The following is a 57,671-nucleotide window of genomic DNA, read 5'->3' on the forward strand; positions in this document are numbered from 1 at the left end:
CGCAGGTACAAGGAGGTGCCCGCAGGGCGGGGGACACGCAGCAGAACGCTCTGCCGCCCCGGCTCCTAGGGTTGTCCCTAGGCTATAATTCCGGTCAATTTCGCACCCGCGTACGCTCACAGCAGCCGTCCAAGCCCCATCCCAGTCAGCAGCAGTTTCAGGAGTCATTCCTGCGTGCTTGGGCGTACCCGCAACTATTTCGGAGAACCCAGTGCTTTTGTCTCTCAAGGGAAATACCCCATCGGCCATCCTGGCGCTCGCAGACGGAACGGTCTACCTTGGTCATTCCATCGGGGCCACGGGTTCCACGGTGGGTGAGGTGGTTTTCAACACCTCCATGACCGGTTACCAGGAAATCCTGACCGACCCCAGCTATTGCCAGCAAATCGTCACGCTGACCTATCCGCACATTGGCAATTACGGTGTCAACGCGCAGGACGTCGAGTCCGACCGTGTGCAGGCCGCCGGCCTGATCATCAAGGACCTGCCACTGCTGGCTTCCAACTTCCGCTCCAGCCAGCCGCTCGATGCCTATCTGCGCGAGCAAGGCACGGTGGCGATTGCCAACCTCGACACCCGCCAGCTGACGCGCCATCTGCGCACCCAGGGCGCGCAAAACGGCTGCATTCTGGCACTGTCCGCCGGTGAGGCAGTGACGCAGGCGCTCATCGACCAAGCCGTGGCTTTGGCCAAGGCCGCACCCAGCATGGCCGGTCTTGATCTGGCCAAGGTGGTCAGCACCCCGACCACTTATGGCTGGACCCAGACCGAATGGGAACTGTTCAGTGCGCATGACCAGGACCAGCCCGGATTTGGCGAGCAAACTGCGCCCCGTTTCCATGTGGTGGCGTATGACTTTGGTGTCAAGAAAAACATTTTGCGCATGCTGGCCCAGCGCGGCTGCCGGGTCACCGTGGTGCCGGCACAAACCCCGGCGGCCGAGGTGCTGGCACAGCAGCCCGACGGCATTTTCCTGAGCAACGGCCCGGGTGACCCGCAGCCTTGCGATTACGCCATTGCCGCCACGGCCGAACTGATCGACAGCGGTATTCCGACCTTCGGCATTTGCCTGGGGCACCAGATCATGGCCTTGGCCTCGGGTGCCAAAACCTTCAAGATGAAGTTTGGCCACCATGGTGCCAACCATCCGGTGAAAGACCTGGACAGTGGTCGCGTCAGCATCACCAGCCAGAACCACGGTTTTGCCGTCGACGAAAAAACCCTGCCCGCCAACCTGCGTGCCACCCACATCAGTCTGTTCGACGGCACGCTGCAGGGTCTTGAGCGCACCGACAAGCCGGCGTTCTGCTTCCAGGGTCACCCGGAGGCATCCCCCGGTCCGCATGACATTGGCTACCTGTTCGACCGTTTTGTCGCTTCCATGGCGTCGCGCGCATGAGCTTTTACGGTGTCACGGACCTGTGGACGTATGTGATTGGTGCCTTTGGCATCATTTTGCTGCCCGGGCCCAATTCGCTGTATGTGCTGTCGGTGGCGACCGCGCGTGGTGTGCGCGCCGGTTTTCAGGGGGCTTATGGCGTGTTTGTGGGCGACACCATTTTGTTGCTGTGTACCGCCTTGGGTGCTGCCGGTGTGCTGCGCACTTACCCGGCCATGTTCATGGTGGTCAAGTACGTGGGGGCGGCTTACTTGGCTTGGGTGGGTTTCAATTTGTTGCGCGGCGCCATGGCCGGTTTGCGAACCCAGCCTGAGCCGCTGGCGCTTGTAGCCAGCGCTGCTGAAGGTGCAGACGAGACAGCAGACTCAAGCACCACTGCCGGTACGGCGCATTTGCAGCGGCCATTCCGTCGTGCGCTGGTGATCAGTCTGCTGAACCCGAAAGCGATTTTGTTTTTGCTGTCGTTTTTTGTGCAGTTCATCGACACCAGCTATGCCCACCCGGAAGTGCCTTTTTTGATCCTGAGTGCCATCCTGATGACTTTCAGCGCCCTGTATTTGTCGGTGCTGATTTTTACCGGGGCCAAGTTGGCGCAAGGTTTTGCCCAGCGTAAAAAGCTGTCGGCCGGGCTGTCGAGCCTGGTGGGCGGCCTGTTTTTGTGGTTCGGAGCCAAATTGGCTACCGCCAGCCTGAATTGATAATTTAAGAGAGCAGTCCTTCAACATGCCAAAACGTACCGACATCAAAAGCATCCTCATCATTGGCGCGGGCCCCATCATCATTGGGCAGGCCTGCGAATTCGACTATTCCGGCGTGCAAGCCTGCAAGGCCTTGCGCGAAGAGGGTTACAAGGTCATCCTGATCAACAGCAACCCGGCCACCATCATGACCGACCCGGCCACGGCCGACGTGACCTACATCGAGCCCATCACCTGGAAGACGGTCGAGAAGATCATCGCCAAGGAGCGTCCCGACGCCATTCTGCCGACCATGGGCGGCCAGACCGCGCTCAACTGCGCGCTGGACCTCTGGCATAACGGTGTGCTGGCCAAATACACCGGAGCCGCCACGGGCAAACCGGTCGAACTGATCGGCGCCAAACCCGAAGCCATCGACAAGGCCGAAGACCGCCTCAAGTTCAAGGATGCCATGACCAAGATCGGTCTGGGCTCGGCACGCTCGGGCATCGCCCACAGCATGGACGAAGCCTGGGCCGTGCAGAAAACGGTGGGTTTCCCGACCGTGATCCGCCCCAGCTTCACGCTCGGCGGCACCGGTGGCGGCATTGCCTACAACCCCGAAGAATTTGTGGTGATCTGCAAGCGTGGTCTGGAAGCCTCGCCCACCAACGAGTTGCTGATCGAAGAGTCGCTGCTGGGCTGGAAAGAATACGAGATGGAAGTGGTGCGCGACACGGCGGACAACTGCATCATTGTTTGCTCCATTGAAAACCTGGACCCGATGGGTGTGCACACCGGCGACTCGATCACGGTGGCACCGGCACAAACGCTGACCGACAAGGAATACCAGATTTTGCGCAATGCCTCGCTCGCTGTGCTGCGCGAAATCGGCGTCGACACCGGTGGCTCCAACGTGCAGTTTTCCATCAATCCCCAGGATGGGCGCATGGTGGTGATCGAGATGAACCCGCGCGTCAGCCGCTCCAGCGCGCTGGCCTCCAAGGCGACGGGCTTCCCGATAGCCAAGGTGGCCGCCAAACTGGCGGTGGGCTACACGCTGGATGAACTCAAGAACGAGATCACCGGCGGTGCCACGCCGGCCAGCTTCGAGCCGAGCATTGACTACGTGGTCACCAAGATCCCGCGTTTTGCCTTCGAGAAATTCCCCACCGCAGACAGCCGCCTGACCACCCAGATGAAGAGTGTGGGCGAGGTCATGGCCATGGGGCGCACCTTCCAGGAGTCGTTCCAGAAAGCCCTGCGCGGCCTCGAAGTCGGTGTGGATGGCATGAACGAGAAGACCCAGGACCGCGAAATCCTGGAGCGCGAACTTGGCGAGCCCGGCCCCGACCGCATCTGGTACGTGGGCGATGCCTTTGCCGCCGGCTGGAGCGTGGATGAGGTGTTCGAACTCACCAAAATCGACCGCTGGTTTTTGGTGCAGATCGAGCAGATCGTCAAGATCGAGCTTGAAATTGAGCATCTGCCGCAACCCGCTGTCGGCACGGCACTGGATTCAATCGACGCGGCCACGCTGCGCGCGCTCAAGCAAAAAGGGTTTTCCGACCGCCGCCTGGCCAAGCAGTTCAAGACCAGCGACACCGCCGTGCGAGCGCGCCGCCATGCCTTGGGCGTGCGCCCGGTGTACAAGCGGGTCGACACCTGCGCGGCTGAATTCGCCACCAACACGGCTTACCTGTACTCCACCTACGAGGCAGAAGGCGCCGAGTGCGAAGCCGCACCCACCAACAACAAGAAAATCATGGTGCTTGGTGGCGGACCCAACCGCATTGGTCAGGGCATCGAGTTCGACTACTGCTGCGTGCATGCCGCGCTGGCCATGCGCGAAGACGGCTACGAGACCATCATGGTCAACTGCAACCCCGAGACCGTCTCGACCGACTATGACACTTCGGATCGCCTCTACTTCGAGCCGCTGACGCTCGAAGACGTGCTGGAAATTGTCGACAAGGAAAAGCCTTACGGCGTGATCGTGCAGTACGGCGGCCAGACGCCCCTGAAGCTGGCGCTTGATCTGGAGGCCAATGGCGTGCCCATCATTGGCACCAGTCCCGACATGATCGATGCCGCCGAGGACCGTGAGCGCTTCCAGAAGCTGCTGCACGAACTCAAACTGCGCCAGCCACCGAACGCCACCGCGCGCACCGAGGCTGAGGCCCTGGAAAAGGCCACCGAGCTGGGTTACCCGCTGGTGGTGCGCCCGAGCTATGTGCTGGGCGGCCGTGCCATGGAAATCGTGCACGAGCAGCGCGACCTGGAGCGCTACATGCGCGAAGCGGTCAAGGTGTCGCACGACTCGCCGGTCCTCCTGGACCGCTTTTTGAACGACGCCATCGAGTGCGATGTGGACTGCGTGCGTGATGCCACCGGTCAGACCTATATTGGTGGCGTGATGGAGCACATTGAACAGGCGGGGGTGCACAGCGGCGACTCGGCCTGCTCGCTGCCGCCCTACAGCTTGAGTGCCGACACGGTGGCCGAGATCAAGCGCCAGACCGCAGCCATGGCCCATGGCCTGAACGTGGTGGGGCTGATGAACGTGCAGTTCGCCATCCAGCACCTCGACGGCCAGGACGTGATTTTTGTCCTTGAGGTCAATCCGCGCGCCTCGCGCACCGTGCCTTTTGTGTCCAAGGCCACGGGCGTGCAATTGGCCAAGGTGGCGGCCCGCTGCATGGTCGGTCAAACGCTGGCCTCGCAAGGCATCAACCGCGAAGTGGACCCGCCCTATTTCAGCGTCAAGGAAGCGGTTTTTCCGTTCGTCAAGTTCCCTGGCGTCGACACCATCCTCGGCCCCGAGATGAAGTCCACCGGCGAAGTCATGGGGGTCGGCAAGACCTTTGGCGAAGCCTTTGTCAAGTCGCAAATGGGTGCCGGCTGCAAGTTGCCGCGACCTTTCACAGCGACCGGCGAGCCCTCGGGCAAGGTCTTCCTGTCGGTCAAGAACAATGACAAGCAGCGGGCCATCGAAGTGGCCAGGAAACTGGTGGCCATGAACTTTGCCGTGGTGGCAACCAAGGGCTCGGCCGCAGCCATCAATGCCGCCGGTGTGCCCTGCGGTGTCGTCAACAAGGTGACGGAGGGGCGTCCGCACATTGTCGACATGCTGAAAAACGACGAGATTGTGCTGGTCATCAACACCGTGGAAGAGCGGCGTAATGCGATTGCCGATTCACGCCAGATCCGCACCTCGGCCTTGCTCGCACAAGTCACCACCTTCACCACCATTGCCGGCGCTGAAGCTGCGGTGGAGGGCATGCGCTACATGGACACGCTCGATGTGATTTCGGTGCAGGAGATGCATGCGCAATTGAACGCAGGGTAAACCTGTGCTCCGTCGCCTCATATTCGCGGCATAATTCGTTCATACCGCCGACCGGCAACGTTCGGCGGTTTCATTTTTGTGTTTCAACTTTCTCGGAGCTGCTCGTGGCGACCCTTCCCCTTACCAAGCGTGGTGCTGACAAACTCAAGGCCGAGTTGCATCAACTCAAAGCGTTTGAGCGTCCCGCCGTCATCAACGCCATTGCCGAAGCGCGTGCCCAGGGCGACCTGAGCGAGAACGCCGAATACGAGTCGGCCAAGGACAAGCAGGGCTTTGTCGAGGGACGCATCAAGGAAATTGAAGGCAAGTTGTCGGCTGCGCAAATCATCGACCCCACCGAGCTGCACGCCGATGGCCGGGTGGTGTTTGGCGCCACCGTGGAACTCGAAGACGAAGAGTCCGGTCAAAAAGTCAGCTACCAGATTGTGGGTGAAGACGAGGCTGATCTCAAACTCGGTCTGATCAACATCAACAGCCCGATCGCCCGCGCCTTGATCGGCAAGGTCGAAGGTGATACGGCCGAGGTGCAGGCACCCAGCGGTGTGCGCCGCTATGAAGTGATGTCGGTCAGCTACATCTGAATGACGACGCGCCTGCAGGCTCTGGCGCCCTGGCTGGCCGCCTTGTGGTGGGGCAGCTTGACCACGCTGGGCGTGGTGGTTGTACCCTTGCTGTTCGTGCATTTGCCCAGCCCGGCACTGGCAGGCGGTATGGCGGCCAAACTGTTCACCGCGCAGACCTGGCTCGGAACCGGCTGCTGCTTGCTGTTGCTGCTGTTGAACCGGCCGGGTCAGGACCGTGTGGACGCCGGACGTGCGCAATCCATCACGGTGTTTGTGATGTTGGGCGTCTTGTTGGCGCTGTTGTCGGAATTTGCCGTCGCCCCGCGCATCGTGAGCCGGGAAAATTTGCGGCTGTGGCACAGTGTGGGCAGCGCGATGTTTGCGTTGCAGTGGCTGTGCGCCGGGGTGACGTTCTGGAAGGTGACCCGAAAGGTCGGGTCAATCTAAAAAAACTTTGACTGCCTGGCGTGTTGTGGGGTCGACTTGCACCGACCTGGCAGACTGAAGTCTGCCCCACAAGATGTCGGCTTTGCAAATGCTATCAGCCCTGGCTGCGCTTCTTGATGCTGATTTGCTTGGGCTTGGAGCGTTTCACCTGGCCGCCTGAGGTGAGGCGCTGGTTGCCCAGCACGCGCAGGGTCTTGACCTCGGGGCGCTGGCCACCGCGGGTGCTGTATTTGAGCACTTTGACATCACGTGGGCCGGGTTTGCGGTCCTCGTCGGCGGTTTTTTCCCGCTCGGGAAGGGGCCGCCACAGCACCAGCAACTTGCCGATGTGCTGGATGGGGGCGGCATTGAGTTCATCGGCCAGGGTTTGAAACATGGCTTCGCGGGCGACGCGATCGTCTGAGAAAACGCGAACCTTGATGAGGCCGTGGGCCTTCAGCGCGGCGTCGGCTTCTTTCTTGACGGCATCGGTCAGGCCGTCGCCGCCAATCATGACCACGGGGTCGAGGTGGTGGGCTTCAGCACGGTGAACTTTGCGTTCGGCGGGGGTCAGTTGAATTTGAGACATAACAGTATTATCGGTGAGAACTATGAAATCAGCAGTTAAAAGCAGCAAGGTCAATCGGGCATGGCTCAACGATCACGTCAATGACACCTACGTCAAGCTCGCCAAAAAAGAGGGTTACCGGGCGCGCGCGGCGTACAAGTTGCAGGAGATTGACGAGACCCTGCACCTGATCAAGCCAGGCCAGTTGGTGGTGGACCTGGGTTCGGCACCGGGCGCCTGGAGCCAGTATGTGCGCCGCCGCCTGTCACCCAAATCGGCCACCGGTGGTGGCGCCGCCGCCGGTGAGCTCAATGGTCGCATCATCGCGCTCGATCTGTTGCCGATGGAAGCGATCGAAGGTGTGCTGTTCATCCAGGGGGACCTGCGCGAAGACGCGGTGCTGGCCCAATTGGCCGAGCACATGCAGGGCCAGAAAGCCGACATGGTGATCTCCGACATGGCGCCCAACCTGTCGGGCATCAGTTCGGCCGATGCGGCACGCATTGAACATCTGATTGAACTGGCGCTTGAGTTTGCCCAGGACCATCTCAAGCCTGAAGGGGCCTTGGTCGCCAAAGTGTTTCATGGGGGTAGTTACGATGCCTTGTACCAACGCTTTCGGGAGACTTTTGTCACGGTCAAACGGATCAAGCCCAAGGCTTCGCGTGACAAGTCGTCCGAGACCTTTTTAATTGGCATGCAGCTTAAAAAGCACTGAATTCCTTGCAGTCGCTGTGGCTGATGCCTGTGTCTTGCCGTGGCACTGACTGAACCGCCTAGAATTGGTCATCTTTTTGGTATTCGAACGAATGCATTTCTACTGGAGTTTGGCTTGAACAATCCATGGTTTTCAAAAATTGCGGTCTGGATGGTCATTGCGATGGTGTTGTTCACCGTCTTCAAGCAATTCGACGCCCGTCCGGAAGCCGGGGCCGGCTATATGGGTTACTCCGACTTCCTGGAAGAAGTTCGCGGCAGCCGGATCAAGAGTGCCATCATTCAGGAAGGCCAGGGCGGCACTGAAATCGTGGCCGTCACCACGGACGACCGCAAGGTCCGCACCACGGCGACTTACCTCGACCGCGGTCTGGTGGGTGACCTGATTGCCAACGACGTCAAGTTTGATGTGCGCCAGCGTGAAGAGGGTTCGTTGTTGATGACCTTGCTGGTCAGCTGGGGCCCGATGCTGCTGCTGATTGGCGTCTGGGTCTATTTCATGCGCCAGATGCAGGGTGGCGGCAAAGGCGGCGCTTTCAGCTTTGGCAAGAGCAAGGCGCGCCTGCTTGATGAAAACACCAACACCGTGACCTTTGCCGATGTGGCCGGTTGCGATGAAGCCAAGGAAGAAGTGAAAGAGGTGGTGGACTTCTTGAAGGACCCCGCCAAATTCCAGAAACTGGGTGGCCGCATTCCGCGCGGTTTGCTGCTGGTCGGCCCACCCGGCACCGGCAAAACCCTGTTGGCCAAATCAATTGCTGGCGACGCCAAGGTGCCGTTCTTCAGCATTTCGGGTTCCGACTTTGTTGAAATGTTTGTCGGTGTCGGTGCCTCGCGGGTGCGGGACATGTTTGACAACGCCAAGAAAAACGCGCCCTGCATTATTTTCATTGACGAAATTGACGCAGTGGGCCGCCAACGTGGTGCCGGTCTGGGCGGTGGCAATGACGAGCGCGAACAAACCCTGAACCAGATGCTGGTCGAGATGGACGGCTTTGAGACCAATGTCGGCGTGATCGTGGTAGCTGCCACCAACCGCCCGGACATTCTGGATGCCGCCTTGCTGCGCCCGGGTCGTTTCGACCGCCAGGTCTATGTGACGCTGCCTGACATCCGCGGCCGCGAGCAGATTTTGAATGTGCACATGCGCAAGATTCCCTTGAATCCGGATGTCAACGCTGGCGTGATTGCCCGTGGCACGCCCGGCATGTCGGGTGCTGACCTGGCTAACCTGTGCAACGAAGCCGCTTTGATGGCAGCGCGACGCAATGCCCGCACGGTGGAGATGCAGGACTTCGAGAAGGCCAAGGACCAGATCCTGATGGGCCCGGAACGCAAGAGCATGGTCATGCCCGAGAGCGAACGCCGCAACACGGCCTACCACGAGTCGGGTCACGCCCTGATCGGCAAGCTGCTGCCCAAGTGCGACCCGGTGCACAAGGTCACCATCATCCCGCGCGGCCGCGCTTTGGGTGTCACCATGAGTCTGCCGGCGCAAGACCGCTACAGCTACGACAAGGAGTACATGCTGAACCAGATCAGCATGCTGTTTGGCGGCCGCATTGCCGAAGAGGTGTTCATGAACCAGATGACCACCGGCGCCAGCAACGACTTCGAGCGTGCCACCCACATCGCCCGCGACATGGTCATGCGTTACGGCATGACGGCAGCCCTGGGTCCGATGGTGTATGCCGAAAATGAAGGCGAAGTGTTCCTGGGCCGCTCGGTCACCAAGACCACCAACATGAGCGAAGAGACCATGCAGAAGGTCGACGCCGAAGTGCGCCGCATCATCGACGAGCAGTACGCCCTGGCGCGCCGCCTGATTGAGGAACACAGCGATCACATGCACGTGATGGCCAAAGCCTTGCTGGAGTGGGAAACCATCGACAGTGACCAGCTTGACGACATCATGGCAGGCAAACCGCCACGGCCGCCCAAGGACTGGTCACCACGGGTGCCGCCAGCTTCAAGCACGGACACCGGCAGCGGCGGCACCCCGGCTGTCAATCCGGATGCTGCACCGCACGCTGCCTGAGCGTCACCATTCAATAACGGGGCTGCGGCCCCGTTTTTTTATCTGACAAGTTTTCAGCCCAGGCTTAGACCATGTTTTGGCAAACCAGTCGTTATCACATCGACCTGACGCGCCCCAAAGTGATGGGCATCGTCAACGTCACACCCGATTCCTTCTCGGATGGCGGTCAACATGGCGCTACGCTGAGCGCGCTCAGGCACTGTGAGCAGTTGATTCGCGACGGTGCCGACATCCTCGACATTGGCGGTGAGTCCACCCGACCGGGCGCGCCTCCGGTCAGTCTGGCAGACGAGTTGGCCCGCGTGTTGCCGGTGCTGCGTGAGGCCGTCCGGCTGGGCGTGCCGGTATCGCTGGACAGCTACAAGCCCCGCGTGATGCAGGCCGCGCTCGACCTCGGCGTGGACATCATCAACGACATTTGGGCGCTGCGCTGGCGGGAGGGCGGGACGGCGGGCCACACCCTGCGGGCGACCGAGGTGGTGGCGGCACACCCCCGCTGTGGCGTTTGCCTGATGCACATGCACCGTGATCCCCAGACCATGCAGGTGGCACCCATGGCGGGCGACGTGTTGTCCCAGGTGCGCGACTTCCTGGCGCAAGCCGCCCATGATTTGCAGGCGCTTGGCGTCGGAAAATCCCGAATCATGCTGGACCCGGGTATTGGCTTTGGTAAAACCGTGGCACAGAATTTTGCCCTGCTGGCACGCCAGGCCGAGCTGCTGGAAACGGGTTACCCGGTGCTGGCGGGCTGGTCGCGCAAGTCCTCGCTGGCGGGCATGGTGCCGCACACGGCGCAGCCTGGCACCACCTTGCCAGTGACCGAGCGTCTGGCAGCCAGCCTGGCTTGCGCGCTGTTGGCTGCCGAGCGCGGCGCTTCGGTGCTGCGCGTGCACGATGTCAAGGAAACCGCGCAGTCGCTGCGGGTGCTGGAAGCGATAACATAGCCGTTGTTTGATTCAAGATTCAGGTGAAGGTAGAACAATGACAAGGCAATATTTTGGTACCGACGGCATCCGCGGTACCGTCGGGCAAGCGCCCATCACGGCAGATTTCACACTCAAACTGGCCCATGCGGTGGGCCGTGTGCTCAAGCGCCATGAGGCCAAGCCCACGGTGCTGATTGGCAAGGACACCCGAATTTCGGGCTACATGCTGGAAAGCGCGCTGGAAAGTGGCTTCAATTCGGCCGGGGTCGACGTGGTGCTGCTCGGGCCGCTGCCAACGCCGGGGGTGGCCTACCTCACGCGGGCGCAGCGCGCCTCGCTGGGCGTGGTCATCAGCGCCAGCCACAACCCGTTTGACGACAACGGCATCAAGTTTTTCAGTGCCCAGGGCACCAAGTTGCCCGATGCCTGGGAGCGTGATGTCGAAGCCACGCTGCGTCAGGACCCGGTCTGGGTGGACTCTGCCAACCTGGGCAGGTCCCGGCGCCTGGACGATGCCGCTGGTCGTTACATCGAGTTCTGCAAAAGCACTTTTGCCAACAACCTGTCGCTCAAGGGCATGCGCATCGTGGTCGATGGGGCCAACGGCGCCGCCTATCAGATTGCGCCCAAGGTGTTCCATGAGCTCGGTGCCGAGGTCATTGCCATTGGCTGCTCGCCGGATGGCCTGAACATCAATAAAGGCTTTGGTGCCACGCATCCCGAGGCGCTGATCGAGGCGGTTAGGCTGCACCGGGCTGACGTCGGCATTGCGCTGGACGGCGACGCCGACCGCTTGCAGATGGTCGATGCCCATGGCCGCCTGTTCAACGGCGACGAGGTGCTGTACCTGATGGTGGATGACCGCCTGCGCCGCGGCGAGGCCGTGCCCGGAGTGGTCGGCACCCTCATGACCAACATGGCGGTGGAACTGGCCCTGCAGGCACGGGGCGTGCCCCTGGTGCGCGCCAAGGTGGGCGACCGTTATGTGCTGGAGGAACTTGAAAAAAACAAGTGGCTGCTCGGCGGTGAGGGTTCTGGCCATTTGCTGGCACTGGACCAGCACACCACTGGCGACGGGCTCATCTCGGCGTTGCAGGTGCTGCAAACCGTGGTGCGCAGCGGCAAGTCCTTGGCGGAGCTGCTCAGCGAAGTCACGCTGTTTCCGCAAACACTCATCAATATCCGGCTCAAACCCGGGCAGGATTGGCGCGCCAGCGCGCGACTGGAGTCCGAAACCCTGGCCGTGGAAGCGGAACTGGGCCAGAACGGCCGGGTGCTGATCCGCCCCAGTGGTACCGAGCCCTTGGTGCGTGTCATGGTCGAGGCGCGCGACCCGGCCCAGGCCAAAGCCTGCGCCCAGCGCATTGCCGACACCATCAGCGGCTGAGGCCAGCATGACCGCGATCACCACCCTGACGCTCTGCCAGGTCGACTATGCCAATCCGCAGCACATGCAGGCCCTGCTCGATTTGCTCGACGGCTATGCCCGCGACCCGATGGGCGGCGCCGAGCCCCTGTCTGACTTTGCCAAGGCCAACTTGCCGCAAGCCCTGGCGGCTCGGCCCCATCTGTTCAGCGTGCTGGCCTTTGATCCGGCAGCTGGTGGCCTTCCGGTGGGCCTGGTCAATTGCGTTGAGGGCTTTTCCACCTTTGCCTGCCAGCCACTGGTCAACGTGCATGACGTGGTGGTGGTGGCATCGCACCGCGGACGCGGTGTGGCCGAGCAAATGCTGGTTCTGGTGGAGCAGCTGGCGCGCGCGCGGGGTGCTTGCAAGCTGACGCTGGAAGTACTGGAAGGCAATACACCTGCCCAAAAGCTGTACCGGCGGCTGGGTTTTGAGAACTACCAGCTCGACCCGGCCATGGGGCAGGCGCAGTTCATGCAAAAATGGCTTTAACTTTTAAACCATGACACCATGAACTGGCTCAAAAAACTCCCCGGTTACCAGCGCACGCCTTACGGCTTCGAGTGGCGTTTGCTGCGCATGATGCCGCGCGTGCTGTTGCTGGGCACACTGCTGCCTTTGCTGCTGTCGGGGCTGGCGCGGCTGTTTTATACCCAGGGTACGGCGGCCGAGATTGAGCGGCGTGTTCAGCTCTTTGATTTCGGCATGATCGGTTTGGCTGTGCTGATCTGGACAGCCGTGTTCACGGTGTCGTTTGGTTGTGTGGTGGTCTGGCTCATGAAAGGCCCGGCTTACGTGGCCGATGGTTACGACGTCTCCCACAGCGACAAGCCCAAAGTCGACTGACCCAGCCGCCCATCTGATGCACACTTTCCTCTGGCACGACTACGAAACTTTTGGTGCCAACACCCGGCAAACCCGGCCGGCCCAATTTGCTGCCATTCGCACCGATGCAGAGCTGAATCCTATCGGCGCGCCGGTCATGCTGTACTGCCAGCCCGCCAATGATTTTTTGCCGGAACCAGAGGCTTGTTTGATCACCGGCATCACGCCCCAGGAATGCCTGGAAAAGGGCCTGCCAGAACACCTGTTCGCGGCGCAAATCGAGCAGCTTTTCAGCGAATCCGGAACCGTCGGCGTAGGCTACAACACCATCCGTTTTGACGACGAGATCACGCGTTTCATGTTCTGGCGCAACCTGATCGACCCCTACGCCCGTGAATGGCAAAACGAATGCGGTCGTTGGGATCTGCTGGATGTGGTGCGCACCGCCTATGCCTTGCGCCCGGACGGTATCCAGTGGCCCGTCAAACCCGATGGCAAACCCAGCTTCAAGTTGACCGACCTGAGCGCAGCCAACAGCCTGTTGCACGCGGCCGCGCACGACGCTTTGAGCGACGTCCAGGCCACCATCGCGCTGGCGCGGCTCATCAAGAGCGCGCAGCCCAAGTTGTTTGACTTCTGTTTTGGCCTGCACAAAAAAGACCGTGTCATGGCTGAGCTGGGCCTGCCCACCAGCCTGACGCACGCCAAGCCTTTCTTGCACATTTCCGGCATGTTCGCCCCCGAGCGCGGCTGTCTTGCGCTGATGTGGCCGCTGGCCATGCATCCGGCCAATAAGAACGAGTTGCTGGCCTGGGACCTGGCCTTTGACCCGAGTGAGTTGGCCAGCTTGAACGCCGAACAAATCCGTTTGCGCTTGTTCAGCAAGTCTGCAGACTTGCCGGAGGGCGTGACCCGGCTGCCGGTCAAATCGGTGCACCTCAACAAGTCGCCCATGGTCATGAACAACCTGAAAGTGCTGAGCCCGGCCATGGCCGAGCGCTGGGGCATCGACGTGGCAGCCCAGTTGCAGCATGCGGCAGTCGCCCGTGACTTGCCTGACATGAGCGCCATCTGGGCCCAGGTGTTTGTCCGGACCGCCGCGGCAGCGGTCGATGTCGATGAAGACCTTTATGGTGGTTTTGTCGGCAACGCAGACCGCCGCCGCCTTAACGACCTGCGCCGCTGCAGCCCGACCGAGCTGGCCACGGCGCGGCCTGCGTTTGAGGACGCGCGTTTGTCGGAGTTGCTGTGGCGCTACCGGGCGCGCAATTTCCCGCAAAGCCTCAGCGCCGAAGAAGCCAAAAGCTGGGAAGCCCACCGCGCCGCGCGCCTGTTTGACGGCGAGGGTGGGGCGCTGACGCTGGACGCCTTGTTTGAAGCCCTCGACAAGCTGGCCGAAGATGCCAGTGAGCGCGACGAAGCCATTCTGGGTGCTCTGTACGACTACGCCTCCGAGATCGCGCCGCAGCGCGCATAGGCAGACTGCATCGTAAGCAAAATGACCCCGCAAGACTTCATCACCAAATGGGGCCCTGGTGGCCCGGCGTTTGAACTCAATGAACGTCAGGGTGCGCAACCGCACTTCATGGATTTGTGCCAGTTGCTGGGCGTGCCCACGCCAGGCAGCGCGGGTGACTATATTTTTGAGCAGGACACGCTGGTGCTGGGCGAGGCGCGTGGTTATGCCGACGTCTTCATGCGCAACCACTTTGCCTGGGAAAACAAGGCACCCGGTAAAAACCTGGACACCGCGCTCAAGCAATTGCTCACTTACAGCCTGGCGCTGAGCAACCCGCCGCTGTTGGTGGTGTGTGACCGCCTCACGATTCGCATCCACACCCAGTTCAACGGGCATCCGTCCGAAGTCCACACGGTGCTGCTGGGCGAACTGGACCAACCCGCCAAACAGGCGCTGCTGCGCCATTTATGGACCGACCCCGAGAGCTTTCGCCCCAAGAAAACCAGCCGCGACATCACCGAAGCCGCCGCCAAAAGCTTTGCCACGCTGGCCGATGGCCTGCGCAAGCGTGACAACGACGCCGATGAAGTGGCTCACTTCCTGACGCAGTGCCTGTTCTGCTTTTTCGCCGAAGACGTGGGCCTGCTGCCCGAGCGCATGTTTGAAAAGCTGGTCAACAACAAGCAGCTCACCGCCGACAAACTCACCCGGGGTTTGACCAATTTGTTCATCGCCATGTGCGACGGTGGCTTGTACGGCAACGACGACATTCCGTGGTTCAACGGTGGCCTGTTCAAAAAGGTCAAGGTGCCCGCTCTGAGCATCATGGAAGTGACCGAGCTGCGCAACGCCGCAGGGCTGAACTGGTCGGCCATTGATGTGTCGATTTTCGGCACGCTGTTCGAACGGGGGCTGGACCCTGCCAAACGCAGCCAGCTCGGCGCGCATTACACCGACCCAGCCACCATTTTGCGCATCATCGAGCCCGTGCTGAGCCGTCCGCTACTTCAAAAATGGGAGCGGGTGGCGCAGGACATTCGCACGTTGTTGAGTAAAAGCAGGAAGAAGGGCGACAAGCACTACAACGATGGCAAAGCCCGGTTTGTCTTGTGGCTCGAAGACCTCAAGGCCTTCCGCCTGCTGGACCCAGCGTGTGGCAGTGGCAACTTTTTGTTCATGGGCCTCAAGGCGCTCAAGGACATCGAGCACAAAAGCCACCTCGATGCCGCCATGTTTGGCCTGGACCGCGAGGCCGATCTGGTCACCGGCCCGCACAATGTGCTGGGCATCGAGCTCAACGAATACGCCGCCGAACTGGCGCGCGTCACGGTCTGGATTGGCGAACTGCAGTGGCGCATGGCGCACGGCTACGAGTTCAAGACCAACCCGGTGCTGGAACCGCTGGATCACATCGAGTGCCGCGATGCGCTGCTTACGTTTCCCGTCATTGCGAGCGAAGCACCGCAATTCACAGAGGCTGTCATTGCGAGCGAAGCGCGGCAATCCATGTCTTCTGAACCCGGGCCGCGGGCAGGGCAGACGCCGGGGGCTCATAAGCTTCGCTTTTTAAAATCGCCCCCGACATCCGCCCCACCCACGCCCCTGGACCTGGATTCGCAGGTGGTCGAGGAAATACCGGGGTCAGCAGAAATGGGGTCGGATCCCGATTTTGCGCAGCAAAACTCGGGCTCTGACCCCACTTCTGCGGGTGTTCGTGAAGCCACTTGGCCCAAAGCCAATGTGGTGATTGGGAATCCGCCGTTTTTGGGTGGCAGCAAGAAGCGCCGGGAGCTTGGAGATGACTACTTCAAGGCACTCGACACCGTGTTTGCCGGTCGTGTGCCGGGTGGGGCCGACCTGGTGTGTTACTGGTTTGACAAGGCGTGGGTGGCGATTGAAAGTAATGGGCTGGAGGCTGCCGGGCTGGTTGCCACCAATTCGATTCGGGGCGGTGCCAATCGCAAAGTGCTTGATGCCATATGCAAAAGTAGCAGGATTTTTGAAGCCTGGAGTGATGAATCTTGGGTCAATGACGGTGCGGCAGTGCGCGTGTCGCTGATTTGTTTTGGGCATTCCAATCGTTCGCGGTTGGATGGTGTTGACGTGAATCTGATTCACGCCGATCTGACCCCCGGTAACAGCAGTGGCGTAACAACTGACCTTACAACAGCGCATCGATTGCTTGAGACCGCGACCACTTGTTTTATGGGTGCCTCCAAAAAAGCGCCATTTGACATTGAAGGTTCAATAGCCAGAGCGTGGCTAGCCCAGCCGAATCCGCACGGTAAGTCCAACGCAGAAGTAGTGCGACCCTTATGCAATGGCATCGACTTGACCCGGCGCTGGGGTGATCGCTGGATTGTTGACTTTGGCACGCGCCTGGTTGAATCAGAAGCTATGCTTTTCGAGGCACCTTACGCATACACGGTAAAAACTGTAAAGCCATTGCGTGAAAATAATAATCGCGAGGCCTATCGCAAGTTTTGGTGGCGACATGCAGAATCACGCCCTGGTATGCGCACAGCTCTTGCATCGTTACCGCGCTACATTATCACTGCCGCCGTTGCCAAACACCGCACCTTCATCTGGATGCACCGTGCCGTTTTGCCCGATCAGGCCACCCTGGCAACGGCCCGCGCCGACGACACCACCTTCGGCATCCTGCACAGCCGTTTCCATGAGCTCTGGTCGTTGCGCATGGGCACGTCGTTGGAAGACCGTCCACGCTACACCCCCACCACCTGCTTCGAAACTTTCCCCTTTCCCGCAGGCCTCACACCCGCCGATACCGCCCACCAGCAAACTGAGCCACTTGAATCTGGCGCCCTGATCCCCGCCCATTTGCAGGAACAAGCTTCAAAGGCGGGGGTGGTTCGGATGTCGGGGGCGATTTTAAAAAGCGAAGCGTATGAGCCCCCGGCGTCCGAGCCAGCCCCGCCGGGTCAACAGCGCCAAAGCCTGAACCTCAGAACTAACGCCATCGCAATAGCCATAGCAGCCAAGAAGCTCAACGACCTTAGGGACAACTGGCTCAACCCGCCCGAGTGGACGCACAAGGTGCCCGAAGTCACGCCGCTGGGGCTGGACAAGTCGCCGTACCCCGACCGCATCAAGCCCAAACCCGGCATCAGTGAACAAGACCTCAAAGCCCTGCAAAAACGCACGCTCACGAATCTCTACAACGCCAAACCCGCCTGGCTCATCATGGCGCACCAGCAACTCGATTTGGCGGTGGCCGCTGCTTACGGCTGGGCGGACTACACGCCCGACATGTCCGACGACGAGATCCTCAAGCGCCTGCTGGCGCTGAACCTGGCGCGTTCAGCAATGATTTCTGGTGATAACGAAGCTCACATGGATTGCGGATCAGGTCCGCAATGACAGCCTCTTTTCATTCATCTGGTCGACTTTGAGTCAACAAGACTGGTTCAACCGGGAAAACTCCGAATTGCAGTTTTGGGCCGAAACGCCTTGCACACCGCTTCGTCGGTTTCCAGGTACGGCCCGCCAATCAGGTCGATGCAGTAGGGCACGGCGGCAAAGATGCCGGGCACGACCGATTTGCCCTCGGCGTCGCGCAGGCCTTCCAGGGTTTCGGCAATCGACTTGGGCTGGCCCGGCAGATTGATGATCAGGCTTTGATTGCGGATCACCGCCACCTGGCGCGACAAAATGGCCGTGGGCACGAAGTTCAGGCTGATCTGGCGCATTTGTTCCCCAAAACCGGGCATTTCCTTGTGTGCCACCGCCAGTGTGGCTTCGGGCGTGACGTCACGCAGCGCCGGACCGGTGCCGCCGGTGGTGAGCACCAAGGCGCAGCCCGCGTCCACCAGTTCGATCAGCGCGGCACTGATGTCGGCTTGCTCGTCCGGGATCAGGCGTGGTTCGAACTGCAGCGGGTTCTTGAGGGCGCGGCTCAGCCACTCTTGCAGCGCGGGCAAGCCCTTGTCGACATAAACACCGGTGGATGCGCGGTCACTGACCGACACGATACCGATTTTGACGCTCGGGTAGGGGTTGGCAGCGGTCGTGTTCATGAAGCTTCTTTGGCGGGACTGAAGGGGATGGCGTTGTCGTCGTTCGGCGGAATGGCGCCGAGCTGCTCGCGCACCATCTTAAAAATTTCACGGTAGGCACGGCCATGGCGCGGCAGGGCGCCGGGTTTGGACGGCGTGGCGTCCTTGCGTGCCTGTCGAATCAGGGCGCGCAGTTCCTGGCTGTCACAGCCGGGGTTGTTGGTGATCCACTGGGCGGCAGCATCGTCGTCGGCAATCAGGCGGTCACGCCAGATTTCGGCCTGGTGCAGCACCAGGTTGTCGGCGGCCGAACCGGTGGCTTCTTCACTCAGCGTCTTTTTGACCGCCTCCAACACGTCGGGCTCGAGCTTGCGCATGAGCTTGCCGATGAACTGCATCTGGCGGCGTTTGCCTTCGAAGTTGGTGATGCGTTTGGCGTCGGCAATGGCATCCTTGAACTTCTCGGACAGGTCCAGCCGCGCCAACAGATCCGCGCGCAGGTCGAGCAGGTCGGCGCCCAGCTTTTGCAATTCGGTGCTTTCGCGTTTGAGGTCGGTGCGGCTTTGGTCGTCGGTGCCCTTGAGCTCGGCTTTGAGCTCAATGTCGCGTTCGCTGCCCTCGGCGACGAACTCACCACGTACGAAATAGCCTTTTTTGAGTTTTCTTGACATAGACAAGTATCATAGCCGCGCTATGAACAAATCCAACACGCCCAAGCGCGCCACCCAGCCAAGCCGTGCCGCTACTTCTGCTTCCGCAAAAACCGCCGATTCCCCGGCTGACGGCTTCAGTTACAGCCGCTCTTTTTTTGAAGACCTGGTTGATTCGGCCTTGGCCCACGCCAAAAAATTGGGTGCCACCGATGCTGCGGCGCACGCCTCGGAAGGCTGCGGCCTGAGCGTTTCGGCGCGCTTGGGTGAGCTCGAAAACGTGGAGAGAAACCGCGACAAGTCCCTTGGCATCACCGTGCACCTGGGTCAGCGTCGCGGCAACGCCAGCACCTCCGACTTTTCCCAGGCAGCCATCCAGCAAACGGTGCAGGCCGCTTTTGACATCGCCCGTTTTACCGCCGAAGACCCGTTTGCCGCACTGCCGGACGAAGCCGATATTGCCCGGCCGCAGGAGCAACGTACCGATCTGGAACTGTTCTTCCCCTGGGCCATCACCAGCGAGCAGGCGGCGCACATTGCACTGCAGGCTGAAGCGGCTGCCTTTGCCGTGGACAAGCGCATCCGCAACAGCGAGGGCGCTGGCGTGTCGGCCCAGCAGTCGCATTTCTTCAGCGCAAACACCCACGGTTTTCGCGGCGGTTATGCCAGCTCGCGCCATTCGCTGTCGGTGTCGCCGATCGCGGGCAAGGGCGATGACATGCAGCGTGATGCCTGGTACAGCTCGCAGCGCGATGCCGCCGAGTTGGCCAGTCCGCAAGCGGTGGGGCGTTATGCCGCCGAGCGCGCCTTGAGCCGGCTGCGCGCCCGCAAGATCGCCACCACCGAATGCCCGGTGCTGTTCGAGTCGCCGCTGGCGGCCGGCCTGTTGGGCAGTTTTGTGCAGGCGGTCAGCGGTGGCGCCCTGTACCGCAAGAGCAGCTTTTTGCTTGACAGCCTGGGCAAACCGGTTTTCCCCAAGCACATTGACATTCTGGAAGACCCGTTCGTCAAGCGCGGTAAGGGCAGCTCGCCCTTTGACGACGAAGGTGTGCGCGTGCAGGCGCGCAGCGTGGTCGAGGCGGGCAAGGTGCAGGGCTACTTTCTGGGCAGCTACTCGGCGCGCAAACTGGGCATGAAGACCACGGGCAACGCCGGTGGCTCGCACAACCTGACGCTCACCTCGCGCCTGACCCGCGCCGGTGACGACCTGGACGCCATGTTGCAGCGCCTGGGCACGGGCCTGTTTGTGACCGAATTGATGGGCAGCGGCGTCAACTATGTGACCGGCGACTATTCGCGCGGGGCCAGCGGCTTCTGGGTGGAAAACGGCCGCATTGCCTTTCCCGTCCATGAGATCACCATTGCCGGCAACATGAAAGCCATGCTCAAGGGCATTGTGGCGGTGGGTGCGGACGCCTACAACTACGGCGCCAAAACCGTGGGCTCGATTCTTGTCAACAAGATGAAGGTGGCGGGGAGTTAATGCCCCAGGATTTTTGACAAAAAGTCCTTGCTGCGCTCGCTTTCCGGGTTGTTGAAGAAGTCATGCGGGTTGTTTTGCTCGACGATCTGGCCCTGGTCCATGAAGATCACGCGGTCGGCCACGGCCTTGGCAAAGCCCATTTCGTGGGTCACGCAGAGCATGGTGATGCCTTCATCGGCCATGGCAATCATCACGTCAAGCACTTCCTTGATCATCTCGGGGTCGAGCGCGCTGGTGGGTTCGTCAAACAGCATGATCTTGGGCTTGAGACACAGCGCGCGCGCAATGGCCACGCGCTGTTGCTGACCGCCCGAGAGTTGCAACGGGTACTTATGGGCCTGTTCGGCAATGCGCACCCGGTTGAGCTGCACCATGGCTTTTTCTTCGGCGTCTTTTTTGGGCATCTTTCCGACCCACATCGGTGACAGCGTCAGGTTTTCCAGCACCGTGAGGTGCGGGAACAGGTTGAACTGCTGGAACACCATACCGACTTCCTTGCGCACCGCGTCGATGGCCTTGACGTCGTCGGTAAGCTCGATGCCGTCGACCGTCAGGTGGCCCTGCTGGTGTTCCTCAAGCCGGTTGATGCAGCGGATCAGGGTGGACTTGCCCGAGCCCGACGGCCCGCAGATGACGATGCGCTCGCCCTTGGCGACCGAGAGGTCGATGTCGCGCAGCACATGGAAGTTGTTGCCATACCACTTGTTGACCTTGTCGAAGGTGATGATGGGGGAGGGTGTTTTGATGTCAGCCATGATGATGTTCGGTTAAATTTTTAATCAGTTGAGGACAGAGCTTGCTCACTTCGTTTCGCTGCGGTCTGTCCCGCAAGTTATCTCAACTTGCTCTTGTTGACCTGCTTCTCGACCCAGTGGCTGTAGCGCGACATGGAGAAGCAGAAAACAAAATAGATCAATGCAATGAAGACGTAGCCCTCGATCGAGAAGGGCCGCCAGTTGGAGTCCGAGTTGAGCGCCAGGCTCATGGCACCCGTCAGCTCGTACAGACTCACAATGGTCACCAGTGAGGTGTCCTTGAAGGTCGAGATGAAGTTGTTCATGATGCCCGGCACCACCATGGCCAGGGCTTGTGGCAGCACGATCTTGCGCTGGGTTTGCCAGTAGGACAGGCCCAGCGTGGCTGCCGCCTCCACTTGTCCCTTGGGCACCGCCTGCAAGCCGCCGCGGATCACCTCGGCTGAATAGGCCGCAGCAAACAGCGTGATGCCCACCAGCACCCGCACCAGCACGTCGATGGTGACGCCCGGCGGCATGAACAGCGGGAACATGAACGAGGCCATGAACAGCACCGAGATCAGCGGCACGCCGCGAATCAGCTCGACATATATGGTGCAAAAACTGCGAATGGCGGGCAGGTTGGAGCGCCTACCCAGCGCAATGAGCAGCGCCAGCGGAAATGACATCACCAGCGACAGGGAAGCCAGCAAAATGGTCAGTGGCAGGCCACCCCAGCGGTCGGTCTCGACCTTGGTCAAGCCCAGTGTGTTGCCATACATGAGCGCAAAAAATGCTGCCAGTACCACCAACCACAACAGCGGTAGCCAGGCGCGCCAGAACATGCGCATGCAGCTCGCCACCAGCAAGCCGGTCAGCAGCAGGGTGGCAATGAGCGGTCGCCATTGTTCTTCAAACGGATAGCGGCCAAAAATGATGATGCGGTATTTTTCGGTGATCACACCCCAGCAGGCACCCACGCCATCGACACGGCAGGCGTCATAGTCAGCGACCCAGACCGCCTTGAAAATGGCCCAATTCAGAACTTGCGGGACCAGCCAGAGCAGCACTGCACCAATCAGCAAGGTGGCCAGCGTCGTCTTCCAGTCGCCCAGCAAGTTGGCCTTGACCCAGGCCACCGGGCCTTCGGTGTTGACCGGGGCGGGGCGCGCTGCGATGGGTTGAAAAGTTGTGGTGTTCATGGTGTCTTCCTTTCAACGTTCCTTGATGGCGGCGCGGCTGTTGTACCAGTTCATCAACAGGGATGTGCCCAGCGATGTGATCAGGTACACCAACATCACGATGGCAATGCATTCCACTGCGCGGCCGGTCTGGTTGAGCGCGGTGTTGGCAATCGACACCACATCGGGGTAGCCAATGGCCACTGCCAGTGACGAATTTTTAGTCAGGTTCAAATATTGGTTGGTCAGAGGCGGAATGATCACGCGCAGGGCTTGCGGCAGCATCACCAAGCGCATTTCCTGCTTACGGTTCAGGCCAAGGGCCGAGGCAGCCTCGCCCTGGCCACGCGCCACCGATGAAATGCCGCCGCGCACCACCTCGGCAATGAAGGCTGCGGTGTAAAGCGACAGGCCCATCAAGACGGCCAGGAACTCCGGCGTCAGGGCACCGCCGTTTTCAATTGAAAAGTCGCCTTTGAAAGGGCGGTTGAAATCGGTGGGCGCACCACCCAGCGCCCAACCCGCCACGCTGGCCAGCAGGACAATCAACAGTGGCAGCAGCACCATGCTGCGGGCTTGGCCAGTGGCCTCAAATTGCCGGACCGCCCAGCGCCGGTAGGCCCAGCCCAGCAACAAGCCGGGCAGCAGCCCATAAGCCGCCCAAAGCTGGCCGGTGCCCCACACCGGAATGGGGTAGTTCAGGCCACCCTTGCTCAGAAAGAGGGGGCCCACGGTCCAGGCATCAGTTGCAGCGGGCAGAACCTCGGTCAGGATCACGTACCACATCAGCAGTTGCAGCAGCACCGGGATGTTGCGGAAGAATTCCACATAGGCCAGGCACAGACCGCGCACCAAGGCGTTGCGCGAGAAGCGGCCCACGCCCAGCAGGGTGCCAAGGATGGTCGCCAGGATGATGCCGAGCACGGCCACGCGCAGCGTGTTGGTGACCCCGACCAGAAAGGCGCGCCAGTAGGGTTCGCCCGAGTCAAAGGGGTACAGGCTTTCGCCAATGTCAAAGCCGGCCGCCTGGTTCAGAAAGTCAAAACCACTTTGGATCCCGCGCACCCGCATGTTTTCCAGCGTGTTGTGCGCCAGAAACCAGGCCACACCCGCGATGGCCGTGATGGCGATCAGTTGGTAGATCAGGCCCCGAAAGGCTTGGCTGCGCCAGGACCAGTTATTTTTTTTGGGAGGAGTTTGTGGTGTCATGGTGCTTGGCATCCATCAAAAAAAGCGCCGCGAGATTCGCTTGTGGCGATATCAGGCGGCGCTTCTCGGGCTGGCAGGGTGGGTTTAACGGACCGGGTAGGCGTACATCAGGCCGCCCTTGTTCCACTGGTTGTTGACACCCCGGGGCAAACCCAGGGCTGACTTGGGACCCACATTGCGTTCGAAAATTTCACCGTAGTTGCCGGTCGCCTTGACCGCGTTGGCCATCCAGTCCTTGCTCAGTCCGAGCAACTTGCCGGTGTCTTCCGAGACACCCAGGATACGGGTGACCACGGGGTCCTTGCTGGCGGTTTTCAGGCTGTCCACATTGGCCTGGGTGATGCCGTACTCTTCGGCTTCGAGCAGACCGTAGATCGTCCATTTGACAATGGCAAACCACTCGTCGTCACCGCGGCGCACGACGGGCCCGAGGGGCTCTTTGGAAATCAGCTCCGGCAGGATGACGTGATCAGCCGGCACCTTGGCCACCTTGTTGCGGGTCGAGGCCAGGCCGGAGGCGTCGGTGGTGTAGGCAATGCAGCGGCCGGTGAAATAGGCGTTTTCCGCCGCTTCGAGCTTTTCAAACACCACCGGTTTGATGTTCAAACCATTGGCCTTGGAATAGTCGGTCATGTTTTTCTCGGTTGTGGTGCCAGACTGCACACACACCGTTTGGCCCTTGAGCTGCTTGGCGCTCTTGATCTTGCTCTTGACCGGGACCATGAAACCCTGGCCGTCGTAATAGGTGGTGACCGTGGAATGCAGACCCAGTGAGGCGTCGCGGGTCAGGGTAAAGGTGGTGTTGCGCGACAGCACGTCAATTTCGCCAGACTGCAAGGCGGTAAAGCGTTGTTGCGCGTTCAGCGGTACATATTTGACTTTCTCGGGGTCGCCCAAGGTGGCAGCGGCGATGGCGCGACAAATATCGATGTCCAGCCCCGTCCACTTGCCGTTGGAGTCAGCAGCGCCGAAACCAGCCAGGCCGGTGTTCACGCCACAGACCACTTGGCCGCGGGCCTTGATGCCGTCCAGCGTTTTGCCAGCATGTGCCGGAATTGCCGCCAGCGTGCCCAGTACCGCTGCAACGACAGCCGCATTTTTTAGATTGCGCATTTCCATGTGTGATGACTCCAGTTAAAAAATAAAAACCTCATGATGTTGACCAAACCTGAGGGTCAATCAACAAGTTTTGCACTGTAGCAGTGCAGCAATTGCCGTGATATCCGGGTTTACGCTTGAGATTTATGCATTAAATGCATGATCCCATACGTTCAGTCCATTCATGAGCAAGGTTGAAAAAACCAAGCAGAAAACATGCCATGAAAGGTTCTGGGTGTCAAAATCCGAGCTGTCGAATCGACCCGCAGGACCCGGATGGCAAACTCAAAAACAGATGAACTCGGCAAACCGCTGACAGGCTGGCGCTTGCAGCTGTACACCATCATTTTCGAAGCGGATACCCGCGCCGGTCGCCGCTTTGACCAAGTGCTGATTGCGGTCATACTGGCCAGTGTGGCCGTGGTGGTGGCTGATAGCGTTGAGCACATCAATGTGCGTTTTCATGGGTGGTTGACGCTGGCCGAGTGGTTTTTCACGCTGGTGTTCACGATTGAATATGTCGCGCGCCTCATGTGCGTGCGTCACCCCTGGCGCTACGTCCTGAGCTTTTATGGTGTGGTGGACTTGCTGGCGGTGTTGCCCACCTACCTGGCGCTGCTGGTGCCGGAAGTCGGTGTGCTGGTCGACGTGCGCATCCTGCGGCTGCTGCGGGTGTTTCGGGTTTTCAAGTTGACGGCTTACGTGTCGGAATACCAGGTGCTGGGTCAGGCCTTGCGCGCCAGCCGGCGCAAGATCATGGTGTTTCTGACGGCGGTGTTGATGATTGTGCTGGTGGTGGGGACCTTGATGTACGTGGTCGAAGGCCCCGCCAACGGCTTTACCAGTATTCCCATCTCGGTGTATTGGGCCATCACCACCATGTCCACGGTGGGTTTTGGTGACATCACGCCCAAGACCGACCTGGGACGCTTGATTGCATCGGCCATGATGTTGCTGGGCTGGGGCACGCTGGCGGTGCCAACCGGCATCGTGACGGCCGAGATGACCTATGCACGACGGTCGCCTGTGACCACCCGGACCTGCCAGGAGTGCCTGACCGAGGGCCACATGCCCGATGCCAACTATTGCCGCCATTGTGGTGCCGGTCTGCCGACCTATGCGCATGATGTACCCGTGGCTTGAGGATTTTTATTTAAATACTGGAGATGTGATGACTTTGCACATGGTAGCCCCGGAGAAGGTGGGCCTGAGCCCGCAGCGATTGCAGCGGCTGATGGAAGTCCTGAAAAGCGAGACCGATAAAAAACGCCTGCCTGGTGCGGTGGCGGTGGTGGCGCGGCATGGCCAGGTGGCCTTGTTTGAAAGTGTGGGCCAGCTTAACCCGGCCACCGGCGTGGCCATGACGACGAACGCCCACTTTCGCATCTACTCCATGACCAAGCCGATTGTCTCGGTGGCGATCATGATGCTGATGGAAGAGGGTCGATTGCTGCTGAGCGACCCGGTGGCCAAGTTCTTGCCGGAATTTGCGGCGCAGCAGGTGGCCACGCTGGAGGTGGGTGCCGTGCAATTGCAGCCGGTCGGGCGTGCTGCCACCGTGCATGACTTGCTGCGCCACACCGCCGGCATGACCTATGAGTTTTTGGGCAGCAGCCCGGTGCAGCGCCAGTACAGCCAGTTGCGCATTGGCTCACGCGAACGCAGTCTGGCTGAATTCACCCAACAACTGGCGGCCCTGCCGCTGGTTTTTGAGCCCGGCAGCGCCTTTGAGTACAGCCGTGCCACCGACGTGCTGGGGCGCGTCATCGAGGTGATTTCGGGGCAGACACTGCAAGCTTTTTTGGGCGAGCGCATTTTCGAGCCGCTGGGCATGCACCATACCGCTTTTGCCGTGGCCGAGCAGCACCACGAGTTGATTGCCGAGCCCTTCGCACGCGACCCCGATGGCGGCGTGCAGATGCGCGTGATCGACGTCCGCGCCGACGCGGCGCTGGCCTCCGGTGGCGGGGGCTTGGCGTCCACGGCCATGGACTACGCCCGCTTTCTGCAGTTCATGTTGAACCGTGGCGAACTGGCCGGCGTGCGTCTGCTGGGCCCGCGCACAGTGGATTTCATGACCACGGACCATCTGGGAGACATACCGGTGTTCAGTGCGGGTTCGCGCTCGTTGCTACCTGCCGGGCACGGTTTTGGCCTGGGCTTTGCCGTGCGCAAACATCTTGGGGTGGCACCAGTCCCAGGTTCCGTGGGCACCTACTTTTGGGGCGGGCTGGCCGGCACCACTTTCTTTGTTGACCCGGCGCTGGACCTGTTTGGCATCTTGATGCTGCAGGCGCCAAACCAGCGCGAGTACTACCGCATGCTGTTTCGTGACCTGGTCTATGCCGCGCTGCTGGATTGACCGGGCGCTTTTTCAGGCCGCAACGGCCGTATCGACTGTCGCTGCTGCGCCGGTGGAGCAGGTGGCACCGCCGCAACCCTGAATGACTTCGCTTGGCAGGGCTCGGGGCAGGGTCACCTGGCCTGTCACCGGATCGAAGCCGACATTGCGCAAGTGCAGCGCCAGCGCGGCGTCCATGGCCTGGGCATGCATGGGAAACCAGGTGCCCAGTTCATCGGCCATTTGCCGTACCACGGCCAGCTCGCCTGCGCTGCCGCGTTTGTCGCCTTCGCGCAGCACTTGAAGCACTACCCTGTGCTGGCTGGTGTGGCAGTTGCTGGCGGCGAAACCCGTGCTTTGCATCCATCGGTCTTCACGTGCAAAGTGATCGTCGGTGTGCGCCACCAAGTCGCGCCACAGCGGCAGCAAGGCGTCGTCCGGGGCATGGACGACCTGCGCCAGCAGCGCCACAAATTCTTGGTGGGTGGTGTCCATCTCGGACAAGCCAAGCGCCAGTGAGTCGGTCCATTGCAATGCGGGCATCGATATATTCCTATAAAGAATTCATCATACCCAAGCAGCCACTTTTTCACCTTGACAAAAATCAGAATTCTGCGATGTGAAATTGATTTCCTTATCGCAGAAGAGTTTGATCCAAATCAACCATTCCGCTTGTCGTCGTATCATCATTCAGCCTGTTGAACAAAGGCCGCAGACACTTCGCCTGTTTGAGCCGCCAACACACGAGGAGACAACATGTTTCAGGTTCGCATTCACGGACGTGGCGGCCAAGGGGTCGTCACGGGTGCAGAGATGATGTCCATCGCTGCGTTTCAGGGGGGTCGGCATGCGCAGGCCTTCCCCAGTTTTGGATCCGAGCGCACGGGTGCTCCCGTGGTGGCGTTTTGCCGCATGGATGACAAGGAAATCCGGCTGCGTGAACCCATCATGCAACCCGATGCCATCATCATTCAGGATCCGACCCTTTTGCACCAGGTCGACGTCTTCAGCGGTCTTAAAAAGGACGGCTATATCCTGATCAACACCACGCGCAGCTTTGCCGAGCTGGGTTTGGGCGAGTTCGTCAAGGACTTCAAGCCGGAACACCTGCTGACGGTGCCAGCGTCCGAGCTGGCCATGAAGCATGTGGGGCGTGCCGTGCCCAACGTGCCTTTGCTGGGGGCCTTTGCGGCTCTGTGTGCGTTGATTTCACTCGAAGCCGTGCAAAGCGCCATTGATCAAAAGTTCAAGGGCGCGGTCGCTTTAGGCAACAAGGCCGCCGCCGAACAAGCTTACAACACCGCCATGCAACAGACCGCCCAGGAGACACACCATGCTTGAACAATGCGAAGGCTCGCATGCCGTAGCCAAGGCCGTGGCGCTGAGCCGCCCTGAGGTCATTTGTGCCTACCCCATTTCGCCGCAAACCCACATCGTCGAAGGCCTGGGGCAGATGGTGAAGTCGGGTGATCTGACGTCCTGCGAGTTTGTCAACGTCGAGTCGGAATTCGCCGCCCTGAGCGTGGCCATCGGCGCTTCTGCGGCGGGTGCACGCTCTTACACCGCCACGGCCAGCCAGGGCTTGTTGTTCATGGCCGAGGCGGTTTACAACGCTTCAGGTCTGGGCTTGCCGATTGTCATGACGGTGGCCAACCGCGCCATTGGCGCGCCCATCAACATCTGGAACGACCACACCGACAGCATGTCGATGCGCGATGCCGGCTGGCTGCAGATTTTTGCCGAAACCAACCAGGAAGCACTCGACCTGCACATCCAGGCTTTCAAGATTGCCGAGGAGCTGTCGCTGCCGGTGATGGTGTGCATGGACGGTTTTATTTTGACCCACGCCTACGAGCGGGTGGACATGCCCAGCCAGGAACAGGTGGACAAGTTTTTGCCGCCCTATGAGCCGCGCCAGGTGCTCGACCCCAACGACCCGGTCACCATTGGTGCCATGGTCGGCCCCGAGGCCTTTACCGAGGTGCGTTACCTGGCCCATGCCAAGCAAATGCAGGCACTTGACCTGATTCCGCAGATTGCCGCTGAGTTCAAACAGGAATTTGGCCGCGACTCGGGTGGCCTGATCAAGACCTACCAAACCGAAGACGCCGATACCATCGTGATTGCGCTGGGCTCAGTCCTGGGCACCATCAAGGACACCGTGGACGACCTGCGCGCCGAGGGCGTCAAAGTGGGTGTGCTCGGTATCACCTCGTACCGTCCGTTTCCCATTTCTGCCATTCGTGATGCCACCGCCCATGCCAAGCGCATTGTGGTCATCGAGAAATGTTTTGCCGTGGGCATTGGCGGTATTGTGTCGCGCGATGTGCGCAGTGCCGTGCGCAACCGCCCGCAGCCGGTGCTGACCGTGGTGGCTGGTTTGGGTGGGCGTCCCATCACCAAAACCTCGGTGCACCAGTTGTTGCTGGACGCCATTGCCGACAAGCTGGAATTGCTGACCTTTCTGGACCTGGACTGGGCGGTGGTCAACCGGGTGCTGGAACGCGAAAAATCGCAGCGTCGTTCCGGTCCGATCGCCGAGGGCATCCTGCGCGACATGGGCACGGCGTCGGCACCCGGCGCCTGATGTCCCACTGAACTGAAAGGATCATCATGGAACAGTCATTGGTCAAGTTTTACCAAACCGGCACCTTCACCGTCGGCAACCGCTTGCTCGCCCCCGAGCAACGCAGCCTGCAGTCGGGTGCGACGCGCAGCAATTCGCTCAACTCCGGTCACCGCGCCTGCCAAGGCTGCGGCGAGGCCCTGGGCGCACGTTATGCCATTGATGCCGCCATGGCGGCCACCAACGGCCAGTTGATCGCCGCCAATGCCACCGGTTGCCTGGAGGTGTTTTCCACGCCATACCCCGAAACCTCGTGGCAAATACCCTGGATCCACTCGCTGTTCGGCAACACCGCCGCCGTGGCCACCGGCATTGCGGCCGCCATGAAAGCCAAGGGCCGGACCGACGTGCGGGTGGTGGCGCAAGGCGGCGACGGTGGCACCACCGACATCGGCTTTGGCTGCTTGAGCGGCATGTTCGAGCGCAACGACGACGTGCTCTACATCTGCTATGACAACGAGGCCTACATGAACACCGGCGTGCAACGCTCCAGCGCCACGCCGCCGGCGGCACGCACGGCCACCACCATGGCCGTGGGGGAGCATCCAGGGAATGAATTTGGCCAGGGCAAAAATGTCCCGCAGATCGCCATGGCGCACGAGATCCCCTATGTGGCCACCGCCACCGTGGCTGATTTGCACGACCTGGAATACAAGGTGACCAAGGCCATGTCGATGCGCGGCGCGCGTTACATCCACATCTTTGTGCCTTGCCCGCTGGGTTGGGGTGCGGCCTCGCATGACACCATCAAGTTGTCGCGTCTGGCCGTGGAGAGTGGTGTTTTTCCGGTGTTCGAGGCTGAGCGCGGCGAGGTCACCGGCGTGCTCAAAATCCGCCGCCAGGTGCCGGTGGAAGACTACCTGAAGCCGCAAAAGCGCTTTGCGCATTTGTTTGGCAAAAAGCCCGATGTGGCCACGCTGGCGCGCTTGCAGGCGCGCGCCGATCGCAACATCCGCCGTTTTGGCCTGTTAGGGGAATGACCATGCAAAAACCTTTTGCCATCACACTCGATGTCGGCAGCTCGCTGGCCAACCATACCGGCTCCTGGCGCAACGAGCGCCCGGTGTATCTGAGCCGCAAACCCCCGTGCAACCACCAGTGCCCCGCCGGTGAAAACATCCAGGGCTGGCTGTTTCATGCCGAATCGGGCAACTACCAGGAAGCCTGGCGCACACTGGTCGAAGACAACCCGTTTCCCGCCATCATGGGTCGCGTCTGTTACCACACCTGCGAGGGTGCCTGTAACCGGGCACAGCTCGATTCGGCTGTGGGCATCAATTCAGTGGAACACTTTTTGGGTGATGAAGCCATCAAACAAGGCTGGCAGTTTCCCAAACCTGCCGCCAGTTCGGGTAAAAAAGTCATGGTGGTCGGCGCCGGACCTTCGGGCCTGTCGGCGGCTTACCAGTTGGCGCGGCTGGGCCATGCGGTCACCGTGATCGAGGCCGGGCCATTGCCGGGCGGCATGATGCGCTTTGGCATTCCGCAATACCGCCTGCCGCGCCAGGTACTTGACGCCGAGGTGCAGCGCATTGTTGATTTGGGTGTGCGCATTGAGTACAACACCAAGGTGGCCAACGTGCTGGAGGCCAAAGAGTCTGGCGGCTTTGATGCCGTGTTTCTGGCCGTGGGTGCGCACATTGCCAAACGGGCCTACATTCCGGCTGGTGATTCCGCCAAGGTGCTGGATGCGGTGTCGGTGCTGCGTTCCATGGAAGGTGAAGACAAACCCTTGCTGGGTCGGCGCGTGGTGGTGTATGGCGGCGGCAACACGGCCATTGACGTGGCGCGCACTGCCAAGCGGCTGGGCGCGACCGAGTCCATCATTGTCTACCGGCGCAACCGCGACAAGATGCCTGCGCATGATTTCGAGGTCGAAGAAGCGCTGCAAGAGGGCGTCATGATCAAATGGCTGTCCACCATCAAGCAAGCCGGTGAGTCGTCCATCACGGTCGAAAAAATGGCGCTGGACGACAAAGGTTTTCCGCAGCCGACCGGCGAGTTCGAAACGCTGGAAGCCGACTCGGTGGTGCTGGCGCTGGGCCAGGATGTGGATCTGTCACTGATCGATGGCGTGCCGGGCATGGCGGTGCAAGACGGGGTGGTGCAGGTGAATGCGCAGATGATGACGGGTCACGACGGTATTTTTGCCGGTGGCGACATGGTGCCTGCCGACCGCAACGCGACCGTGGCCATCGGGCACGGCAAGAAGGCCGCGCGCAACATTGATGCCTGGTTGCGCGGCACGGCTTATGTGCCGGTGCCCAAAACCGAAGTGGCCAGCTTCGATTTGCTCAACACCTGGTACTACAGCGATGCGCCCAAAACCATGCGACCGATGCTGGACATCATCCGCCGTCAGTCCACCTTTGAAGAAGTGCAGGGCGGTCTGGATGAAGGCAACGCGCTGTTTGAAGCGCGGCGCTGTCTGTCGTGTGGCAACTGTTTTGAATGTGACAACTGCTACGGTGTGTGTCCCGACAACGCGGTCATCAAGCTCGGCCCCGGCAAAGGCTTCGAGTTCAACTACGACTACTGCAAAGGCTGCGGCATTTGCGTCGCGGAATGTCCCTGTGGCTCGATCAAGATGGTGCCCGAAGACATTTGATTGATTTCATGCGTTTTATCAGGCCGTGCTCAACGATCTGGTTCAAAATGCGCTGGTAACTTTTCTTCTAAGGAGCAAGTCATGTTTAAGCATATTCTGGTCCCGGTTGACGGTTCAGAGACGGCACAAATGGCGGTTGGCAAGGCGACTGCACTGGCCAAGGCATTTGGCAGCCAGGTCACGGTGATCTATGTGATTGACCCGTATCCGTTTACTGGCGTGGGCACCGACTTTGCCTATGGTCAGGCCGAGTACTTGAGCGCCGCCACGGCCGAGGCCAATGAATCGGTCAAATTGGCCAAGCAGTCTTTTGCCGATGCCGGTTTGAACGTCGACACCTCGGTGGTCGAGGCCCACACCGCGTGGCGCGGCATTGTCGAGGCGGGTGAGTCATTGCAGGCCGACCTGATCGTGATGGGCTCACACGGCCGCAATGCGCTGGAGAAACTGGTGCTTGGCAGCGTGGCCCAGGCCGTGCTGTCGCACACCAAGCTTCCCGTGCTGGTGGTGCGCGACGCCAAATAATCAGCCGCACTGCCCCACATAGCCACAGGCGGTGCAGAAGTCGCAACCGTCCTTGTGGATCACGGTGGGGTTGCCGCACTCGGGGCAGGTTTTGCCAGCCATGGTCTTGCTGGCTTCGCGCGCCTCTGGCGTGTCGAGTACGCCCATGTCGCGCAGCGGATAACCCTCTTCATTCAGGATGCCCAGCATCGCGTAGCGGTGGATGATCAGGCGCGCAATATAGGCCACGGTCGACGGCCAGGTCTGCTGGCGTTTTTCACCGTTGGGCAGGCCCGGCACAAAGGCCATGAAGTGGCCCAGGGGTTCGGCGTAATTGAGCAGCTTGCGCAGTTTCATGCCGATCCAGGCCGGGTCGATCACCCGCATATCAAGTGACAGCAGGCGCGCCAGGCCGTCCATGGCCTTGGGGTAATTGCCGCTGAAGCCCACGGCACAAGGCCGTGTCACCATGTTGCCGTCGGGGCCGGCCAGGTTGACCTCCTTGAGGGTCACGGTGAAGTCTTCGCTGGTGGCCGGGTTGTTGACGTCAACGGCCCAGGCCAGGGTGCCGGATGGGCCGGTGATGGGTTCGTTGCGGCTGAACATGGCATCGATCACCGGGGTGTACACAGGTTTGCTGTCAGCGGGTTTTTTGCTGGACTGCGCAGCGATCTGCTCGCAGCGCCAGCGGATCACCGCGGCGGTGGCGGCGACCACGCCGGGGAACAGGCGTTTTTCACCGTGGGGCGGGAACGGCATCTCGAAGGCATGCTCTTCACTGACCGTGGCCAGGGCGTCGAGCTTGAGTTGCAGCCAGGCGGGGTCGTTGGCGCGCAAGTCCATTGACAGCGTCTTGGCCAGGGCGCCCAGGCCGCGCGGCTGCTCGGCACCATTGACCCACACTTCGAAAGGCTGCGGTGCGCCACCCTCGACCAGCGAGAGCTCACCGATGAACAGGGCAAAGTCGCCAAACGGATGGTGCACCATGAAGGTCCAGGCCGGGTTGCCGCCCGGCAGGTCGGGACGGCCAGGCCAGCGCAGGCTTGAGAGCACAGGCGCCGGCAGCCGGTCCAGCAACAAGCGCTGGTTGGCGCCGTCAATTTGCAGCGGCTTGGCGCCACTGGGCGCAGGGTTGGAGGGCGTCACGCTCAGCACTGAACCCAACACCGAGTTGGGTCGGTAGGTGGCCAGGCCCTTCAGACCCGATTGCCAGGCTTGGGTGTACAGACCCTGGAAGTCGGCATAAGGGTAGTCGGCTGGCACATTGACAGTTTTGGAAATGGCCGTGTCGATGAAGGGCGCCACCGCCGCCACCATTTCTTCGTGGGCCTGCGCACTCATCTCCAGCGCGGTGACAAAGGCGTCGGTCAGGGGCGCATCGGCGCCGAACAGGTGGCGGTACAGGCGCCAGGCGTGGTCTTCTACCGCATATTCCTTGAAGCCGCCGTCGGGCATGCGTTTCTTGCGGTTGTAGGTCCAGCTGAAAGCGGGCTCGATGCCATTGCTGGCGTTGTCGGCAAAAGCCAGGCTGATGGTGCCGGTGGGCGCAATCGACAGCAGGTGTGAATTGCGCAGACCGTGCTTGTGAATGCGCTTTTTCAGGTCGACGGGCAAGCGCGACGCAAAGTTCTGGCCGCTCAGGTAGAGGTCGGCGTTGAACAGCGGAAAGGCACCGCGCTCTTGCGCCAGCTCGTTGGAAGCCAGGTAGGCGGTGTCGCGCATCAATTCTGAAATTTGCCGTGCCATGTCGCGCGCGGCGGGCGTGTCGTAGCGCAAGTTGAGCATCACCAGCGCATCGCCCAAGCCGGTATAGCCCAGGCCAACGCGGCGCTTGGAAGCGGCTTCCTGTTGCTGCTGCGGCAGTGGCCAGACGGTCGCGTCAAGCACGTTGTCGAGCATGCGCACGGCCACTTTGGCGACTTCGGCGAAGGCCTTGCGGTCAAAACTGGCCGACTCGGTGAACGGCTCCCGGATGAAGCGGGTCAGGTCGATCGAGCCCAGGCAGCAGCAGCCGTAAGGTGGCAGCGGTTGCTCGGCGCAGGGGTTGGTGCTGGCAATGGTTTCGCAATACGACAGGTTGTTGTCGCGGTTCATCTGGTCCAGAAACAACACGCCGGGCTCGGCGTGGTCGTAGGTGGAGCGCATGATCTGGTCCCACAGCACGCGCGCCTTGAGCTTGCGGTAGACCCAGACCCCTTTGTCCTCGTCGTGGTAGGCCCCGGCTTCTTTTTGTGGGACGCCGGGCTCGGCCTTGTGCACCAGGCAAAAGTCACCATCGGCTTGCACCGCGTTCATGAATTCATCAGACACACCGACCGAGATGTTGAAGTTCTTCAGGTCGCCTTGGTCCTTGGCGTGGATGAACTCCTCGATGTCGGGGTGGTCGCAGCGCAGCACGCCCATTTGGGCACCGCGCCGGGCGCCAGCCGACTCGACTGTTTCACAGGACCGGTCAAACACGCGCATGTAGCTCACGGGTCCGGAGGCGCTGCTTTGGGTGCTGCCAACCCAGGCGCCACGTGGACGGATACGGGAAAAGTCGTAACCCACACCGCCACCACGACGCATGGTTTCCGCGGCCTCGGTCAGTGCTGTGTAGATGCCGGGGTGACCGTCTTCAACGTGGGCAATCGAGTCGCCCACGGGTTGCACAAAACAGTTGATGAGAGTGGCTGCCAGGTCAGTGCCGGCCGCCGACTGGATGCGCCCGGCCGGTAAAAAGCCGGCTTCCAGCGTGTCAAGGAAGCGGGCCTCCCAGTGGGCTTGCTGTTCGGGTGCTTCGACCTTGGCCAGCGCGCGCGCCACACGCTGGTTGACGTCGGCTATGCTTTTTTCAGTGCCTTTGCTGTATTTCTCGATCAACACTTCGATGCTGATGGGCTGAACCTGCAAGGCGGTCAAATTGGGGGTGGTGGTGTGTTGTGTCATGCTTTCTTTCCTGAAAAACGAGTCGCCATGGTATTCGGCTGAAGCCCCAGTTTCGTTGATCCAGAACAAAAATGGCGGCCTAAATAAAAATAAATAAACGCTATACCTAGTGTATGTACTTATATTATTGCCCAGATATAGTGTATTTGCCGGTCAGCTGTGATGTCAATACAGTGAGCCCGAATGATGAAAGACAGGCGTCACTGTGAGCCTGCTGTAGCCGGTCAGTTACCGCGTACAGACGGCGCGCAGCCTCCTGGTGGGAGCGGCGCCCTCGCCGCGATGCTGTCAACCTGGGCAAGAGCTTCGAACTTCAGGCATGTTTTGCAATCATGCGCTGTAGTTGCGGTAGGCAGGAACCGCAGTTGGTGCCGCATTTCAGGCTGGCCTGCAGTGATGCCAAACGCTGCACTGGCGCTGCGGCACTTTGTGCCAGATGTTCGGCAATGGCAAGATCGGTCACGTTGAAGCAGGCGCACACCTGCTGCCCACGCGACACCACGGGCACCGGCGGCGTGGCACCTGGAATCAGCAGTGCCCGGCCATAGGAATGGGCGGGCAGGGCATCCTTGAGCAAAGTGGTGATCCAGTGCTGGGCGCGGGTGTCGCCGGCCAGCATGAAACCTTCCAGCACGGTTTGGGTGTCGGTCTCGACCAGTCGGGCCACCCGCTGCTGGCCGCGCTTGGGGTCGGAGTAGCGCAGTGCATCCGGACCCTGGAGCTGCAAGAGTTGTTCAATCTGCTCCAGCAGGCCCTGCGCCGGTGCGGCATGGCGTGCGGCGCGAAACAGCAGGCCGCTACGCTCACCCTGGCTGCTGTTGGCCGCGCTGGCAAACGGGACACAGGTGGCAAAGTCAAATTGCGCCATCAGTTTTTGCAGTGCACGCCGGGCGGCGATTCCTTGCGAATCCGGCAGCCAGGCCACGGCCAGAAGCTGCCAGGGCAGTTCGGCTTTGAGGATTTTGACGGGCGTATGTTTGAACTCGGGTTGTTTTGAATCCGGGCAAAAAACACCGCTGGTCAGCGCATTGACCCCGGCCAGGCGTTCACCCTGGGCGCTTTGGCCGCTCAGGAATTCCTCGCCCCAGTGCATGGCTATGAAGGCCTGATTCAAGCCGATCTCGTGGCTGGCCTGGGCCGGCACCAGCACCGAGCCGCGCACGCTGGTGAGGTGGACCAGGTCGCCGTCCTCGAGCTGGCGCTGCGCCATGTCTTGCGGGTGCAATTGCACACAGGGTTCGCTGACATGACCAAACAGCTGGCCCAGCGTCCCGGTGCGGCTCATGCCGTGCCACTGGTCGCGCAGGCGGCCGGTGGTAAGCGCAAACGGGTAACGCGCACTGCGCGGTTCGGCAACCGGCTGGTAAGCCACGCTGATGAAACGCGCCTTGCCGTCAGCGGTTGGGAAAATACCGTCCTCATAAAGCCGTGCCCGGCCCTGGGTTTGGCCTTGTGGCATGGGCCATTGTTGGGGTGACTCTTCCAGCAGGGCGTAACGCATGCCCGTGATGTCGAGGTCTCGGCCACGCGTGGATTCGCGATGCTCCAGCCAAATCGCTTCCGGCGTGCTGTAGGGGAAGAGGGGGGTCAAGCCCGCCTGGGTCAGTGTGCGCTGCGGCTTCAGCAACACTTCGAGGCGCTGGGCAAAGTCGGTGGCAATGTGCCAGTCGTGGCGCGACTCACCGGCGGCTGGCACCGCAGCGCGGACGCGGCTGATGCAGCGCTCGCTGTTGGTGACCGTGCCTTCTTTTTCACCCCAGGTGCTGGCTGGCAGCAGCAGGTCGGCATAGGTGCAGGTGGCGGTGCTGGCGTAGGCTTCCTGCACCACCACAAACTCGGAGCGCGCCAAAGCCCGGCGCACCAGGGTCTGGTTGGGCATGGACTGTGCCGGGTTGGTGCAGGCAATCCACAAGGCCTTGATCTCGCCGTCAGCGGCGGCCTGGAACATTTCCACCGCCGTTTTTCCGGGCTGCCCGGGGACACTTGGCACACCCCATAGCGCGGCAATTTCAGCGCGATCGTCGGCATTATTCAGGTCACGGTGGCCACTGAGCAGGTTTGCCATGCCGCCCACTTCACGCCCGCCCATGGCGTTGGGCTGGCCAGTGAGTGAAAACGGTCCGGCACCCGCTTTGCCGATTTGCCCAGTGGCCAGATGCAGGTTGATGAGCGAGGTGTTTTTGGCGGTGCCGCTGCTGGACTGGTTCAAGCCCTGGCAGTACAGACTCAGCGTCGGTGTGCGGGCCTGACCGCTGGCCGAAATGCCGGCAAACAGGCGGGTGGCTTCAAGCAGCGCCGCCTGGCTGATGCCGCAGGTGCGCGCCACCAGCTCTGGGGTGCAGTCGCGCACCAAGGCTTTGAGCGCATCAAAACCGTTGGTATGGGCGGCCATGTACGCGGCATCAAGCCAGCCCTCCCACAGCATCAGGTGCAGCATGCCGTGGTGCAGCATGACATCGGTGCCGGGCTGAATTTGCAGGAACAGGTCCGCCATGTCCGCGGTGTCGGTGCGACGCGGGTCGACCACCACGATCTTCAGGGTCGGATTGGCGCGGCGGGCGTCTTCGATGCGCCTGAACAGAATCGGGTGGGCGTAAGCGGTGTTGCTGCCGGTGATGAACAGGGTGCCAGCGTGCTGGACGTCGTCATAACACGCGGGTGGTGCGTCCATGCCCAGGCTTTGCTTGTAGCCCGCCACGGCGCTGCTCATGCACAGGCGCGAATTGCTGTCGATGTTGTTGCTGCCGATCAGGCCCTTGGCGAGCTTGTTGAAGACGTAATAGTCCTCGGTCAGCAGTTGGCCCGAGATGTAAAAGCCCACGGCGTCGGGGCCGTGTTGTTGGATGATGCCGGCAAAACGGCTGGCTGCCTGGTCAAGCGCGCTGTCCCAACTGATGCGTTGCGCCGGCGCGCCGCGCTGGCTGCGCTGCATCGGGGAAAGCAATCTTGCCTGGGCCGTGATGTCGGCTGTGGCCGTGAGGTGCAGGCTGGACCCCTTGGTGCACAGGCGCCCGAAGTTGGCCGGATGGTCCTGGTCGCCACGCACGCCGGTGATCTGGTTGCCGCGGGACTCAATGATCACGCCGCAACCGACGCCGCAATACGGACAGGTGGACCGGGTGTCTGTCATGGCAGCCCTTTGGCGGTGGGTGTCAGGCGCAAGCCGTGCGGCGCGACGGGCCTGCCATCGGGCGCGTCAGGTCGGTGGCATGACCTGTTAATTCAGCAGTTTTCAGGAACACCTGCCCATCTGTGCATTTGACCTCGAAGCGCGGCGTGCAGCCTTCATCGGGCGCGGCCGCCTGACCGGTGCACAGACCAATCGTCCAGTTGTGCAGGGGGCAGGCCACGCTGGTGCCAAACACAATGCCCTGGCTCAGCGGCCCACCCTTGTGGGGGCAACGGTCGAGCAGGGCAAACACCCCGTTTTGGTCGTTGCGAAATACTGCCACGTCCAGGCCCTGGGGGCGAGCCACGCGCCGCGAGCCCAGCACCGGAATGTCGTCGATGCGGCAGATGGGGGTCCATTCATTCATGTTGGTTTTCCTTAAACGCTCAGGGCGTCAAACTGGCGGGTGTCGACGGCGGCCTTGTCAAACTCGAACCAGGGGTCGGGCTCGCCATCCAGGGCGAATTGCAGGTTTTCCCAGAGTTCCTTGCGCCCGGCGTGGTCTTCGACAATGCGTTTCTTCACGTAGTCCAAGCCGACGCGGTTGACGTAATGCACGGTGCGCTCCAGGTACCAGCCCTCGGTGCGGTACAGCTCGCAGAAAGCGCCGGTGTACTCCAGCACCTCGGCGGCGGTCTTGACCTTGACCAGAAAGTGCGCCACTTCGGTCTTGATGCCGCCGTTGCCCGCCACATACATCTCCCAGCCGCTGTCGACACCGATGATGCCGACGTCCTTGATGCCGGCCTCGGCGCAATTGCGCGGGCAACCGCTCACGGCAAATTTCACCTTGTGCGGCGCGTACATGCGCCACATGGCGCGCTCCAGGTCCTTGCCCATCTGGGTGCTGTCCTGCGTGCCCATGCGGCACCACTCACTGCCGACACAGGTCTTGACGGTTCGCAGCGCCTTGGCGTAGGCATGGCCTGAGGGCATGCCGATGTCTTTCCAGACTGCCTGCAGGTCTTCCTTTTTGACGCCCAGCAGGTCGATGCGCTGGCCGCCGGTGACCTTGACGGTCGGGATTTTGTATTTGTCCACCACATCGGCAATGCGGCGCAGTTCGCTGGCCGTGGTCTCGCCACCCCACATGCGCGGGATCACGCTGTAGGTGCCGTCCTTCTGGATGTTGGCGTGGGAGCGCTCGTTGATGAAGCGGCTTTGCGGGTCGTCCTTGGCCAGTTTGGGCCAGGTGCTGAGCAGGTAGTAGTTGATGGCAGGGCGGCACGACGCGCAGCCGTTGGGCGTTTTCCATTCCATGAAGGCAAACACGTCGGCAATTTTGAGCAGCTTGTTGGCCTTGATGGCATCGCGCACCGCCTGATGGCCGTGCTCGGTGCAAGCGCACATGGCCTTGGTTTTGGGGGTGACCGAGTAGTCGGCACCCGCGGTGAAGATCAGCAATTGTTCGACCAGCCCGGTGCAGGAGCCGCAGGAGGCGCTGGCCTTGGTGTGTTTGCGCACCTCGTCCAGTGTGAACAGGCCTTTTTCACGGATCGTCTTGCAGATGGTGCCCTTGGTCACGCCGTTGCAGCCGCAGACCTCGTCGCTGTCTTTCATGGCGGCGGCCTTGTTGTGGCCCTCGTGGCCGGCATCACCGATGTTGGATTCGCCGAACATCAGCTTGTCGCGAATGTCGGCAATCGGACGGCCATCGCGCAGCAGCTTGAAGTACCAACTGCCGTCAACGGTGTCGCCGTACAGGCAGGCGCCCACTAATCTGTCGTCTTTCAGCACCAGCTTCTTGTAGACCCCGCCCTTGGGGTCGCTCATGATGATTTCCTCAAAACCTTCGCCACCGGCAAAGTTGCCAGCTGAAAAAAGGTCAATGCCGGTGACCTTGAGCTTGGTCGAGGTCAGCGACCCGACATAGCGGCCAATGCCGAACTGCGCCAGGTGGTTGGCTGCCACCCTGGCTTGCTCGAACAACGGCGCGACCAGTCCGTAGGCGGTGCCGCGGTGGGCGGCGCATTCACCCACGGAGTAAATGCGGGCGTCGGTGATGGTTTGCAGCGTGTCGTTGACCACAATGCCCTTGTCGCAGTGCAGTCGCATCGATTGGGCCAGTTCCACGTTAGGACGAATGCCGACCGCCATCACCACCAGGTCGGCGGGGACCTGTGTGCCGTCCCTGAACTTGATGGCGGTGACCCGGCCCTCCGACCCACCGACCAGCGCCTGGGTTTGTGCCCCCATCAGGAAACGCAGACCGCGTTCTTCCAACGATTTTTGCAGCAGCTTGCCCGCCACTTCGTCGAGTTGGCGCTCCATCAGTGTTGGCTGGACATGCACCACGCTGACCGTCATGCCGCGGCGCATCAGGCCGTTGGCGGCTTCCAGGCCCAATAGACCACCACCAATCACCACCGCGTGTTGGTAGGTGGTCGCCGCCTCGATCATGGTCTGGGTGTCGGCAATGTCGCGGTAGGCAATCACGCCCTGCAGGTCTTTGCCGGGGATCGGCAGCATGAAGGGGTTGGAGCCGGTGCACAGCAGCAGGCGGTCGTATTCGGTGCTGATCGTTTCCCCGGCAGCGTTTTGGGCATGCACCAGCCGTTTGACGCGGTCCACCGAGGTCACACGCCAGCCGGCGTGCAAGGTGATGTGGTTGTCGCTGTACCACTCGTAGGCGTTCAGCACGATCTCGTCAAGCGTTTGTTCACCGGCCAGCACGGGCGACAGCAGGATACGGTTGTAGTTGGGGTGCGGCTCGGCGCCAAAGACGGTGATTTCGTACAGCTCCGGCGCGATTTTGAGCAATTCTTCCAGTGTGCGGACACCGGCCATGCCGTTGCCGACCATCACGAGTTTCATTTTTGCTTTGGGTTCAATGCGCATGTCCATGTCAGGCCGCCTTTTCAACATGTGCTTGCCGGGTGTACAAAAAGTCGATCACGGCTTTGCGGTATTTGAGGTACTGCGGGCTGTCGGCGAGTTGCACCCGGTTGCGCGGGCGTGGCAGGTCGACGCTGAGCACTTCGCCAATGGTGGCGGCCGGGCCGTTGGTCATCATCACGATCTTGTCGGACAGCAGCACGGCTTCATCCACATCGTGCGTCACCATCACCACCGTGCTGTGGGTGCGCGCCACAATTTCCAGCAGTTCGTCCTGCAGTTTGGCGCGGGTCAGGGCGTCGAGGGCGCCAAAGGGTTCATCCATGAGCAGTACCTTGGGCTCCATCGCCAGCGCGCGGGCAATGCCGACGCGCTGCTTCATGCCACCCGAGATTTCTCCCGGGCGTTTTTGTGCGGCGGGGGTCAAGCCCACCAGTGCCAGCGCGGCATCGGTGCGCGCCATGAGCTGGGCCTTGTTTTCGCTGGCCGCGCCCGTGGTTTTGTTGGCGGCGCCAAAGACCCGCTCCACCCCCAGATAGACGTTCTCGAAGCAGGTGAGCCAGGGCAGCAGGGAGTGGTTTTGAAACACCACAGCGCGGTCCGGACCGGGGCCGGCAATTTCGCGGTTGTCACACAGCAGGTGGCCTTGGGTGGGCGTGGTCAGGCCGGCGATCAGGTTGAGCAGGGTGGACTTGCCACAACCCGAGTGGCCGATCAAGGCCACAAACTCGCCCTTGGCCACTGTCAGATGGATGTCCCGCAGCGCACAAAACGGGCCTTTTTTGGTTTTGAAGGTTTGCTCGACACCGACGATGTCGATGAACTTGCTGGTCTGGTTGGCATGCATGATGGTCCTTTGAGGCAAAAGTTGATGCGACTGGTCAGTTGGGGACAGAGCAAAATTTCACTGCGTGTAACTCTTGGTCTGTCCCGCAAGGTTTCAGGTTTTGACTTCTTCAAAAGTGAAGGCGGTTGCGATCTTGATCAGGGCGTACTCCAGAATCAGCCCGACGATGCCAATGACAAAAATGGCGATGATGATGTTCTTGACGTTCAGGTTGTTCCACTCGTCCCAGACCCAGAAGCCAATGCCCACACCGCCGGTCAGCATCTCGGCGGCCACAATCACCAGCCAGGCGGTACCCACGGCGAGGCGCACACCGGTCAGCATGTAAGGCAGCACCGAGGGGAACAGGATCTTGGTGACGATCTTCCACTCACTCAAGTTCAGCACCCGCGCCACGTTCATGTAGTCCTGCGGCACGCGTTGCACACCCACCGCGGTGTTGATGATCATGGGCCAGATCGAGCAGATAAAAATGGTCCAGATGGCGGCCGGGTCAGCCCCCTTGAACACCAGCAGGCCAATGGGCAGCCAGGCCAAAGGGGACACCGGGCGCAGCAGGCTGATCAGCGGGTTGAACATGCGGCTCAAAAACTCAAACCGGCCAATCGCAAAGCCTGCCGGAATACCCACCGCAGCGGCCAGCCCAAAACCCAGCGCCACACGCTCCAGCGACATCAAAATGTTCCAGCCCAAACCCTGGTCATTGGGGCCGTTGCGGTAGAACGGGTCGCTGAAAATCACCACCGCTTGCTTGAAGGTCTCAAAGGGCGACGGGATGCTGCTGGCGGTGCTGATCGACACCAGCGCCCAGATGCCGATCAGCAGGCTAAACCCGAGCACCGGTGGCAACACGGCCAGCCAGAGGCCACGCCAGTCAAGCGCCTGGCTCGGGGCTTTGGCCTTTTCCGCAGCCGGGGTGGCCTGCGCCTTCTCGATGGCGACCGGAGCCATCACGGGTGCTTTGGCGGCTTCGGCATTTTCGTGTTGCAGCGAGGGATTAAAAACAGCACTGACCATGGTGTGACTCCTGTGATGTGAAGGCTTAAACCTTGACCTTGAAACCGTCGGCGTATTTCTTCGGGTCCTTGCCGTCCCACACGACGCCGTCGATCAGCTTGCTGCTGCGCATCACGTCCTTCGGGATCGGCGTTTTGGAAGCCGTGGCGGCTTGTTTGTAGAGGTCGATCTGGTTGATCTGTTTGGCCACCGCCAGGTAGTCCGGGTGGTCTTTGAGCAGACCCCAGCGCTTGTGCTGGGTCATGAACCACATGCCATCACTCAGGTAAGGGAAGTTGACCGCGCCGTCATTGAAAAACTTCATGTGGTTGGGGTCGTCCCAGGTCTTGCCCATGCCGTTCTGGTAGCGCCCCAGAATGCGCTGGTTGATGGCGTCCACGCTGGTGTTCACATACGACTTGGCGGCAATGGTTTCGGCCATCTTGTTCTTGTTTTGCAGGCCGGCGTCGATCCACTTGCCGGCTTCCAGAATGGCCGCTGTCACGGCGCGCGCGGTGTTGGGGTATTTTTTGACAAAATCCGCCGTGGTGCCCAACACCTTTTCGGGGTGGTCTTTCCAGATTTCCTGTGTGGTGGCGGCGGTAACGCCAATGCCGTCGATGATGGCGCGGTGGTTCCAGGGCTCGCCCACGCAAAAGCCGTCCATGTTGCCAACCCGCATGTTGGCCACCATTTGCGGCGGCGGCACGGTGATGACCTTGGCGTCTTTCATCGGGTTGATGCCGTTGGCCGCCAGCCAGTAGTACAGCCACATGGCGTGGGTGCCGGTGGGAAAGGTCTGGGCAAAGGTGTATTCGCGCTTTTCCAGGCTCATCAACTTGGCCAGGCCGGCACCGTCCACGGCGCCCTTGTCCGCCAGTTTCTTGCTGAGCGTGATGGCCTGGCCGTTGTGGTTCAGGTTCATCAGCACAGCCATGTCTTTCTTGGCGCCACCCACACCCAGGTGAACGCCATAAATCAGGCCGCACAACACATGGGCAAAGTCCAGTTCGCCATTGACCAGTTTGTCGCGCACACCGGCCCAACTGGATTCTTTGGTGGGAATGATCTTGACGCCGTATTTTTTGTCCAGGCCCAGTTCGGCTGCCATCACCACGCTGGCGCAGTCGGTCAGTGGAATGAAGCCGATCCTGACCTCGGTCTTCTCAGGCGCATCAGAACCTGCGGCATAGACGGCCGCGCGCAATGCCGGGCTGATGCCAATGGCGCCCACGGCGGCCGTTTGCAAAACCGCGCGTCGGCTCAGGCTGGGTTTCAGAAAATCAGTCATGGCAGTTTCCTTTACAGGTGGGTGGGCAAAACAAACAAAAAAAAGGCGTCCTCACAGGGTTCGCAACGTGTGACACGTTGCGAACCCGTGGGGACGCCTTTGTCCGGATCAGACCGGAATCACCCGCCGTTGGGTGGTACCGGTCAAACGACCATTACTGGTCTTGTTAATTTATAAGCAAGCTGTGTGCCAGCTTGATTGATGCGCGAGATTGCTATAAATTCAGTAGTACTGTTTGTTATGAGTGGGACTGACTGGCGCATTCAAGCGTGCATTCACTTGGCTTGTGTGGTCCTGCACTGTATTTGTGCGGCGCACCAATTCAGCCCAGCAAGTCGGCCACATCGAGCATGCGCTGCGCCACGTCCGCCAGTTTCAGGCCCTTGTCCATTGCCGTCTTGCGCATTTTCCTGAAGGCCTCTTCTTCGCTCAAGCCTTGGCGCTGCATCAGCAGACCCTTGGCGCGGTCGATCAGCTTGCGGTCCTTGAGTTCGGCGCTCAGTTCATCGCGCTCGTTTTGTGTGCTGGCCAGGGTCTGCAGCAGGGCCTGTTCGTGCTCGAAGCGTGCCAGCGCCACGTCCAGTATCGGGCGAATGCGCTCCGGCGAAAGACCGGCCACGATGTAGGCCGAGACCCCGGCGGCCACGGCCTGCTTGACATGCCGGGTATCGTCATCGTTGGTGAACATCACAATCGGGCGGCGCTCGTCGCGCGTGGCCATCACCACATGCTCCAGCGCGTCGCGGGCATCGCTTTCGGCGTCGACAATGATCAGGTCGGGTTGCAGCTGCGCGAGGCGCTCGGTCAGGAACACATCAGCGGGCAGGGTGGCGATCAGGTTGAAGCTGTTTTCCAGAAGCCCGATGCGCAGGCTGCGCGAGCGATCCACCTGGCGAATGGCTTGATCGTCCTGCGGATCAGCGATGTCCAGGTCGGGTGCGACAACAACAATACGAAGACTGGGATTCATGCGTCTGACGACGCAAGAATTAAGCCAAGCTGTCTCGCAGGTGCTGGCTCAAAGGGACGTCAGGACACCCACTTGGTGGTGTCATCGGCGACGAATTGGTTGACGTCGCCCAACATGATTTCGCGCAGCGCCTGGATGTCCATCAGGACGTCGAACGGAAAACCATGGCGGTCACCACGCGCGTCTTCGATCAGCGAGGCAAAACAGGCGCGGAGCTGGGTTTCATCGTCCTTGAGATTGAAGATGGTTTGGGCGATGCGTGGGTACTGTTGAGCCAGGGCTTGCGGGTATTTCATGCCCTCAAGCGTGCCAAAGTAGTCTTCTGCAGCGGCATTCAAATGAACGATGTTGTCGGTCATGGCAAGCTCCTCAGGTTGATTCCATCACGGCCAGCGCACAGTGTACTGTGCTGTGCGCACCCGGTTGCCGAGTACGCCCGGTTATTGGGCGCCGTAACCCAGCAGCTTCTTCACATCCAGGATCCGGATTTCACGACGGTCGATGGTGATGAGTTGTCGGGCTTCGAGCTCATGCAGCACGCGTGAGAAATACTCGGGCGTGAGCGACAGGCGTGAGGCGATGGTCGCCTTGCTGGCGGGCAGGGACACAGTCAAGGTATGCTGACCGCCAGTGGTGTCCATTTCCACGTCGCGCAGCAAGTAACCAATCAGGCGCTGCATGCCGTTTTGCAGGGCATAGGCTTCGACATCCTGAACCAGGCTGTGCAGGCGCCTGGAAACACCTGCCAGCATGTGCAGTGCAAAGTGGGGGTCCTGTTCGATTTCATCGATCACGCCGCGTTTGCTGACATTGACCAGCACCGTATCAACCAGCGCTTGCGCGTTGAGAATGTAGGGCTTGTTCAAAAACACCAGCGCCTCGGCAAAACTTTGCCCTGGGCTGATGATCTCAATGACTTTTTCCTGGCCGGCTGGTGACACCACAAACAGCTTGACCTGTCCGTTGAAGACGATGTGAAAGGCCTCGCAGGCCTCGCCCACGCTGAAAATCATGTCGCCCTTGGCGTAATTCCGGATCTGGCAGCTTTTGGCGATGCGCGCGAGCTCATCCGGGGACAAACCACTGAACAAGGGTGAGCCCGCCAGAAAGCGCGGCATGTCAAAAAATTGCGTGTCCAGCGTCATGGTTATTGCAGCATGATGGCGCTGCCCGAGGTGTCAAAGGCGATCATGTTGTCGAGTGCGCCCAGTTTGACGGACTCCACCATGCGCTCCAGTGTTTGTTCGACGTCGGTGCTGCTGGGTGGCTTGCCGTTGCTACCCGACAGGGAGGCGACAAACACCACGTGCCATTGGCTTTGGAACTGGCCGGACTCCTGCTTGAGCGCGGCAAAGCTCTGGATGTCGTCGGGCGACTTGTCGGCGACCATGGCTGGCACCAAGGCACCGCCGTGACCGGCTTCAAAGTCCTGGCGTTGTTGCGGTGTGCAGTCGTCGGGCAACTCGGCGCTGGTGAACACCATCAGCAGGCGTTGCGGTTGTGCCTGCTGGCGTGCCGCCTGCAGCAGGTCGTCAAAAGTGTCAATGTGGATGGTCATGGTGTGGATTGGGTGTTGTAAGCGGAATCGATCTCATTGAACATGGGTTCAGACAAATGCTCAGCGTAGGGGCCGTGACCGCTGTGCGAGGCCACGGAGGCCGGAATGAATTGTCCGCTATTGACATCAAAGACATGGATCTCGCCGTCTTCAATGACATAGTGCCAACCATGCAGCGTCATGAGGCCAGCTTCCACCTGGGCGCGCACCATGGGGTAGCCCATGAGCCGCTCCAGCTGCAAGACCACCGCGCGCTGCTCGGTGCGGCGCAAAGCCTCCTCTGTGACCTGCACCGGCAACACCGCTTCACGGCCCAGTTCCAGCCAGGCGATCAGGTTTTTGGCCTGGGGATTCACCTCTTCGTAGAGGGCACGGATGCCGCCGCAATGGCTGTGGCCACACACAATGATGCGTGACACCTTGAGATTGAGCACGGCGAATTCAATGGCAGCCGAGGTGCCATGAAACCCGGCCGAGCCGTCATAGGGTGGCACAAAGGCGCCCACATTGCGCACCAGAAACAGCTCGCCCGGACCCATGCCGGTCAGCATGTAGGGCACCAGACGCGAGTCCGAGCAACCGATGAAAAGAATGGTGGGGTGCTGACCCTCGGCAATCAGGGTCTGGAACTGCTCCTGCACACCGGGGAAGGTGTGGTCGTGAAAGCGCCGGATGCGCGCCAGCAATTCATCGGGCACTACAGCTGTGGGCATCTTTGTCTGGACCTATTGCACCAGCGGTGTATCAGCGGCTTCCAGGTCCACACCCTGAACGCTTGCTTCGCCTGCCAGCAGGCTCAGGTACTGGCGCAGTGCCGTGACAAAAGTCTGCTGTTTCAGCGTCATGCGTACGGCGCCATGGACCGAGTCAAAGGCTTGGGCCACGCCGGCCTCACGGCCCATGACCTCCACCACATGCAGGCCGAAACGGCTGTGCACCAGGCGTGGCAGCACGCCCACTTCGGCGTGGCCAAACAACTCCTTGGCAAACTCGGGCGCGCAGTCGCTGGTGGTCAACCAGCCCAGTTGGCCGCCCTCGGCGCCGCTGGGGCAGTTGGACAAGGTCTTGGCAGCCTTGGCAAACGCGTCGTCGGTGTTGCTACTGTCAAAGCAGCGCACATTGAGCAGCGTGCCTTCGGCTTGCTTGCGCAGGGCGTTCAGGTCCACGCCGGGTGTCACTGCGAACAGGATATGGCGCACATGGACGCGTTCACCCGTGGTGTAGTGGCTGGCTTGGTTGGCCGCATGATGGCGACGGCAGGCTTCTTCAGACGGCTCGGGAATCAGCAGTTCCTGGTCCAGCAAGGTCTCGATGGCGATGGACGCCGCCTCGCTGGCCACCCCATCGGTGCTGGCGGCGTCACTGGCGTCCAGCAGACCCTTGTGCATGGCGGCCTGACGCAGCAATTCGGCGTAAGCGCGCTGGCGCAACTCATCGGCCGTCAGGACATCGCCGGCCTTGTGCAGCGCCACGCCGTTGATGTTGGCCACGGGGGTTTCGGTGATCGAAGTAGATTGCATGTTAGCCACCTCAAACACCTGCGCCGGGGTGGCGTGGCTGATTTTGTCCGGCGGGCACATTCAGGCGCCGGGCCCGCACCACCTGGTAGGGGCGCATCAGGTAAGTGACCGAGGCAAAGCCGCTCCAGACGTGCACCAGGCGGGTGAAAGGGAAGATGAAGAAGATCGTCATACCCAGGAACATGTGCGCCTTGAAGATGAAGCCGGCATCGGCCAACAGTTCAACGGCGCCCGGCTGGAACGTCACGATGGCTTGCGCCCAGCCCGCCAGTTTCATCATCATGCTGCCGTCCAGGTGTTGCCCCGACAGCGGCACAGTGGCCAAACCCAGCGCCAGTTGCAGCCACAGCAGCACCAGCAGCATGATGTCGCTGGTTTTGGAGTTGATGCGGATGCGCGGCTCGGTCAGGCGGCGGTGCAGCAAAATGGTGACACCGATGAAGCCCAGCAAGCCGGCAATGCCGCCGCTGATCATGGCCATGAGTTGTTTGTCACCGGCACTGACGAAGTGCTCATAAACAAAGTGCGGTGTCAGCATGCCGAAGGTGTGGCCAAAGAACAGGAACAGCACGCCAATGTGGAACAGGTTGCTGCCCCAGCGCAGTTGGCCCATTTTCAGCATTTGCGACGAGTCGCTTTTCCAGGTGTACTGGTCGCGGTCGAAGCGGATCAGGCTGCCGAGCACGAAGACGACGAAGGCGATGTAGGGGTAGACGCCAAACAGGAGGTAGTCGAGGGTGTTCATAGTGGGGCTCCAGCAGTTGCGGCTGCGCTTTGACGTGGTTTGGCCGCATCGGTTTTAACAAAATGAATGGGTTGGGCTTGGTCCGGCTTGGTCTGCCCCTTGACGGAGCAACCATCAAATACCACCGGTTCTTCCCAGCTGGTGTCAAGCGGCTCATCGGCCACGATCTTGACCGGATGCGCCTTTTCGCCGCTGAGTTCCAGCAAGGCCCCGAGCACGCTGGCGTAGGGGCTGTTGCGCTGTTGCAGGGCGTTGAAAATGGCATTGAAAATGTGCGCCATCTCGCCCAGGAAGGCGCGTGCCTCCTTGGGAGGCTGGGTCGAGACGAATTCAAGCACCACCGGCAGGTAGTCCGGCATTTCATCAGGGCCGAGGAACAGGCCGGCCTTTTCGTAGGTTTGTGCCAGGTCGATCATGGCCGGGCCACGGTCGCGCGAGTCGCCATGCACATGTTCGAACAGGTGCAGCGAGGTGGCGCGGCCGCGGTCAAAGACTTCGACGTACTCGGCCTCGTTCTCAAGCGCGTTGCCGCGTGCCAGGCCGCTGATGAGTGCGTCAAGTTCTTCCAGGCGCGCCGGGGCGATGGCTTTCTCGGACAACAGCGCCTGGCGCATGTCGTCGAGGTCGCCGCGCAGTTGCGCATCGGGGTAGGACAGCAGTCGCGCCAGAACGCGCAGGCTCAGCGACGCCGGGACGGGAGTTGAAAAGAGGGCCATGATCAGACCTCCGCCTGGATTGGAATGGTGCGGCGTTTGCTGCCACCAAACAGGCTGGCTTCGCTGGCACCGTCGGAGCAACCATTGCCGAACGAGAAACCGCAGCCCCCACGCACGTCAAAGGTGTTCTCGGCGTATTCGCGGTGCGTGCTGGGGATGACAAAGCGGTCCTCGTAGTTGGCAATCGCCATCACCTGGTACATCTCCTCGACTTCCAGCGTGCTCATCTGCACCTGCTCCAGCGCTGCCATATTGGGTTTGCCATCCACGTGTTTGCCACGCTGGTAGGCGCGCATGGCGAGCATGCGCTCCAGCGCCCGTTCCACCGGGAAGGTGTCGCCGGCTGTCAGCAAATTGGCCAGGTACTTGACCGGAATCCGCAGTTGCTTGACATCGGGGATTTCACCGTTGATGCCGATGTTGCCGGCGTTGGCGGCTGCGCTGATGGGCGACAGCGGTGGCACATACCAGACCATGGGCAGCGTGCGGTATTCGGGGTGCAAGGGCAGGGCGACTTTCCATTCCACCGCCATTTTGTAGACCGGGCTGTTGCGGGCGGCTTCCATCCACTTGTCGGGAATACCGTCGGCTCTCGCCTGCTCAATCACTTTCGGGTCGTTCGGGTCCAGGAAAATGTCGAGCTGGGCCTGGTACAGGTCGCGGTCATGTTCCACGCTCGCGGCCTCCTGGATGCGGTCGGCATCGTACAGCAGCACGCCGAGGTAACGGATGCGCCCGACGCAGGTCTCACTGCACACCGTGGGTTGGCCGGCTTCGATGCGCGGGTAGCAGAAGATGCACTTTTCGGCCTTGCCGGATTTCCAGTTGTAATAAATCTTCTTGTAAGGGCAGCCGCTGATGCACATGCGCCAGCCGCGGCATTTGTCCTGGTCGATCAGCACAATGCCGTCTTCCTCGCGCTTGTAGATCGAGCCTGACGGGCAGCTGGCCACACATGCCGGGTTCAGGCAGTGCTCACACAGGCGCGGCAGGTACATCATGAAGGTGTTTTCGAACTGACCGTAGATGTCCTTCTGGATGTCGTCAAAGTTTTTGTCTTTGCTGCGCTTGGAGAACTCACCGCCCAGAATCTCCTCCCAGTTCGGACCCCAAACGATTTTCTCCATGCGCTTGCCGGTGATCAGGCTGCGCGGGCGGGCCGTGGGTGCCGCCTTGGACTCGGGCGCGGATTGCAGGTGCGCGTAGTCAAAGGTGAAGGGCTCGTAGTAGTCGTCAATTTGTGGCAGGTTCGGATTGGCGAAGATGCGCATGAGCAGCTTCCACTTGGCGCCCTGGCGCGGCTCAATGGCGCCATTGCTCTTGCGGATCCAGCCACCGTTCCATTTGTCCTGGTTTTCCCATTCTTTCGGGTAGCCAATGCCGGGTTTGGTCTCGACGTTGTTGAACCAGGCGTATTCCATGCCGGGGCGGCTGGTCCAGACGTTTTTGCAGGTAACAGAGCAGGTGTGGCAACCAATGCATTTGTCCAGGTTGAGCACCATGCCGATTTGTGCGCGAATTTTCATGTGTAACTCCTTATGTTTTGCGGGACAGACCGCAGCGACGCAGTCGCCAGCTCTGTCCTCAAACTAATCAAACGTGGGCTGCGGCGACTTCGGTGGACGAACCTTCGTCGTCCAGCCAGTCCACCTTGGCCATCTTGCGCACCACCACAAACTCATCGCGGTTGGTGCCAATCGTGCCGTAGTAGTTGAAGCCGTAGCTGAATTGGGCGTAGCCGCCGATCATGTGGGTCGGCTTGAGCACAATCCGGGTGACCGAGTTGTGAATACCGCCACGCACCCCGGTGATTTCCGAGCCGGGGGTGTTGATGATCTTCTCCTGCGAGTGGTACATCAGCGTCATGCCGGGGTTGACACGCTGGCTGACCACCGCACGGGCCGCAATGGCACCGTTGATGTTGAAGACCTCGATCCAGTCGTTGTCTTCAATGCCGGCGCTCTTGGCGTCGTCTTCACTGAGCCAGACCACACTGCCGCCGCGGTTCAGCGTGAGCATCATCAGGTTGTCACTGTAGGTGGAGTGAATGCCCCACTTCTGGTGCGGCGTGATGAAGTTCAGCGCAATTTCCTTGTTGCCGTTGGGCTTGATGTTGTGAATGCCGGCGGTGGTTTTCAGGTCCACAGGTGGCCGGTAGCTGCTGAAGCCTTCGCCAAACGCGGTCATCCAGGGGTGGTCCATGTAGAACTGCTGACGACCGGTCAGGGTGCGCCATGGGATCATCTCATGCACGTTGGTGTAGCCGGCGTTGTAGGACACGGTTTCACTTTCGATGCCGCTCCAGGTCGGCGAGCTGATGATCTTGCGCGGCTGGGCCTGGATGTCGCGGAAACGGATTTTTTCGTCCTCGCGGTACAGCGCCAGGTGGGTGTGGTCAATGCCGGTCTGTTTGCCCAGCGCCTTCCAGGCTTTCACTGCCACGTGGCCGTTGGTTTCGGGTGCCAATTGCAACACGACTTCGCAGGCATCGATGTCGGTGTCGATCTTGGGCATGCCGCAGGTCACACCGGCGTCGGTCACCAGGCCGTTGAGCTGACCGAGTTGCGTGACTTCGATCTTGGTGTCCCAGTTGATACCCTTGCCGCCGTTGCCGACCTTGTTCATCAGTGGCCCCAGGGCGGTGAAGCGCTTGTACAGGTTGGGGTAGTCGCGTTCCACCACCACCATGTTGGGCGCTGTTTTGCCAGGGATCAGCTCAATTTCGCCACGTTTCCAGTCCTGCACACCAAAGGGTTGTGCCAGCTCGGCCGGGGAGTCGTGCATGAGGGGCGACAGCACCATGTCACGCTCCACGCCCAGATGGCCGACGCAGATTTCGCTGAATTTTTTCGCGAAACCCTTGTAGATGTCCCAGTCGCTGCGGGACTGCCAGGCCGGGTCCACCGCGGTGCTCAAGGGGTGGATGAAGGGGTGCATGTCACTGGTGTTGAGGTCGTTCTTCTCGTACCAGGTGGCGGTGGGCAGCACGATGTCGGAGTACAGGCAGGTGGTGCTCATGCGGAAGTCCAGCGTGACCAGCAGGTCGAGCTTGCCTTCGGGCGCCTTGTCATGCCACACCACTTCTTCGGGCTTGGCTTCGTCGGCGCCCATGTCCTTGCCCTGCACGCCGTTGCTGGTGCCCAGCAGGTGCTTGAGGAAGTACTCGTGGCCCTTGCCGCTGGAGCCCAAAATATTGGAGCGCCAGACGAACATGTTGCGCGGCCAGTTGTTGGGGTGGTCAGGGTCTTCGCAACTCATGGCCTGGCTGCCGTCTTTCAGACCTTTGACCAGGTAGTCCTTGGGCTCCATGCCCGCTGCCGCCGCATCCTTGACCAACTGCATCGGGTTGGTTTTGAGTTGGGGTGCCGAAGGTAACCAGCCCATGCGTTCGGCACGCACGTTGTAGTCGATCATGCTGCCGCCAAACTTGGACTTGTCGGCCAGCGGGCTCAGCACTTCATCGACACCCAGCTTTTCATAGCGCCACTGGTCGGTGTGGGCGTAGAAGAAGCTGGTGGAGTTCATCTGCCGGGGCGGACGGATCCAGTCCAGCGCGAAGGCCAGTGCGGTCCAGCCGGTTTGCGGGCGCAGTTTTTCCTGGCCCACATAGTGCGCCCAGCCGCCGCCCGATTGGCCAATACAGCCGCACATCATCAGCATGTTGATGACGCCACGGTAGTTCATGTCGGCGTGGTACCAGTGGTTCATGGCCGCACCGATGATGACCATGGACTTGCCATGGGTCTTGTCGGCATTTTCAGCAAACTGGCGCGCCACGGTGATGAGCTGCTCACGCGGTGTGCCGGTGATGCGCTCTTGCCAGGCCGGGGTGTAAGGGGTGTCGTCGTCGAAGTCCTTGGCCGCCATTTCTCCTGGCAGACCGCGGGCCACGCCGTAGTTGGCGACCTGCAGGTCGAACACGGTGGCCACCAGCGCCTCGCGCTTGTCGCCCTCCTTGCCGAGCGAAATGCGTTGCACCGGCACGGTACGCACCAGCACGTTGTTGGCGGCGTCTCCGGTGGCGTTGTTGGGGAAGTTTTCGCTGACGATGCCACCAAAGTAGGGGAAGCCCACCTTGGCCGTCTCGGTGCTGGCGTTTTCACCTTCCATGACGGTGAGCTTGAGCTTGACATCGGTGCCGTGGCGCGCTTCCTTGGCCTGCAGGTTCCACTGGCCTTCATCGGCGCGGCCGTCAGCACCCCAGCGGAAGCCGATGGCACCATTGGGCAGCACCACCTTGCCGTCTTCGTTGAGGGCGACAGTTTTCCACTCGGGGTTGTTGGCAGCACCGAGCTTGCCGTTGAAGTCGGAGGCGCGCACATAACGGTCGGGCACCATCACCACCTCGCCGCTGGGCAGGGTCTGCTCTTTGAGCATCACCAGCATCGGCATGTCGGTGTAACGACGCACGTAGTCGTCAAAGTAAGTGCTGCGCTCACCCTTGTCGGGGAAGTAAAACTCTTTCAGGATGACATGGCCCATGGCCATGGCCACCGCGGCGTCAGTGCCCTGCTTGGGTTTCATCCAGATGTCGGAGAGCTTGGCCACTTCCGAGTAGTCGGGCGTGACCGCCACGGTCTTGGTGCCTTTGTAACGCACCTCGGTGAAGAAGTGGGCGTCGGGTGTGCGCGTTTGCGGCACGTTGGAACCCCAGGCGATGATGAAGCTGCTGTTGTACCAGTCGGCCGATTCGGGCACGTCGGTTTGCTCGCCCCAGATCTGCGGGCTGGCGGGGGGCAGGTCGCAGTACCAGTCGTAAAAGCTCATGCAGACGCCGCCAATCAAGCTCAGGTAACGGCTACCGGCGGCATAACTGACCATCGACATGGCGGGAATCGGCGAAAAGCCGATGACGCGGTCGGGGCCGTGTTTCTTGATGGTGTAGATGTTGGCTGCGGCGATCATTTCATTAACCTCGTCCCAGCCCGAGCGCACAAAGCCGCCGAGGCCGCGCACGCTTTGGTAGTCTTTGCGCTTGGCATCGTCCTGGGCAATCGAGGCCCAGGCGTCCACCGGGTCCATCGACAAGCGGGCTTCACGCCAGAGTTTCAACAGACGGCCACGCACCAGCGGGTACTTGACGCGGTTGGCGCTGTACAAATACCAGCTGTAACTGGCGCCACGGGCGCAACCGCGCGGCTCGTGGTTGGGCATGTCCCAGCGCGTGCGCGGGTAGTCGGTTTGCTGGGTTTCCCAGGTCACGATGCCGCCCTTGACGTAAATCTTCCAGGAGCAGGAGCCGGTGCAGTTCACGCCGTGCGTGCTGCGCACGATCTTGTCGTGTGCCCAGCGGGTGCGGTAGGCGTCTTCCCAAGTGCGGTCTTCACCCGTGGTGACACCGTGCTCGCCAGAGAAAGCCTCTTTGGGTTGCGAGAAATAAGTGAGTCGGTCAAGAAAGTGGCTCATGGTTTACCTCTGTAAAAAATAAGTGTTGTTGGTTTTTAGTTGTCATTGCGGACTTGATCCGCAACCCATGACTTCCTGGCGCATGGATCCCGGATCGCGTCCGGGATGACATCCGGGGTGTTATGGGTTTTTGATCTCCGAGCCGCTGCGCAAATAGAACCACCAGTTCAGGATCAGGCACAGCGCGTAAAAGATGGCGAAGCCGTACATGGCCGTTTGCGGTGTGCCGGCCTTGATCTGGGCACCAATCACCACCGGGGCAATGAAGGCGCCGTAAGCGGCCACGGCAGAAGTCCAGCCCAGCACCGGGCCGGCTTGCTGGCGGTCAAAAATGACCCCGATGGTGCGGAAGGTGGACCCATTGCCAATGCCGCTGGCGGCAAACAGCAGCACAAAGAGCCACATGAAGGTCGAGAAGTACTGCTCTGGCGTGGCCGAGCTGTAAGCCTGCATCATGACGTAGCCGACACCTGCCGAGGCGCCGACCATGACGGCCGAGATCACCTGGGTCACGATGGAACCACCCACCTTGTCAGAAATCCAGCCGCCCACTGGCCGAATCAGCGCGCCAACAAACGGGCCGATCCAGGCGTAGGTGAGGGCGGATGGTGCGTTCGGGTTTTTCAGGGTGTGCTGCATGATGCCGGCCGCGTCAGGCACGTGGCTGACACCAAAAATCACCGTGATCGACAGCGGCAGGGCCATGGAGAACCCAATGAACGAGCCGAAGGTCACGATGTAGAGCAGTGTCATGGACCAGGTGTGCTTGTTCTTGAAAATGTCGAACTGCTTGGCAATGTTGCCCTTCATTTCGCCGAAGGCTGCCAGCCGCATGGCCGCCAGGGTGGCCACGATGATCAAGGGCAAAGCCACCCACATGTTGAGCAGACCCAGACCGGTGGGTGCCGGCAGGTACAGGTACAGCCCCAAGCCACCGATCAGGCCGGTAATGCCCCACAGGTACAGGATTTTGGAAAACGCTGCCAGCGTGCCGCCGTAGTTCGGGGAGAGCGGCAACAGGTTGTTCATGCCAAACCAGGCGGCTGCCACCAGGGGCAACAAAATCGCGGCCCAGATGAATCCCGCGTTTTGAATAAAGGTGGGGGTGCCGGCCAGAATCTTGCCCATGATCCAGCCGCTGTCCTTGGTCAGCACCATCGAGCCACCGCCGACCGCGCCAAACAGGCCCACCGTCATGACCAGCGGAATGAGCACCTGCATGGTGGTGACACCAAAGTTGCCCAGACCGGCGTTCAGGCCCAGGCCGGTGCCCTGCAGGCGTTTGGGGTAAAAGCCTGAAATATTGGACATCGAGCAGGCAAAGTTGCCGCCACCGATGCCGCTCAGGAAGGCGCAGGCCTGGAATACCCACAACGGTGTACTGGTGTCCTGCAGTGCAATGCCGGTCCAGATGGCGGGAATCATCAGCAGTGCCGAGGTCAGGAAGATGGTGTTGCGCCCACCTGACAGGCGAATGAAGAACGACGCCGGAATGCGGAAGGTGGCACCCATCAGGCCGGCGATGGCGGTCAGGGTGAACATTTCGGCGGGCTTGAACGGAAAGCCCAGGTTGATCATCTGCACGGTGATGATGCCCCACATCGCCCAGACGGCAAAGGCCACCAGCAGGTTGGGAATGGAAATCCAGAGATTGCGGCTGGCGACACGCTTGCCCGTGGCTTCCCAGAACTGCTCGTCTTCCGGGCGCCACTCGGCGATGTCTGCGCCTGATGCTTTTGTATTGCTCATAAGTTCTTTCAGTTGGAAATGATTTGTGCGGTGATCTCGGGCGGGCTCTTGTGGGCCATGTACTCCTTGGCGCGCACTTCGGTCCAGTACATCCAGATCAAGGACACCCAGACCACGCCATACATCAACATGAAGGCG

General features: G+C 60.8%; 48 protein-coding genes (1 of these 48 running past the window's edge). 21 read left to right on the forward strand and 27 right to left on the reverse strand.

Annotation, left to right across the window (positions count from 1 at the left end; all coding sequences use genetic code 11):
• Window positions 1-211: 211 nt before the first annotated feature.
• From carA to Q7U49_RS06835, 5 genes are all read left to right on the forward strand, one after another.
• Entirely contained in the window at window positions 212-1,399 is a 1,188-nt protein-coding gene (gene carA / locus Q7U49_RS06815; protein ID WP_304763388.1) for a glutamine-hydrolyzing carbamoyl-phosphate synthase small subunit, read from the forward strand.
• Window positions 1,396-2,097, forward strand: coding sequence for a leucine efflux protein LeuE (gene leuE, locus Q7U49_RS06820; RefSeq protein ID WP_304763390.1), 702 nt, complete (start codon window positions 1,396-1,398; stop codon window positions 2,095-2,097). Before carA ends, leuE begins: the two co-directional genes overlap by 4 nt.
• Window positions 2,098-2,122: 25 nt before the next feature.
• Window positions 2,123-5,425, forward strand: a complete 3,303-nt coding sequence (gene carB, locus Q7U49_RS06825) for a carbamoyl-phosphate synthase large subunit (protein ID WP_304763391.1) — start codon at window positions 2,123-2,125, stop codon at window positions 5,423-5,425.
• A gap of 104 nt (window positions 5,426-5,529) precedes the next feature.
• Window positions 5,530-6,006, forward strand: coding sequence for a transcription elongation factor GreA (gene greA, locus Q7U49_RS06830; RefSeq protein ID WP_304763392.1), 477 nt, complete (start codon window positions 5,530-5,532; stop codon window positions 6,004-6,006).
• Window positions 6,007-6,435, forward strand: coding sequence for a DUF4149 domain-containing protein (locus Q7U49_RS06835; protein WP_304763394.1), 429 nt, complete (start codon window positions 6,007-6,009; stop codon window positions 6,433-6,435).
• A 94-nt stretch (window positions 6,436-6,529) separates the two neighbouring features.
• On the opposite strand, the gene Q7U49_RS06840 is transcribed toward Q7U49_RS06835, so the two are convergent.
• Window positions 6,530-7,003, reverse strand: a complete 474-nt coding sequence (locus tag Q7U49_RS06840) for a YhbY family RNA-binding protein (RefSeq protein ID WP_304763395.1) — start codon at window positions 7,001-7,003, stop codon at window positions 6,530-6,532.
• A gap of 22 nt (window positions 7,004-7,025) precedes the next feature.
• Between Q7U49_RS06840 and Q7U49_RS06845 the strand changes: the two genes are divergently transcribed.
• The 8 genes from Q7U49_RS06845 to Q7U49_RS06880 all read left to right on the forward strand — a co-directional run bounded on the left by Q7U49_RS06845 (window position 7,026) and on the right by Q7U49_RS06880 (window position 17,734).
• Window positions 7,026-7,700, forward strand: coding sequence for an RlmE family RNA methyltransferase (locus tag Q7U49_RS06845; protein ID WP_304763397.1), 675 nt, complete (start codon window positions 7,026-7,028; stop codon window positions 7,698-7,700).
• A gap of 114 nt (window positions 7,701-7,814) precedes the next feature.
• Window positions 7,815-9,737: an ATP-dependent zinc metalloprotease FtsH gene (gene ftsH, locus Q7U49_RS06850; protein ID WP_304763399.1), complete on the forward strand. Its 1,923-nt coding sequence runs from the start codon at window positions 7,815-7,817 to the stop codon at window positions 9,735-9,737.
• Between the two features lie 71 nt (window positions 9,738-9,808).
• Window positions 9,809-10,681 carry a dihydropteroate synthase gene (folP, locus tag Q7U49_RS06855; RefSeq protein WP_304763400.1) on the forward strand — a complete coding sequence of 291 codons (873 nt, stop codon included), beginning with the start codon at window positions 9,809-9,811 and terminating at the stop codon, window positions 10,679-10,681.
• A gap of 37 nt (window positions 10,682-10,718) precedes the next feature.
• Window positions 10,719-12,050, forward strand: coding sequence for a phosphoglucosamine mutase (glmM, locus tag Q7U49_RS06860; protein WP_304763401.1), 1,332 nt, complete (start codon window positions 10,719-10,721; stop codon window positions 12,048-12,050).
• 7 nt (window positions 12,051-12,057) lie between these two features.
• On the forward strand, window positions 12,058-12,561 hold the full coding sequence (locus Q7U49_RS06865; RefSeq protein WP_304763403.1) for an N-acetyltransferase: 504 nt from the start codon (window positions 12,058-12,060) through the stop codon (window positions 12,559-12,561).
• A gap of 18 nt (window positions 12,562-12,579) precedes the next feature.
• Window positions 12,580-12,915, forward strand: coding sequence for a hypothetical protein (locus tag Q7U49_RS06870; protein ID WP_304763404.1), 336 nt, complete (start codon window positions 12,580-12,582; stop codon window positions 12,913-12,915).
• Between the two features lie 16 nt (window positions 12,916-12,931).
• Entirely contained in the window at window positions 12,932-14,371 is a 1,440-nt protein-coding gene (gene sbcB / locus Q7U49_RS06875) for an exodeoxyribonuclease I (protein WP_304763405.1), read from the forward strand.
• 21 nt (window positions 14,372-14,392) lie between these two features.
• Window positions 14,393-17,734, forward strand: coding sequence for a DNA methyltransferase (locus tag Q7U49_RS06880; protein ID WP_304763407.1), 3,342 nt, complete (start codon window positions 14,393-14,395; stop codon window positions 17,732-17,734).
• A 47-nt stretch (window positions 17,735-17,781) separates the two neighbouring features.
• On the opposite strand, the gene mog is transcribed toward Q7U49_RS06880, so the two are convergent.
• Both mog and yjgA read right to left on the reverse strand, forming a co-directional pair.
• Complete coding sequence (gene mog, locus Q7U49_RS06885; RefSeq protein ID WP_304763408.1) at window positions 17,782-18,390, reverse strand: molybdopterin adenylyltransferase; 609 nt, start codon at window positions 18,388-18,390, stop codon at window positions 17,782-17,784.
• Window positions 18,387-19,040 (reverse strand): ribosome biogenesis factor YjgA, encoded by a 654-nt coding sequence (yjgA, locus tag Q7U49_RS06890; protein WP_304763410.1) that lies wholly within the window; start codon window positions 19,038-19,040, stop codon window positions 18,387-18,389. The genes mog and yjgA overlap by 4 nt, the downstream gene beginning before the upstream one ends.
• A 22-nt stretch (window positions 19,041-19,062) precedes the next feature.
• On the opposite strand from yjgA, the gene pmbA reads away from it, so the two are divergent.
• On the forward strand, window positions 19,063-20,502 hold the full coding sequence (gene pmbA, locus Q7U49_RS06895) for a metalloprotease PmbA (protein WP_304763412.1): 1,440 nt from the start codon (window positions 19,063-19,065) through the stop codon (window positions 20,500-20,502).
• On the opposite strand, the gene Q7U49_RS06900 is transcribed toward pmbA, so the two are convergent.
• From Q7U49_RS06900 to Q7U49_RS06915, 4 genes are all read right to left on the reverse strand, one after another.
• Entirely contained in the window at window positions 20,499-21,257 is a 759-nt protein-coding gene (locus Q7U49_RS06900) for an amino acid ABC transporter ATP-binding protein (RefSeq protein ID WP_304763413.1), read from the reverse strand. The genes pmbA and Q7U49_RS06900 overlap by 4 nt on opposite strands.
• 77 nt (window positions 21,258-21,334) lie before the next feature.
• Window positions 21,335-22,438 (reverse strand): amino acid ABC transporter permease, encoded by a 1,104-nt coding sequence (locus tag Q7U49_RS06905; RefSeq protein ID WP_304763414.1) that lies wholly within the window; start codon window positions 22,436-22,438, stop codon window positions 21,335-21,337.
• Window positions 22,439-22,450: 12 nt separating this feature from the next.
• Entirely contained in the window at window positions 22,451-23,626 is a 1,176-nt protein-coding gene (locus Q7U49_RS06910; RefSeq protein ID WP_304763415.1) for an amino acid ABC transporter permease, read from the reverse strand.
• An 84-nt stretch (window positions 23,627-23,710) separates the two neighbouring features.
• The gene (locus tag Q7U49_RS06915) at window positions 23,711-24,739 is read right to left on the reverse strand and encodes an amino acid ABC transporter substrate-binding protein (protein ID WP_304763472.1); all 1,029 of its coding nucleotides are present in this window, start codon (window positions 24,737-24,739) and stop codon (window positions 23,711-23,713) included.
• A gap of 261 nt (window positions 24,740-25,000) precedes the next feature.
• Here Q7U49_RS06915 and Q7U49_RS06920 point away from each other — a divergent pair, with 261 nt between their 5' ends.
• Together Q7U49_RS06920 and Q7U49_RS06925 are read left to right on the forward strand one after the other, a co-directional pair.
• On the forward strand, window positions 25,001-25,867 hold the full coding sequence (locus Q7U49_RS06920) for an ion transporter (RefSeq protein ID WP_304763416.1): 867 nt from the start codon (window positions 25,001-25,003) through the stop codon (window positions 25,865-25,867).
• Between the two features lie 28 nt (window positions 25,868-25,895).
• Entirely contained in the window at window positions 25,896-27,086 is a 1,191-nt protein-coding gene (locus Q7U49_RS06925; RefSeq protein ID WP_304763417.1) for a serine hydrolase, read from the forward strand.
• 12 nt (window positions 27,087-27,098) lie between these two features.
• On the opposite strand, the gene Q7U49_RS06930 is transcribed toward Q7U49_RS06925, so the two are convergent.
• Complete coding sequence (locus Q7U49_RS06930; RefSeq protein ID WP_304763419.1) at window positions 27,099-27,608, reverse strand: bacteriohemerythrin; 510 nt, start codon at window positions 27,606-27,608, stop codon at window positions 27,099-27,101.
• A gap of 213 nt (window positions 27,609-27,821) precedes the next feature.
• Between Q7U49_RS06930 and Q7U49_RS06935 the strand changes: the two genes are divergently transcribed.
• The 5 genes from Q7U49_RS06935 to Q7U49_RS06955 all read left to right on the forward strand — a co-directional run bounded on the left by Q7U49_RS06935 (window position 27,822) and on the right by Q7U49_RS06955 (window position 32,824).
• Complete coding sequence (locus tag Q7U49_RS06935; RefSeq protein WP_304763421.1) at window positions 27,822-28,406, forward strand: 2-oxoacid:acceptor oxidoreductase family protein; 585 nt, start codon at window positions 27,822-27,824, stop codon at window positions 28,404-28,406.
• Window positions 28,399-29,652: a transketolase C-terminal domain-containing protein gene (locus Q7U49_RS06940; protein WP_304763422.1), complete on the forward strand. Its 1,254-nt coding sequence runs from the start codon at window positions 28,399-28,401 to the stop codon at window positions 29,650-29,652. Before Q7U49_RS06935 ends, Q7U49_RS06940 begins: the two co-directional genes overlap by 8 nt.
• Window positions 29,653-29,678: 26 nt before the next feature.
• The gene (locus Q7U49_RS06945; RefSeq protein WP_304763424.1) at window positions 29,679-30,671 is read left to right on the forward strand and encodes a thiamine pyrophosphate-dependent enzyme; all 993 of its coding nucleotides are present in this window, start codon (window positions 29,679-29,681) and stop codon (window positions 30,669-30,671) included.
• A gap of 2 nt (window positions 30,672-30,673) precedes the next feature.
• The gene (locus Q7U49_RS06950) at window positions 30,674-32,299 is read left to right on the forward strand and encodes an NAD(P)-binding protein (RefSeq protein WP_304763426.1); all 1,626 of its coding nucleotides are present in this window, start codon (window positions 30,674-30,676) and stop codon (window positions 32,297-32,299) included.
• Between the two features lie 81 nt (window positions 32,300-32,380).
• The gene (locus Q7U49_RS06955; protein WP_304763428.1) at window positions 32,381-32,824 is read left to right on the forward strand and encodes a universal stress protein; all 444 of its coding nucleotides are present in this window, start codon (window positions 32,381-32,383) and stop codon (window positions 32,822-32,824) included.
• On the opposite strand, the gene Q7U49_RS06960 is transcribed toward Q7U49_RS06955, so the two are convergent.
• The 19 genes from Q7U49_RS06960 to Q7U49_RS07050 form a co-directional block, all read right to left on the reverse strand.
• Window positions 32,825-35,731, reverse strand: a complete 2,907-nt coding sequence (locus Q7U49_RS06960; protein WP_304763430.1) for an adenosylcobalamin-dependent ribonucleoside-diphosphate reductase — start codon at window positions 35,729-35,731, stop codon at window positions 32,825-32,827.
• 313 nt (window positions 35,732-36,044) lie between these two features.
• Complete coding sequence (locus Q7U49_RS06965; RefSeq protein ID WP_304763432.1) at window positions 36,045-38,861, reverse strand: nitrate reductase; 2,817 nt, start codon at window positions 38,859-38,861, stop codon at window positions 36,045-36,047.
• A gap of 22 nt (window positions 38,862-38,883) precedes the next feature.
• Window positions 38,884-39,267, reverse strand: a complete 384-nt coding sequence (gene nirD, locus Q7U49_RS06970; protein WP_304763434.1) for a nitrite reductase small subunit NirD — start codon at window positions 39,265-39,267, stop codon at window positions 38,884-38,886.
• Between the two features lie 11 nt (window positions 39,268-39,278).
• The gene (gene nirB / locus Q7U49_RS06975) at window positions 39,279-41,744 is read right to left on the reverse strand and encodes a nitrite reductase large subunit NirB (protein ID WP_304763435.1); all 2,466 of its coding nucleotides are present in this window, start codon (window positions 41,742-41,744) and stop codon (window positions 39,279-39,281) included.
• Between the two features lies 1 nt (window position 41,745).
• Entirely contained in the window at window positions 41,746-42,582 is an 837-nt protein-coding gene (locus Q7U49_RS06980; protein WP_304763436.1) for an ABC transporter ATP-binding protein, read from the reverse strand.
• Window positions 42,583-42,675: 93 nt separating this feature from the next.
• Window positions 42,676-43,533, reverse strand: coding sequence for a nitrate ABC transporter permease (gene ntrB / locus Q7U49_RS06985; RefSeq protein ID WP_370653975.1), 858 nt, complete (start codon window positions 43,531-43,533; stop codon window positions 42,676-42,678).
• Between the two features lie 91 nt (window positions 43,534-43,624).
• The gene (locus Q7U49_RS06990) at window positions 43,625-44,869 is read right to left on the reverse strand and encodes a CmpA/NrtA family ABC transporter substrate-binding protein (protein WP_304763439.1); all 1,245 of its coding nucleotides are present in this window, start codon (window positions 44,867-44,869) and stop codon (window positions 43,625-43,627) included.
• Between the two features lie 322 nt (window positions 44,870-45,191).
• Window positions 45,192-45,839, reverse strand: a complete 648-nt coding sequence (locus tag Q7U49_RS06995) for an ANTAR domain-containing response regulator (protein ID WP_304763441.1) — start codon at window positions 45,837-45,839, stop codon at window positions 45,192-45,194.
• A gap of 59 nt (window positions 45,840-45,898) precedes the next feature.
• Complete coding sequence (locus Q7U49_RS07000) at window positions 45,899-46,198, reverse strand: hypothetical protein (RefSeq protein WP_304763442.1); 300 nt, start codon at window positions 46,196-46,198, stop codon at window positions 45,899-45,901.
• Between the two features lie 81 nt (window positions 46,199-46,279).
• Window positions 46,280-46,978, reverse strand: coding sequence for a Crp/Fnr family transcriptional regulator (locus Q7U49_RS07005; protein WP_304763473.1), 699 nt, complete (start codon window positions 46,976-46,978; stop codon window positions 46,280-46,282).
• A gap of 8 nt (window positions 46,979-46,986) precedes the next feature.
• The gene (locus tag Q7U49_RS07010) at window positions 46,987-47,397 is read right to left on the reverse strand and encodes a ribonucleotide reductase subunit alpha (RefSeq protein ID WP_370653974.1); all 411 of its coding nucleotides are present in this window, start codon (window positions 47,395-47,397) and stop codon (window positions 46,987-46,989) included.
• Window positions 47,394-48,110 carry a carbonic anhydrase gene (locus tag Q7U49_RS07015; protein ID WP_304763444.1) on the reverse strand — a complete coding sequence of 239 codons (717 nt, stop codon included), beginning with the start codon at window positions 48,108-48,110 and terminating at the stop codon, window positions 47,394-47,396. The genes Q7U49_RS07010 and Q7U49_RS07015 overlap by 4 nt, the downstream gene beginning before the upstream one ends.
• A 12-nt stretch (window positions 48,111-48,122) precedes the next feature.
• Window positions 48,123-48,917: a peptidylprolyl isomerase gene (locus Q7U49_RS07020; RefSeq protein WP_304763446.1), complete on the reverse strand. Its 795-nt coding sequence runs from the start codon at window positions 48,915-48,917 to the stop codon at window positions 48,123-48,125.
• Window positions 48,918-48,927: 10 nt separating this feature from the next.
• Window positions 48,928-49,662, reverse strand: coding sequence for a respiratory nitrate reductase subunit gamma (gene narI / locus Q7U49_RS07025; RefSeq protein ID WP_304763448.1), 735 nt, complete (start codon window positions 49,660-49,662; stop codon window positions 48,928-48,930).
• The gene (narJ, locus tag Q7U49_RS07030; protein ID WP_304763450.1) at window positions 49,659-50,378 is read right to left on the reverse strand and encodes a nitrate reductase molybdenum cofactor assembly chaperone; all 720 of its coding nucleotides are present in this window, start codon (window positions 50,376-50,378) and stop codon (window positions 49,659-49,661) included. Before narJ ends, narI begins: the two co-directional genes overlap by 4 nt.
• 2 nt (window positions 50,379-50,380) lie before the next feature.
• Window positions 50,381-51,904, reverse strand: coding sequence for a nitrate reductase subunit beta (narH, locus tag Q7U49_RS07035; RefSeq protein WP_304763451.1), 1,524 nt, complete (start codon window positions 51,902-51,904; stop codon window positions 50,381-50,383).
• A gap of 67 nt (window positions 51,905-51,971) precedes the next feature.
• Complete coding sequence (locus Q7U49_RS07040; RefSeq protein WP_304763453.1) at window positions 51,972-55,784, reverse strand: nitrate reductase subunit alpha; 3,813 nt, start codon at window positions 55,782-55,784, stop codon at window positions 51,972-51,974.
• Window positions 55,785-55,904: 120 nt separating this feature from the next.
• A complete protein-coding gene (locus Q7U49_RS07045; protein ID WP_304763455.1) occupies window positions 55,905-57,533 on the reverse strand; it encodes an antiporter in 1,629 nt (542 codons plus the stop codon).
• Window positions 57,534-57,541: 8 nt separating this feature from the next.
• Window positions 57,542-57,671: the 3' portion of a nitrate/nitrite transporter gene (locus Q7U49_RS07050; RefSeq protein WP_304763457.1), read on the reverse strand. 1,139 nt of this gene lie beyond the right edge of the window; the window shows 130 of its 1,269 coding nt (coding positions 1,140-1,269); the start codon falls outside the window, past its right edge; the stop codon is at window positions 57,542-57,544.

The organism is Rhodoferax sp. (assembly GCF_030653815.1).
Taxonomy (GTDB): Bacteria; Pseudomonadota; Gammaproteobacteria; order Burkholderiales; family Burkholderiaceae_C; genus Rhodoferax.

Excerpts from the sequence above, each read along its gene's own strand:
- Q7U49_RS06960 (WP_304763430.1), bottom strand. The coding sequence starts at position 35,731 with ATGACACAACACACCACCACCCCCAATTTGACCGCCTTGCAGGTTCAG.
- narH (WP_304763451.1), bottom strand. The coding sequence starts at position 51,904 with ATGAAAATTCGCGCACAAATCGGCATGGTGCTCAACCTGGACAAATGC.
- pmbA (WP_304763412.1), top strand. The coding sequence starts at position 19,063 with ATGAACAAATCCAACACGCCCAAGCGCGCCACCCAGCCAAGCCGTGCC.
- Q7U49_RS06835 (WP_304763394.1), top strand. The coding sequence starts at position 6,007 with ATGACGACGCGCCTGCAGGCTCTGGCGCCCTGGCTGGCCGCCTTGTGG.
- Q7U49_RS06980 (WP_304763436.1), bottom strand. The coding sequence starts at position 42,582 with ATGCATGCCAACCAGACCAGCAAGTTCATCGACATCGTCGGTGTCGAG.
- Q7U49_RS06845 (WP_304763397.1), top strand. The coding sequence starts at position 7,026 with ATGAAATCAGCAGTTAAAAGCAGCAAGGTCAATCGGGCATGGCTCAAC.
- Q7U49_RS06870 (WP_304763404.1), top strand. The coding sequence starts at position 12,580 with ATGAACTGGCTCAAAAAACTCCCCGGTTACCAGCGCACGCCTTACGGC.
- Q7U49_RS06900 (WP_304763413.1), bottom strand. The coding sequence starts at position 21,257 with ATGGCTGACATCAAAACACCCTCCCCCATCATCACCTTCGACAAGGTC.
- Q7U49_RS06945 (WP_304763424.1), top strand. The coding sequence starts at position 29,679 with ATGGAACAGTCATTGGTCAAGTTTTACCAAACCGGCACCTTCACCGTC.
- leuE (WP_304763390.1), top strand. The coding sequence starts at position 1,396 with ATGAGCTTTTACGGTGTCACGGACCTGTGGACGTATGTGATTGGTGCC.
- Q7U49_RS06955 (WP_304763428.1), top strand. The coding sequence starts at position 32,381 with ATGTTTAAGCATATTCTGGTCCCGGTTGACGGTTCAGAGACGGCACAA.
- Q7U49_RS06920 (WP_304763416.1), top strand. The coding sequence starts at position 25,001 with ATGGCAAACTCAAAAACAGATGAACTCGGCAAACCGCTGACAGGCTGG.
- glmM (WP_304763401.1), top strand. The coding sequence starts at position 10,719 with ATGACAAGGCAATATTTTGGTACCGACGGCATCCGCGGTACCGTCGGG.
- nirB (WP_304763435.1), bottom strand. The coding sequence starts at position 41,744 with ATGGACATGCGCATTGAACCCAAAGCAAAAATGAAACTCGTGATGGTC.
- mog (WP_304763408.1), bottom strand. The coding sequence starts at position 18,390 with ATGAACACGACCGCTGCCAACCCCTACCCGAGCGTCAAAATCGGTATC.
- ntrB (WP_370653975.1), bottom strand. The coding sequence starts at position 43,533 with ATGGCTCCGGTCGCCATCGAGAAGGCGCAGGCCACCCCGGCTGCGGAA.
- Q7U49_RS06865 (WP_304763403.1), top strand. The coding sequence starts at position 12,058 with ATGACCGCGATCACCACCCTGACGCTCTGCCAGGTCGACTATGCCAAT.
- Q7U49_RS07010 (WP_370653974.1), bottom strand. The coding sequence starts at position 47,397 with ATGACCATCCACATTGACACTTTTGACGACCTGCTGCAGGCGGCACGC.
- Q7U49_RS06995 (WP_304763441.1), bottom strand. The coding sequence starts at position 45,839 with ATGAATCCCAGTCTTCGTATTGTTGTTGTCGCACCCGACCTGGACATC.
- Q7U49_RS06840 (WP_304763395.1), bottom strand. The coding sequence starts at position 7,003 with ATGTCTCAAATTCAACTGACCCCCGCCGAACGCAAAGTTCACCGTGCT.
- Q7U49_RS06925 (WP_304763417.1), top strand. The coding sequence starts at position 25,896 with ATGACTTTGCACATGGTAGCCCCGGAGAAGGTGGGCCTGAGCCCGCAG.
- carB (WP_304763391.1), top strand. The coding sequence starts at position 2,123 with ATGCCAAAACGTACCGACATCAAAAGCATCCTCATCATTGGCGCGGGC.
- Q7U49_RS06935 (WP_304763421.1), top strand. The coding sequence starts at position 27,822 with ATGTTTCAGGTTCGCATTCACGGACGTGGCGGCCAAGGGGTCGTCACG.
- Q7U49_RS06905 (WP_304763414.1), bottom strand. The coding sequence starts at position 22,438 with ATGAACACCACAACTTTTCAACCCATCGCAGCGCGCCCCGCCCCGGTC.
- Q7U49_RS06950 (WP_304763426.1), top strand. The coding sequence starts at position 30,674 with ATGCAAAAACCTTTTGCCATCACACTCGATGTCGGCAGCTCGCTGGCC.
- Q7U49_RS06880 (WP_304763407.1), top strand. The coding sequence starts at position 14,393 with ATGACCCCGCAAGACTTCATCACCAAATGGGGCCCTGGTGGCCCGGCG.
- Q7U49_RS07045 (WP_304763455.1), bottom strand. The coding sequence starts at position 57,533 with ATGAGCAATACAAAAGCATCAGGCGCAGACATCGCCGAGTGGCGCCCG.
- Q7U49_RS07015 (WP_304763444.1), bottom strand. The coding sequence starts at position 48,110 with ATGCCCACAGCTGTAGTGCCCGATGAATTGCTGGCGCGCATCCGGCGC.
- Q7U49_RS06940 (WP_304763422.1), top strand. The coding sequence starts at position 28,399 with ATGCTTGAACAATGCGAAGGCTCGCATGCCGTAGCCAAGGCCGTGGCG.
- Q7U49_RS06965 (WP_304763432.1), bottom strand. The coding sequence starts at position 38,861 with ATGACAGACACCCGGTCCACCTGTCCGTATTGCGGCGTCGGTTGCGGC.
- Q7U49_RS07000 (WP_304763442.1), bottom strand. The coding sequence starts at position 46,198 with ATGACCGACAACATCGTTCATTTGAATGCCGCTGCAGAAGACTACTTT.
- Q7U49_RS06930 (WP_304763419.1), bottom strand. The coding sequence starts at position 27,608 with ATGCCCGCATTGCAATGGACCGACTCACTGGCGCTTGGCTTGTCCGAG.
- Q7U49_RS06990 (WP_304763439.1), bottom strand. The coding sequence starts at position 44,869 with ATGACTGATTTTCTGAAACCCAGCCTGAGCCGACGCGCGGTTTTGCAA.
- nirD (WP_304763434.1), bottom strand. The coding sequence starts at position 39,267 with ATGAATGAATGGACCCCCATCTGCCGCATCGACGACATTCCGGTGCTG.
- Q7U49_RS07040 (WP_304763453.1), bottom strand. The coding sequence starts at position 55,784 with ATGAGCCACTTTCTTGACCGACTCACTTATTTCTCGCAACCCAAAGAG.
- narJ (WP_304763450.1), bottom strand. The coding sequence starts at position 50,378 with ATGGCCCTCTTTTCAACTCCCGTCCCGGCGTCGCTGAGCCTGCGCGTT.
- folP (WP_304763400.1), top strand. The coding sequence starts at position 9,809 with ATGTTTTGGCAAACCAGTCGTTATCACATCGACCTGACGCGCCCCAAA.
- Q7U49_RS06910 (WP_304763415.1), bottom strand. The coding sequence starts at position 23,626 with ATGACACCACAAACTCCTCCCAAAAAAAATAACTGGTCCTGGCGCAGC.
- sbcB (WP_304763405.1), top strand. The coding sequence starts at position 12,932 with ATGCACACTTTCCTCTGGCACGACTACGAAACTTTTGGTGCCAACACC.
- yjgA (WP_304763410.1), bottom strand. The coding sequence starts at position 19,040 with ATGTCAAGAAAACTCAAAAAAGGCTATTTCGTACGTGGTGAGTTCGTC.
- narI (WP_304763448.1), bottom strand. The coding sequence starts at position 49,662 with ATGAACACCCTCGACTACCTCCTGTTTGGCGTCTACCCCTACATCGCC.
- Q7U49_RS07020 (WP_304763446.1), bottom strand. The coding sequence starts at position 48,917 with ATGCAATCTACTTCGATCACCGAAACCCCCGTGGCCAACATCAACGGC.
- Q7U49_RS06915 (WP_304763472.1), bottom strand. The coding sequence starts at position 24,739 with ATGCGCAATCTAAAAAATGCGGCTGTCGTTGCAGCGGTACTGGGCACG.